The 57,671-nt window shown below is 44.7% G+C and carries 47 protein-coding genes and 2 tRNA genes (1 of these 49 running past the window's edge); 24 read left to right on the top strand and 25 right to left on the bottom strand.

Annotated features, from left to right (window positions below):
• The 9 genes from pilB to QUF61_RS10635 all read right to left on the bottom strand — a co-directional run.
• On the bottom strand, positions 1–1,271 hold the 5' portion of the coding sequence (gene pilB, locus QUF61_RS10675; RefSeq protein ID WP_177428544.1) for a type IV-A pilus assembly ATPase PilB. It extends 514 nt beyond the left edge of the window; the window shows 1,271 of its 1,785 coding nt (coding positions 1–1,271); it begins with the start codon at positions 1,269–1,271; its stop codon lies off the left edge, out of view.
• Between the two features lie 174 nt (positions 1,272–1,445).
• Positions 1,446–2,036 carry an anthranilate synthase component II gene (locus QUF61_RS10670; RefSeq protein ID WP_103921116.1) on the bottom strand — a complete coding sequence of 197 codons (591 nt, stop codon included), beginning with the start codon at positions 2,034–2,036 and terminating at the stop codon, positions 1,446–1,448.
• A gap of 20 nt (positions 2,037–2,056) precedes the next feature.
• Positions 2,057–3,565, bottom strand: coding sequence for an anthranilate synthase component I (gene trpE, locus QUF61_RS10665; RefSeq protein WP_103921140.1), 1,509 nt, complete (start codon positions 3,563–3,565; stop codon positions 2,057–2,059).
• Between the two features lie 116 nt (positions 3,566–3,681).
• Positions 3,682–4,347: a phosphoglycolate phosphatase gene (locus QUF61_RS10660; protein WP_103921117.1), complete on the bottom strand. Its 666-nt coding sequence runs from the start codon at positions 4,345–4,347 to the stop codon at positions 3,682–3,684.
• Between the two features lie 164 nt (positions 4,348–4,511).
• Positions 4,512–5,183 carry a ribulose-phosphate 3-epimerase gene (gene rpe, locus QUF61_RS10655; RefSeq protein ID WP_103921118.1) on the bottom strand — a complete coding sequence of 224 codons (672 nt, stop codon included), beginning with the start codon at positions 5,181–5,183 and terminating at the stop codon, positions 4,512–4,514.
• A 118-nt stretch (positions 5,184–5,301) separates the two neighbouring features.
• Positions 5,302–6,069: an ATP-binding cassette domain-containing protein gene (locus tag QUF61_RS10650; protein WP_289681644.1), complete on the bottom strand. Its 768-nt coding sequence runs from the start codon at positions 6,067–6,069 to the stop codon at positions 5,302–5,304.
• A complete protein-coding gene (locus tag QUF61_RS10645) occupies positions 6,069–6,878 on the bottom strand; it encodes an ABC transporter permease (protein WP_289681642.1) in 810 nt (269 codons plus the stop codon). Before QUF61_RS10645 ends, QUF61_RS10650 begins: the two co-directional genes overlap by 1 nt.
• A gap of 88 nt (positions 6,879–6,966) precedes the next feature.
• Positions 6,967–7,923, bottom strand: a complete 957-nt coding sequence (locus QUF61_RS10640) for a sigma-54 interaction domain-containing protein (protein WP_289681641.1) — start codon at positions 7,921–7,923, stop codon at positions 6,967–6,969.
• A 5-nt stretch (positions 7,924–7,928) separates the two neighbouring features.
• Positions 7,929–8,672 carry a sulfite exporter TauE/SafE family protein gene (locus tag QUF61_RS10635; protein WP_103921122.1) on the bottom strand — a complete coding sequence of 248 codons (744 nt, stop codon included), beginning with the start codon at positions 8,670–8,672 and terminating at the stop codon, positions 7,929–7,931.
• 430 nt (positions 8,673–9,102) lie between these two features.
• Here QUF61_RS10635 and QUF61_RS10630 point away from each other — a divergent pair, with 430 nt between their 5' ends.
• Positions 9,103–11,208, top strand: a complete 2,106-nt coding sequence (locus tag QUF61_RS10630; RefSeq protein ID WP_103921123.1) for a TonB-dependent copper receptor — start codon at positions 9,103–9,105, stop codon at positions 11,206–11,208.
• Positions 11,209–11,422: 214 nt separating this feature from the next.
• Here QUF61_RS10630 and QUF61_RS10625 read toward each other — a convergent pair whose 3' ends face one another.
• Positions 11,423–12,991, bottom strand: coding sequence for a hybrid sensor histidine kinase/response regulator (locus QUF61_RS10625; RefSeq protein WP_289681640.1), 1,569 nt, complete (start codon positions 12,989–12,991; stop codon positions 11,423–11,425).
• A gap of 123 nt (positions 12,992–13,114) precedes the next feature.
• Between QUF61_RS10625 and QUF61_RS10620 the strand changes: the two genes are divergently transcribed.
• From QUF61_RS10620 to typA, 3 genes are read left to right on the top strand one after another with little or no spacing between them, the layout of a single operon-like run.
• Positions 13,115–13,786, top strand: a complete 672-nt coding sequence (locus QUF61_RS10620; protein ID WP_289681639.1) for a c-type cytochrome — start codon at positions 13,115–13,117, stop codon at positions 13,784–13,786.
• Positions 13,786–14,472 carry a type II secretion system minor pseudopilin GspJ gene (gspJ, locus tag QUF61_RS10615; protein ID WP_103921126.1) on the top strand — a complete coding sequence of 229 codons (687 nt, stop codon included), beginning with the start codon at positions 13,786–13,788 and terminating at the stop codon, positions 14,470–14,472. The genes QUF61_RS10620 and gspJ overlap by 1 nt, the downstream gene beginning before the upstream one ends.
• A 47-nt stretch (positions 14,473–14,519) precedes the next feature.
• Positions 14,520–16,334, top strand: coding sequence for a translational GTPase TypA (gene typA, locus QUF61_RS10610; protein WP_103921127.1), 1,815 nt, complete (start codon positions 14,520–14,522; stop codon positions 16,332–16,334).
• A 55-nt stretch (positions 16,335–16,389) separates the two neighbouring features.
• Here the strand turns inward: typA and QUF61_RS10605 are convergent, their stop codons facing one another.
• On the bottom strand, positions 16,390–17,007 hold the full coding sequence (locus QUF61_RS10605) for a prepilin-type N-terminal cleavage/methylation domain-containing protein (protein WP_103921128.1): 618 nt from the start codon (positions 17,005–17,007) through the stop codon (positions 16,390–16,392).
• A gap of 474 nt (positions 17,008–17,481) precedes the next feature.
• On the opposite strand from QUF61_RS10605, the gene QUF61_RS10600 reads away from it, so the two are divergent.
• On the top strand, positions 17,482–19,533 hold the full coding sequence (locus QUF61_RS10600; protein WP_289681635.1) for a hypothetical protein: 2,052 nt from the start codon (positions 17,482–17,484) through the stop codon (positions 19,531–19,533).
• Positions 19,534–19,837: 304 nt separating this feature from the next.
• Entirely contained in the window at positions 19,838–21,517 is a 1,680-nt protein-coding gene (locus tag QUF61_RS10595; RefSeq protein ID WP_286019457.1) for a DUF262 domain-containing protein, read from the top strand.
• A gap of 188 nt (positions 21,518–21,705) precedes the next feature.
• Here QUF61_RS10595 and QUF61_RS10590 read toward each other — a convergent pair whose 3' ends face one another.
• Both QUF61_RS10590 and leuC read right to left on the bottom strand, forming a co-directional pair.
• Positions 21,706–23,628: a choice-of-anchor Q domain-containing protein gene (locus tag QUF61_RS10590; protein WP_289681633.1), complete on the bottom strand. Its 1,923-nt coding sequence runs from the start codon at positions 23,626–23,628 to the stop codon at positions 21,706–21,708.
• A 177-nt stretch (positions 23,629–23,805) separates the two neighbouring features.
• Entirely contained in the window at positions 23,806–25,209 is a 1,404-nt protein-coding gene (leuC, locus tag QUF61_RS10585; protein ID WP_289681631.1) for a 3-isopropylmalate dehydratase large subunit, read from the bottom strand.
• Between the two features lie 303 nt (positions 25,210–25,512).
• On the opposite strand from leuC, the gene QUF61_RS10580 reads away from it, so the two are divergent.
• The 6 genes from QUF61_RS10580 to QUF61_RS10555 are packed head-to-tail and all read left to right on the top strand — an operon-like array spanning position 25,513 to position 30,793.
• Complete coding sequence (locus QUF61_RS10580; protein ID WP_103921132.1) at positions 25,513–25,902, top strand: c-type cytochrome; 390 nt, start codon at positions 25,513–25,515, stop codon at positions 25,900–25,902.
• Positions 25,903–25,906: 4 nt separating this feature from the next.
• The gene (locus QUF61_RS10575; RefSeq protein WP_286019458.1) at positions 25,907–27,361 is read left to right on the top strand and encodes a sigma-54-dependent transcriptional regulator; all 1,455 of its coding nucleotides are present in this window, start codon (positions 25,907–25,909) and stop codon (positions 27,359–27,361) included.
• 19 nt (positions 27,362–27,380) lie between these two features.
• Positions 27,381–29,246, top strand: a complete 1,866-nt coding sequence (mnmG, locus tag QUF61_RS10570) for a tRNA uridine-5-carboxymethylaminomethyl(34) synthesis enzyme MnmG (RefSeq protein WP_289681629.1) — start codon at positions 27,381–27,383, stop codon at positions 29,244–29,246.
• 20 nt (positions 29,247–29,266) lie between these two features.
• Positions 29,267–29,434: a hypothetical protein gene (locus tag QUF61_RS10565; protein WP_289681628.1), complete on the top strand. Its 168-nt coding sequence runs from the start codon at positions 29,267–29,269 to the stop codon at positions 29,432–29,434.
• A 9-nt stretch (positions 29,435–29,443) separates the two neighbouring features.
• Complete coding sequence (locus tag QUF61_RS10560; protein ID WP_289681626.1) at positions 29,444–30,307, top strand: DNA-3-methyladenine glycosylase family protein; 864 nt, start codon at positions 29,444–29,446, stop codon at positions 30,305–30,307.
• A 3-nt stretch (positions 30,308–30,310) separates the two neighbouring features.
• On the top strand, positions 30,311–30,793 hold the full coding sequence (locus tag QUF61_RS10555) for a methylated-DNA--[protein]-cysteine S-methyltransferase (RefSeq protein WP_289681625.1): 483 nt from the start codon (positions 30,311–30,313) through the stop codon (positions 30,791–30,793).
• A 9-nt stretch (positions 30,794–30,802) separates the two neighbouring features.
• Here QUF61_RS10555 and QUF61_RS10550 read toward each other — a convergent pair whose 3' ends face one another.
• From QUF61_RS10550 to QUF61_RS10535, 4 genes are all read right to left on the bottom strand, one after another.
• The gene (locus QUF61_RS10550) at positions 30,803–33,196 is read right to left on the bottom strand and encodes an HD domain-containing phosphohydrolase (protein WP_289681624.1); all 2,394 of its coding nucleotides are present in this window, start codon (positions 33,194–33,196) and stop codon (positions 30,803–30,805) included.
• Positions 33,197–33,202: 6 nt separating this feature from the next.
• Positions 33,203–33,649: a response regulator gene (locus tag QUF61_RS10545; RefSeq protein WP_289681622.1), complete on the bottom strand. Its 447-nt coding sequence runs from the start codon at positions 33,647–33,649 to the stop codon at positions 33,203–33,205.
• A 34-nt stretch (positions 33,650–33,683) separates the two neighbouring features.
• Positions 33,684–35,414: a sensor histidine kinase gene (locus QUF61_RS10540; protein ID WP_289681621.1), complete on the bottom strand. Its 1,731-nt coding sequence runs from the start codon at positions 35,412–35,414 to the stop codon at positions 33,684–33,686.
• Positions 35,415–35,813: 399 nt separating this feature from the next.
• Positions 35,814–36,131, bottom strand: a complete 318-nt coding sequence (locus tag QUF61_RS10535) for a hypothetical protein (RefSeq protein ID WP_289681619.1) — start codon at positions 36,129–36,131, stop codon at positions 35,814–35,816.
• Positions 36,132–36,822: 691 nt separating this feature from the next.
• On the opposite strand from QUF61_RS10535, the gene QUF61_RS10530 reads away from it, so the two are divergent.
• From QUF61_RS10530 to rpmE, 7 genes are all read left to right on the top strand, one after another.
• Positions 36,823–36,898, top strand: a tRNA-Ala gene (locus tag QUF61_RS10530).
• A 42-nt stretch (positions 36,899–36,940) separates the two neighbouring features.
• A tRNA-Glu gene (locus QUF61_RS10525) sits at positions 36,941–37,016 on the top strand.
• Between the two features lie 170 nt (positions 37,017–37,186).
• Positions 37,187–37,423 (top strand): 50S ribosomal protein L28, encoded by a 237-nt coding sequence (gene rpmB, locus QUF61_RS10520; RefSeq protein WP_289681617.1) that lies wholly within the window; start codon positions 37,187–37,189, stop codon positions 37,421–37,423.
• A 12-nt stretch (positions 37,424–37,435) separates the two neighbouring features.
• Positions 37,436–37,591, top strand: a complete 156-nt coding sequence (rpmG, locus tag QUF61_RS10515; RefSeq protein ID WP_289681615.1) for a 50S ribosomal protein L33 — start codon at positions 37,436–37,438, stop codon at positions 37,589–37,591.
• Between the two features lie 155 nt (positions 37,592–37,746).
• Positions 37,747–38,217 (top strand): hypothetical protein, encoded by a 471-nt coding sequence (locus tag QUF61_RS10510; protein ID WP_289681613.1) that lies wholly within the window; start codon positions 37,747–37,749, stop codon positions 38,215–38,217.
• Positions 38,217–39,350 (top strand): CobW family GTP-binding protein, encoded by a 1,134-nt coding sequence (locus tag QUF61_RS10505; RefSeq protein WP_289681611.1) that lies wholly within the window; start codon positions 38,217–38,219, stop codon positions 39,348–39,350. Before QUF61_RS10510 ends, QUF61_RS10505 begins: the two co-directional genes overlap by 1 nt.
• Positions 39,351–39,536: 186 nt before the next feature.
• On the top strand, positions 39,537–39,740 hold the full coding sequence (rpmE, locus tag QUF61_RS10500; protein ID WP_289681609.1) for a 50S ribosomal protein L31: 204 nt from the start codon (positions 39,537–39,539) through the stop codon (positions 39,738–39,740).
• Between the two features lie 49 nt (positions 39,741–39,789).
• Here the strand turns inward: rpmE and QUF61_RS10495 are convergent, their stop codons facing one another.
• Positions 39,790–40,512: a metal-dependent hydrolase gene (locus QUF61_RS10495; RefSeq protein ID WP_289681607.1), complete on the bottom strand. Its 723-nt coding sequence runs from the start codon at positions 40,510–40,512 to the stop codon at positions 39,790–39,792.
• Positions 40,513–41,047: 535 nt separating this feature from the next.
• Here QUF61_RS10495 and QUF61_RS10490 point away from each other — a divergent pair.
• Entirely contained in the window at positions 41,048–41,803 is a 756-nt protein-coding gene (locus QUF61_RS10490) for a hypothetical protein (protein WP_289681605.1), read from the top strand.
• Positions 41,804–41,892: 89 nt separating this feature from the next.
• On the opposite strand, the gene QUF61_RS10485 is transcribed toward QUF61_RS10490, so the two are convergent.
• From QUF61_RS10485 to QUF61_RS10455, 7 genes are all read right to left on the bottom strand, one after another.
• Positions 41,893–44,079, bottom strand: coding sequence for a RelA/SpoT family protein (locus QUF61_RS10485; RefSeq protein ID WP_289681603.1), 2,187 nt, complete (start codon positions 44,077–44,079; stop codon positions 41,893–41,895).
• Between the two features lie 46 nt (positions 44,080–44,125).
• The gene (locus QUF61_RS10480; protein WP_289681601.1) at positions 44,126–45,310 is read right to left on the bottom strand and encodes a hypothetical protein; all 1,185 of its coding nucleotides are present in this window, start codon (positions 45,308–45,310) and stop codon (positions 44,126–44,128) included.
• Positions 45,311–45,314: 4 nt separating this feature from the next.
• Complete coding sequence (locus QUF61_RS10475; protein ID WP_289681599.1) at positions 45,315–46,748, bottom strand: MBOAT family O-acyltransferase; 1,434 nt, start codon at positions 46,746–46,748, stop codon at positions 45,315–45,317.
• 12 nt (positions 46,749–46,760) lie between these two features.
• Complete coding sequence (locus tag QUF61_RS10470) at positions 46,761–47,024, bottom strand: acyl carrier protein (RefSeq protein WP_289681597.1); 264 nt, start codon at positions 47,022–47,024, stop codon at positions 46,761–46,763.
• 84 nt (positions 47,025–47,108) lie between these two features.
• Entirely contained in the window at positions 47,109–47,714 is a 606-nt protein-coding gene (locus QUF61_RS10465; protein WP_289681596.1) for a GNAT family N-acetyltransferase, read from the bottom strand.
• Positions 47,698–48,942, bottom strand: coding sequence for an alanine racemase (locus QUF61_RS10460; RefSeq protein WP_146066771.1), 1,245 nt, complete (start codon positions 48,940–48,942; stop codon positions 47,698–47,700). Before QUF61_RS10460 ends, QUF61_RS10465 begins: the two co-directional genes overlap by 17 nt.
• On the bottom strand, positions 48,932–50,563 hold the full coding sequence (locus QUF61_RS10455) for a class I adenylate-forming enzyme family protein (protein WP_289681594.1): 1,632 nt from the start codon (positions 50,561–50,563) through the stop codon (positions 48,932–48,934). The genes QUF61_RS10460 and QUF61_RS10455 overlap by 11 nt, the downstream gene beginning before the upstream one ends.
• A 65-nt stretch (positions 50,564–50,628) precedes the next feature.
• Here QUF61_RS10455 and QUF61_RS10450 point away from each other — a divergent pair, with 65 nt between their 5' ends.
• The 4 genes from QUF61_RS10450 to QUF61_RS10435 form a co-directional block, all read left to right on the top strand.
• On the top strand, positions 50,629–50,880 hold the full coding sequence (locus QUF61_RS10450; RefSeq protein ID WP_103920584.1) for an FAD assembly factor SdhE: 252 nt from the start codon (positions 50,629–50,631) through the stop codon (positions 50,878–50,880).
• 258 nt (positions 50,881–51,138) lie between these two features.
• Complete coding sequence (locus QUF61_RS10445; RefSeq protein WP_289681593.1) at positions 51,139–53,337, top strand: OmpA family protein; 2,199 nt, start codon at positions 51,139–51,141, stop codon at positions 53,335–53,337.
• 51 nt (positions 53,338–53,388) lie between these two features.
• Positions 53,389–53,862 (top strand): DUF29 domain-containing protein, encoded by a 474-nt coding sequence (locus tag QUF61_RS10440; protein WP_289681592.1) that lies wholly within the window; start codon positions 53,389–53,391, stop codon positions 53,860–53,862.
• Positions 53,863–54,005: 143 nt separating this feature from the next.
• On the top strand, positions 54,006–57,671 hold a 3,666-nt coding region (locus QUF61_RS10435), incomplete at its 3' end, for a DUF4347 domain-containing protein (protein ID WP_289681590.1).

The following is a 57,671-nucleotide window of genomic DNA, read 5'->3' as shown; positions in this document are numbered from 1 at the left end:
AGGGTCGCCATCACCAAATGCCCCGTAGAAGCCGCTTTAATCGCAATCCCACCGGTGGTAATATCTCGAATTTCTCCCACCAGAATAATATCAGGATCCTGACGCAGAAAAGCTTTCAATGCCTTATCAAAAGACATGCCGGTTTTTTCATCAATCTGTACCTGATTAACACCGGGCAGGTTGATTTCCACCGGATCTTCTGCGGTGGAAATATTCACGCCTTCGGTGTTAAGAATATTAATTCCGGTGTACAAGGAAACGGTTTTACCACTACCGGTAGGCCCTGTAACCAGGATCATGCCGTAAGGATTACTCAAGGCATCCAGATAAAGCTGTTTTTGTTCCGGCTCATAACCGAGTTGTTCAATATTCAAAGCTGCGGCAGAAGAATCCAGGATTCGCATCACGGTTTTTTCCCCAAACAAGGTCGGGCAGGTACTGACACGAAAATCGATAGATTTGGTTCTGGAAAGCTTCAGCTTGATGCGACCATCCTGAGGTACGCGGCGTTCCGATACATCCAGACGGGACATGACCTTGATACGCGCAGCAATTTTACCCGCCAGGCTTAGCGGGGCTTTAGCTATTTCCCGTAATACACCATCAATCCGGTAACGTACCCGGTAAAATTTTTCATAAGGTTCAAAGTGTAAATCCGATGCACCGACCTTAATGGCGTTAAGCAACATTTTGCGGACGAATACCACCACCGGGGCATCGCTTTCTGTATCGTCTTCTTCCGGTTTTTTTTCTTCTTGTTCTTCGGCTTCGTCACCAAACCCATCAAGGTCCTCATCATCCATGCCGTCCATGACGGATTCTGCGGCTTCAACGAGTTTTTCAATGATTTTAGCGAGTTTTTCCTGATCCACCAAAATGGCTTCAGTCGCCATATTGACGTGGAATTTAATATCATCCAGGGCTTGAAAGTTTGTTGGGTCGGCAATGGCGACAAACAAATGTTTACCGCGTTGATGGATGGGAAGTACCTGATGTTTTTTCAGCAGATCTAATTTAACCAGGTTAATAATATCCTGGTCTTGCTCAATTTCTTCGATATCCAGTAGTGGTACACCGAACTCTTGGGCAGCGGCATGTGCCAGATCGCCACTGTCAACCAGTTTTTGTTCAACCACATAATTGACAAAAGCCTGGTTTTTGTCACGCGCACTCTGAAACGCCTGTTGTGCGACAGGTTCTTCCAACAGGCCGTCAACGACCAGCTTACGTGCCAGTCCACCCAGTATAATTTTAGGAGAAGCCGTTGCCATATAAATTCAACCTCATTTGGGATAAGTTTTTTTCATATTATCCCGCGCAAAACTGCTTGTTTCTCAATCAATAAGTAAGGTTTTGGCGGTTTCCAGCCTGACGCATCACTTTTTTATATGGATTTCAGGCTGAAAAAAGCCGAAACCGAACTCAGATTAAGTTCACCTGTCAAATCAGCAGGTCAAATGAATAAAATTTTTCAGCAGTTGATGACCATGCTCAGTCAAGATGGATTCAGGGTGAAATTGCACACCTGCCACCGCTAATGTTTTATGTTGTATGCCCATAATTTCTTCAACCTTGTTATCGCCACTTGGCGTGCCACACCAGGCAGTGATTTCCAGGCAGTCTGGCAGGGTTTCCTGCTCAATTACCAGAGAGTGATAGCGGGTTGCCTGAAAAGGATGACTTAAATCAGTAAAGACACTATTATTATTATGATAAATTTTTGAAGTTTTTCCATGCATAATGGCGTGAGCATGCACAATTTTAGCACCAAATGCCTGACCAATACTTTGATGACCCAGGCAAACGCCCAGAATCGGAATTTTTCCGGCAAACTGGCGAATGGCATCGACTGAAACCCCCGCTTCATTGGGGGTGCAAGGCCCGGGAGAAATCACTAAATGTTGTGGTTTAAGCCGTTCAATTTCCGCTACGCTAATCTGATCATTGCGATACACCTGAACGTCAACGTTCAGTTCGCCAAAGTATTGCACCAGATTGTAGGTAAATGAATCATAATTGTCGATCATTAACAGCATAGGAGTCAGTTTCCTTTTCCTTAAAGGGTATGCAAACCGGCTTCCGCCCACTCTACTGCGCGAAACATGGCTCGTGCCTTATTTAGGGTTTCTTCCCATTCATTTTGTGGTATAGAGTCTGCGACTATGCCTGCACCGGCCTGAATATGCAAATGGCCTTCCTTTATCACGGCAGTACGAATTGCTATTGCCGTATCCATATCGCCATTCCAGGCCAGATAGCCCACCGCACCCCCATATACGCCGCGTTTGACCGGTTCAAATTCATCAATGATTTCCATTGCCCGAATTTTAGGCGCGCCGGATAAGGTGCCTGCGGGAAAAGTTGCGCGTAATACATCAATGGCTGACAAACCGTCTTTTAATTGTCCGGTGACATTAGAGACAATATGCATGACATGAGAATAACGCTCAATAATCATTTTATCTGTCAATTCAACACTGCCAATATCTGCAACACGCCCGACATCATTGCGGCCTAAATCTATCAACATTAAATGCTCAGCCAGTTCTTTTGGATCAGCCAGCAAATCCTGCTCTAACGCTTTATCTTCTGTTTCATCCGCGCCACGCGGTCGGGTTCCGGCAATCGGACGTACTACCACTTCCCGATCTTCCAAGCGTGCCAGAATTTCAGGGGATGACCCCACAATATGAAAATCATCCAGATCCAGATAATATAGATAAGGCGAAGGATTTAAGCAACGCAGTACCCGGTAGACATCCAGCGGTGGCGCTGACAGTGGAATAGACAGACGCTGTGATAACACCACCTGCATAATATCGCCATCAACAATATATTGTTTTGACTTGGCAACCGCCTGTTCATAACCGGGTTGAGTAAAACCGGAAACAAAATCACTTTCCTGCACAGTATTTTGTTCGGATACCTCAACCACTGCATGTAACAAGGGTGATTGTAATTGCGTGACCAATTCATTCAAACGTTGCTGCGCCGAATCAAAAGCCTGCGCTATTGCCGGGTCGGCATGGACTATTAAATACAATTTGCCGCTGAGGTTGTCAAATACCACGACCTCTTCAGAGAGCATCAGCAAAATATCCGGTGTTTGCAGTGGATCGGGGTGTTGCACCTTGTCCAGACGCGGTTCGATATAACGAATCGTGTCATAGCCAAAATAGCCGACCAAGCCTCCGGTAAAACGGGGTAAGTCTGCAAGTTCCGGTACTTTAAAGCGCTGTTGGAATTGTTCCACCCAAGCCAGAGGATCCTTGGCCTGGGTTTCTTCTGTCAATTTTCCATCAACAAAAACCTGTACCCGGTGCTCATGAATTTTTAACACATGCTGGGCAGAAAGCCCAATCATGGAATAGCGGCCCCATTTTTCCCCACCCTGTACGGATTCCAACAGATATGAATACTTGCCTCCCACATTCTGCATTGCCGGGTTTTGGGTCAGTTTCATATAAGCGCTCAGCGGCGTATCCAGATCGGCCAGGATTTCCCGCATCAAGGGAATGCGGTTATAACCTTGCGCTGCCAATTGCTGAAACGCCTCTGGAGACAGCGCTGATGACAAAGGTGAGGACAAAGAAGTCGCGGAATGCACAATTTACTCCGTATTATGCCAAGCTGGAAACGTAAAGACGTAGCATTGCTACGTCTCTACAATACAATGACAGTTTATGATAATACATCTGGCAGTTGGGTAAAACTGTCAATTACAACATCAGGATTGGCCAGATTAATGTCTTCACCGTGGTTATAACCATAACTCATACAGATAATACCAAAGCCTGCGGCCCGCGCGGCTTTGACATCACTGACTGAATCGCCCAGCATGATTGAATCTTTGGGTTTTACGCTAAAAAACTCAGCACCATGTAATAAAGGCATGGGATCAGGTTTTTTCCTGGGCAGGGTATCACCAGAAATAATAATATTGAAATAATCTGCAACCCCCAGGTCTTTCAATAAAGGTTCGGTAAACCGCGCCGCTTTATTGGTAATACAACCCATATGCAAATTTTGTGCTTTCAGCCATTCCAGACCTTGTTTCACGCCGGGATATAAACAACTGCGTTTACTGACATTATCCTGATAAATTTCCAGGAAAATCGGGTAGGCTTTATCATATAAAGCGATATCCGGGGTACCATTGAGATCATTGCTTAAGGCGCGCTCCACCAAACGCGGCACGCCGTTGCCCACCCATTGGCGCACCGCCGCTTCACCACGCAAAGGCATGTCCATCAACTTTTGCATCTCATCAACGCAATAAGCTAAATCCGGCACACTGTCCACCAGCGTGCCGTCTACATCAATTAAAATTAATTGTGGTAATTGCATCTAAAATCCAGATTTCTAATTTAAAAAGCAATGTAAACAATGCAGAAATTAATAAAGCCGCAGAAAACGCAGAAATGCACAGAAAATTTTTGTGCTTTTCTGCGCATTCAGCGGCAAATTTAAGTTCATGTCACTAAAATCGGGTAGAAAATATTGGACACCGATTAAGAAGCCTTCGCTAATTCTGCGCGCATGGCATCAATGGTGACTTTATAGTCATCAGTATTAAAAATGGCAGAACCGGCAACAAACATATCTGCGCCTGCTTCGGCAATTTCACGGATATTATCGACTTTCACGCCGCCGTCAATTTCCAGGCGAATATCAAAACCGCTGTCATCAATTAATTTACGCGCTTCACGTAATTTATCCAAGGTCGCCGGAATGAATTTCTGACCACCAAAACCGGGATTGACTGACATCAGCAAAATAATATCCACCTTGTCCATGACATGTTTCAGGCAATCCAAAGGGGTTGCCGGATTAAATACCAGGCCGGATTTACAACCGGATTCATGAATCAGTTGTAAGGTGCGATCAATATGTTCACTGGCTTCGGGGTGAAAGGTGATATAGCTGGCCCCGGCTGCTGCAAAATCAGGAATAATGCGATCCACTGGCTTAACCATCAGATGTACGTCAATCGGCGCGGTTACGCCATGCTTGCGTAAGGCTTCACATACCAGCGGCCCAATAGTTAGATTCGGTACATAATGGTTATCCATGACATCAAAATGTACGACATCTGCGCCTGAGTCGAGCACGTTAACGACTTCTTCACCCAAACGGGCAAAATCCGCAGAGAGAATCGAAGGGGCAATATGAAAATCAGCCATGATTTAAGTTTCCTGTTTTAGTTTGGGAAAACCGTCCACTTTACCTTATTCTGCCCTGGCAAAAAAGTGATTATTCTAAAAAAACATGCAGTACTTGCAAATATTGATTTGTAAAATTTTAATTCATTGCGTTTGATAGAAAGTTATGCACTTCTTCATCATCACTATCCAGCATTGCCTGCCAACTATCATAGCAACGGATATGTTTTCGGGTCAGAAAAATAATCAGATCCGCCTGTTTTCGAGCCAGCGTTAAATCAAATGTTGAAGTGACAACGGCAAGACCATGATCCCTTACCAGATGAGTCAGGTAATTACCCATCAACTGGCATTCTTCATGTTCTAACTGGCGAAATGTATCGTCAATAAACAGCACATCCGGGTCCAGCATCAAGCCACGGGTAATCGCCAGACAACGCCGCTGGTATTCGTCCAGATAAGCGGGCAGCACACTGACATCACACTGAATGCCAGTTTCCTGGATTAAGCGTCGCGCTTTTTCTTCAACCTGGGCATGATCGGCCAGGTGATGATATAAGGCGGGCAGCATGACATTAAGAAAAGCATTGTAACTGGATAATAACGGCGCATCACGCAGGATATACACGGCATGTTGACGTAACTCGCGCCATTGCTCAGGGGATAAATAGGTGCAGGCATTGCCCAGCAGGCGCAGCTCACCGGCGGCAGGGACTTCAATGCAGGCCAGGGCGCGTAAATAAGCTTCCTTGGCGATACCAAAAGGACCGATTAAACAGGTGATGCTGCCTGCGGGAATTTGACAATCCAAGGGCGGCAGAATCATATCGGATGTTTCTGCATGGGGCACCAAACCCCGCGCTTCCACCAATATTTTATTCGATTGTACAGGCTTATTTTCTGTCATCAGAGTAATGCAATAATACCGTCAAGTAAAAACACCAATGATAAACTGGTGGCATAAGCTTGTCGTGCTTGTTGCAGTAATTCTGCGGGTGAGCGGTGTACCCGCAGGGCATGAAAGCAGGCTGCTGTACCGATGATAAAGCCATAGAGCAGGTTTTTTAGCACAAACAGCATTACGTCAAAGGGGTGGAAAGCATAAGGCAGCAGCAACAGATAATTCATCACCCCCGGAGAAATCAGCAGCGCCCCTGCCATAATGCCGGAAACCAAGGCAATCAGCGAAAAATAAATCGATAGCACCAGTTGTGACAAAGCCGTGCCGAGTAATCTGGGGGTGATAAAAAAGTCGTAAATATCAACGCCTAGTAATTCCACGGCTTCGATTTCCCGGCGCAATTCCATGTTACCTAAATCCATGGTAATCGAAGAGGTGGCTCTACCTACCAGCACCATCGCGGTAAGCAAAGAACCAATTTCCAGTGCCACAATCTGTACCAGCATTGCCACCACTTCACCCGGTTCACCGACCAGGCGCAGCATTGACAGAATTTGATAAGCAATACTCAAACCCACTGCAAAAGCCAGCAGGCCGATCACGGGCAGCGAGTCAAGACCGATATGTATGAGTTGATCCAGTAGTCCGGCACGCCGGGTGGGGTCTAATATCACCCCGCTGCGCCATGAAGATAAGACCTTGGCAAAAAATGCAAGGAAATCCAGCAGGTATAACAATAATTTAACTGTGCGATGCCCCAGCCAACCACTAAAACGTAAAGGCCAGCGTAACAACCAGCGCAGCAGGGCGCGCAAGTAAAAACGCTTCACCTTAACGAAAAAAACACATTTTTAGACTAAAAAGATAAGTTTGCAGCAGAGCATCTACGTTGCGCATGGAGATTCATGCTTTAAAATATTTCTGCAAACGATATAAAAAAGTATCCCGACTTAAACCCAGCAAACGTGCGGCCTGACTACGGTTGCCTGCGGCATTTGCCAGTGCCTGTTCCAGCAAACTGGCTTCCAGTGCCTGAAAATTAATGCCGCTGGCTGGCAAAATAAAATCTGCCGGTGATGCTGAAATTTTGCTTTGCATGGTGTCAGGCAAGTCCTGGGGCTGTACTTCCCGATTACTGAATAAAATCTGCATCCGTTCACAGAAATTACGCAGTTCGCGCACATTCCCCGGCCATTCCCAGGACTCTAGTTGTTGTTGGCAGGATTTACTGTAACGTGGTGGCGGCAAATCATAATGTTTTGCAAAAAACTGGCGAAAATGCGTCAGCAAGACCTGTACATCACCGTGACGCTCGCGCAGTGGCGGTAATTCCAGCGGCACCACATGTAAACGGTAGAATAAATCCTGGCGAAAATAACCTTGTTGCATCCGCGCTGACAAATTCTGGTTAGTGGCTGCGATGATGCGCACATCCACCGGACGCTGCTGCACATCACTAAGGCGTGTTACGGTGCGCATTTCCAGAAAACGCAACAGTTTGGCCTGGGTTGCCAGTGGCAATTCACCCACTTCATCCAGGAACAATACGCCTTCATGTGCGCGTTCAATATAACCGGGATGATCACGCAAAGCACCGGTAAAGGCACCTTTGCGATAACCAAATAATTCCGCTTCAACCAGGTTTTCTGGAATTGCGGCACAATTTAAGGCAATAAAAGGCTTATGCGTGCGTTTGCTGGCTTGATGAATCGCCTGCGCCAGACGCTCTTTACCAGTACCGCTTTCACCAGTAATCAAGACCGTGACATCCGTACCTGCAACCATTTGTCCGGCATGCAGCACTTGTTGTAATAACGCAGAATCGCCCTGTAAATGTTGTCTGAATATTTTGTCAGTCATCGCTGCTATTCCTGAGTATGCATAGTGTGGTGGTGTGTTGCGTGTTCCTGATTTTGTGAATGCTGAAACCAGAAAAACAGACTAATTAATGCCAGTAATACGATTAAGCTACCAATCCAGCGGCGAATCGTGGGATTACGGGCAAAATGATATAAACGGCTGGTGAACAGACCGCTTGCCAATAGCGTTGGCAAGGTGCCCAAGCCAAACACCAACATAAATAAGGCGCTGTCGATGGCGCTACCCAAGGTGACTGCCATCAGCAACATGGTGTAGACAATACCGCAGGGCATCCAACCCCACACCGTGCCGTAAGCCAAGGCTTTAGGCAGGGTATCCACTGGCATCAAGCGCCGTCCCAGTGGCTCCAGGTAGCGCCATATCGGTTTGCCAATTTTTTCAAGCTGTACCAATTGACTGAACCAGCCACCCAGGTATAAGCCTATCATCAACATCATAACAATGGTCAATACACTCAGTAATTGATGTCCATCATGTAAAAACATTTGTTTTATGAGGGTTTCACTCACTTGCCCCAGCAATGCACCGATAATGATATAACTGCCAATACGACCGATGTTATAAATCAGAATATAAGCCGATAAATACCACCAGCGCTGCTGGGTTTGGCTGGGCAGCGCAAAACTTAATGCGCCCATAATACTGCCACACATGGACAGGCAATGCAGACTGCTAAGCAAGCCCACGGTAAAAGCGGTCAGTAATGAGGGGGTAAGCATATCATTCATATTGTGTGATATGCCATAGCGAATAGTAAGAATATGGGATATAACATGTTTTTTTTAGCTCAAAGTCCATTTATTTGAATTAAGTGATTGAATTTCATTGCTATTATTAATTGGCATTGCAGTTGCCTTATAGCTGATGGGTGTATCGGTTTTCAGGGGTATTGCTTGCAAAACTGGGAATGGAAACAATCGGGTGTGCTGATCTGAGTATGCCATAGAATGCCCCAAGTCGAATACCCCCCCCTATTTCATCCATGTTTGGGTGTGATTCAAGTCGAAACGTATGGGGGCAGGTTGCAAACCTGCACCCGTACTATAGAACGCACTATAGAATATGCTGCACTTTAAATCACACTTCATTGGTTTCTTCCATTTGCTATTTTTAAGGACATAGAATTCAGTATGAATTCTATAAGAACAGGATTTTAACATGCTAAATAAAGCGGACTTCCCCCCTCGCAAACCCCTGGCAATTTATTGCGCTGCTTATTGCGCTGCATTCATAACAAGTCCTTTGGCATTTGCCGAAGAACCCCAAAATCTGCCGGAAATCGCCGTTGAAGCAGCAGCTCTGCCCGCAGTCAATCCCTTAACCATTGCGCCTGATGCTGTGGCTGCACCAACTGCTGATGGCGGGGATTATTTACGCAGTTTATCGGGCGTGTCCGCAATCCGCATGGGTGGGCATGGCTTAGACCCGATTATTCGTGGTCAAAGCCAAAGTCGTTTAAATATTCTGATAGATGGCGCTTATGTACACGGTGGTTGCCCCAATCGCATGGATCCACCAGCGGCTTACGCCATTGTTGAAAGCTTTGATGAAGTCAAAGTGATTAAAAGCGCGCAGTCAGTTGAGCACGGTGGTGGCGGCAGCGGCGGCACGGTTTTGTTTGAGCGTAAAGCGCCGGAACTGACAGCGGAAAAGCCCTGGGTAGGCCAGTTTAACAGTGGATTTAAATCCAATTCTAATACCTTTGATATTTACGGTGATCTGGCTACAGGTTCTGAAAAAGCCTTTATACGCGGTATTGTACAGCACTCTGAAGCTGATAATTATGAAGATGGCAATGGCAAAGAAGTGCGATCTGGCTATGAAAATGATGCGGGTAACCTGATACTGGGATTCACACCAGATAAAGATACTCTGCTGGAAGTGAGCATTGAGCGCGTTAAAGACAAGGGCATGCTATATGCTGGTGCAGGTATGGATGCACCCACATCAGAAAATGATCTCTATCGTTTGAAATTTAACCGTGAAGCAGATTTTGGTATTTTTAACAGCTTCCACAGTTCTATTTATTATTCAGATGTGGCGCACGTTATGGATAACTATTCTCTGCGTCCACTTTCTGCACCAATGAAAATGCGCGTGCCTTCCACTTCAAAAACCAGTGGCGGTAAATTAAAAGTTACTTTAGGCCAGCATGAACAAGGCTTATGGACACTGGGCATGGATTACCAGCATAATCAGCGCAATGCCCCACGTTTTATGGGCAAACCCAATATGACACCGAGCATGTTGCAAGGGCTGTTATGGCCTGATGTCAATATCAGTCAAAGTGGTTTATTCCTGTCTCTGGATAAATCTCTGGGCGCACAAAGCCTGTTAAAAGCCGGTCTGCGTTATGATTACGCGGAATCTCAGGCCAAAATTGCACATCACAAAGCCGCAGGCGGCGTCAGCGCCAATAATTTGTATCAAAAATATTATGGCGTTCAGGCGGAGAAAACAAGCAAACATCAAGTGGGCGGTTTTGCTGCTTATGAATATAACCTGTCCAAGCAGACTGTCTTGTTTGCCACGCTCAGCCGCAGTGTACGCACCCCCGATGCCACAGAAGCTTATATTGCCTCCAATAATTCAATGGCGGCAATGCGCTGGGTTGGTAATCCTGGCCTGAATCCTGAAGTTCATCATCAACTGGAACTGGGACTGAACTGGGATAGTGGGCGCTGGCATGTGGCAACTTCTGTGTATATGGATGACAGTCAGGATTTTATCCTGCGTGATCGCGCACACGGACAAGACGGTATCTTACTGGCGGATAATGCCACGATTTATCGTAATATTGATGCCCGTTTTTATGGTTTCGAGCTGAATACCAGCGTAAACTGGAGCCGGAATTGGCGCAGTGATTTTGATCTGAGTTATGTACATGCGCAAAATACCACTGATGATCGCGCCATTGCCCAGACCCCGCCACTGGAAGGTAATCTGAAACTAACTTATCTCACTGCCAATATGGAACTGGGCGGTGGCATCCGCTTTGCCGCCAAACAAACCCGGATTGATGATAACAGCATGACGGGCAGCGGTCAGGATGCCGGTGAATCGCCAGAGTTTGCAGTATTGGATCTGTATGGACGTTATACTTTCAAACCTGCGTTAAAAGTTAGCTTAGGCGTGGATAACCTGCTGGATAAGGCGTTTGCCTATCATGTCAATCGTGCCAACAGCGATCCTTTCAGCCCGGAAGCTTTGCGGGTTAATGAACCGGGTCGCAGCGTCTGGATGCGCATGAGTCTGGATTTCTAAGAAGCCTTAACCTGCTGCGCAGGCAGGTATCCAGTGCTGGTTCACCAGCGTTGGAACTTATCTGCGCAGGAGGATATGCAGTATGCCTCTAAGCCTTGGTCATAAATCCGTCACCTGTTTCTGACTCGGCAATTTTTTATACCTCCCGCAAAGGTGCAAAGGCTAACTTTGTCGCCATTAGCAGTGAAAGCTAGAAAATAAATACTGTGAAATTTTAATTGAATGGCAGTACGACCTGAAATACGGTTTTTCCCGGTTGGCTTTCAACATGAATTTCCCCATTATGTTTATTAATAATTTTTTGAGCAATATCCAAACCCAGTCCCGTTCCCTCTCCTTTCGGTTTAGTTGAGAAAAAAGGCTCAAAAATATGGGGATATACATCTTCTGGAATACCGCAACCATTATCCTCAAAACAAACTTCTATACCAGTTTTCAGCGCTTGTACGGTAATTTTCAAAATGCCGTTAAATTCCATCGCCTGCAAGGCATTGTGCAGCAAATTGGTCCATACCTGATTGAGTTCATCCGGGTAAGCCATGAGTCGAGGAATGGTCTGATAATGGCGTTTGACTTCAACTGTTGATTTTAATTGATGATCATAGAGTGTCAACACATTTTCAATACCTTCGATGATATTACAGGTTTGTTTTTCCCCATTGGTATCATGACGGGCGAAGGTTTTCAGGGCAAATATCACTTTGTTGGCACGTTCAGCAGCCATGTGAATGGTTGTGGTGCTCTTTTGTATGGTTTTAAGCTGAATTATCCAGGATAAAATTTCCTGGTTTTCGATGCCTTGTAAAATAGATACCAGATTCTCCTGGTATTGGGTAATACCTAAACTGAGCAATTGTTTGGCAAGTTTCTCTGGTTGCACAACATTTTTTTCTTGTAAAACTTGTTGTAATTGATGTTTTTTCTGGCGTTTTTCCCGACTGGATAGGTGTTTTTGAGTATTATTGAGTTGCTTGAGCAAAATCATAAAATCATTTTTCTGGGGTTGTGATAAGGCGCGAAAGAAACTCGGTAAGCGGATGAAGTCTTTATGGATAAAGCTATGGATATGTTCAATTGCTGAACGAATTGCTGCTAATGGCGTATTAATTTCATGAGCCACACCAGCAATTAATTGGCCTAAAATCACCATTTTTTCAGACTGAACCAGTTCATCTTGTGCCAGCTTAAGTGTGTTTAATACGGTTCTTAACTCACGATTACTGGCGCAGGCCTCTTCTCTGGCTTCCTCTAATTGGACTGTGCGCTTTAATACCCGTTGTTCCAATTCAGTATTAAGATACTTAATTTCTTCTTCAATTTGTTTATATTGTTTATTTTTTTGTAATAAACACTGTGTTTGTTGCAGATTTTGCCGCAATAAACGATTTTCCAGTTGCAATCGTTGTCGATCCAGCGCATGGCGGAGAATTGCACGTAAAGTATCTGGGTGCGCGTCAAGCTGACAATGGTGATAAAAGGAGGGATAACCAGGAATTTTTTTCAGCTGTGCTGTATTTTTGACAGTTTCAGGATGACGAATAATCCATTCAATATTCTTTGCTGCATGGTTAGTGAGTAAGTGACTGAATATCGGGCTGACTAAATTCAGGGTTGAAAAAATGATGCGTATTGGCTGTTGTTGAATATGAGTTAAGGCCTCTTGTATTGAAGAGGCTGTGAATACACGATACTCATCCGAGAAATGAGATAAAAAATAATCACAATATATAGTATCTGCATCAATATAAAGGATGGCAATATGAGGATGGAGTAATTCAGACATATACGTTATGGTGCCTATGCTTTTCAGACCGCTATGTTAACTGGATTTTATGCTATAATTTCTTGCTTTGTTAAAGTATATTAACCCATTTTTCCATTTTATTCTTAATAGGGGAACTTGATCATGAGCCAACAAGACGATGCCATGAAAAACTTTGGTCTGATCTTACTCGGATTTATTTTGCTGATTATTGTCCTGATTTATGCTGCTGGCGCACTGATTCCAGAGACAGAAAATTCTGCGGTAAATCAGGTTCTGGTTCAAGAGCGTATTGCACCAGTTGGACAGGTTAATATTGGTAAAGTTCCTGCTGTCGCCGCCCCTGTTGCTGACACTGCACCGAAGACGCCTGAAGATCTTTATACCGCTGTGTGCGCAGCCTGCCATTCAACAGGACTGCTGGAATCTCCAAAACGCGGTGATGCTGCGGCTTGGGCACCACGTTTAGCCAATGGTATTGATGCATTGGTAGCCAGCGCAATCAAAGGTAAGGGCGCGATGCCACCTCGTGGCGGCAGCACGGCATCAGAGGCTGAGATTAAAGCAATTATTGAGTTAATGACAGGGCAAACAACTGATGCAGCACCTGTTGCAGCACCTGTTGCAGCACCTGTTGCAGAAGAAAAACCAGCATCGGCCCCTATTGCTGCGGCATCTGTACCAGAAGCAGTACCAGAAGCAGCGCCAGTACCAGAAGCTGCACCAGAAGTAGAAGCTGCACCTGCTACAACCTCTGCGCCAGCGGCTGATGCGATTGCAACACCTGCTCCAGTGACTACGCCTGCTGCACAATAATGCTTATTGAACAAGCGGAAAAGCGATTAGTATTTTCCGTTTGTTCAATAAAACGCTCTACTTCTCCCAATGCAACACGGCACTTTACTCAGTGCGGCTTTACTTTACTCGAACTCCTGGTTGCGCTCGCTATTTTCTCCATTATGGCCAGCATGGCTTATGCCGCTTTAAATAACATATTAAAAGCCGATGTAATACTGCGTCAGCAAAGTGAGCAACTGGCAGCATTGCAACATACTTTTACCCGTATGGCCCTGGATATTGAACAATATACCGGACGTTCGGTGCGTGATCCGCATGGTGATAAGCTGGCAGCATTAGTTGGTATGCCACAACAATTGAGCCTGACCCGCACTGGACGCGCTAATCCACTCAGACGTAAACAAAGCCATTTACAACGTTTGCGCTGGCAACTGGAAGAGCAGGTTTTATATCGCGAAAGCTGGCCTGTGCTGGATGCTGCGCAAAATACCCAAAAACAACGTATTGTGCTGTTGAATGCAGTTGAAAATTTACAATTGCGCTATCTGGATCAGCAGGGCAATTGGCATGTGCAATGGCCACCATTAAAACCCTTATCTGTAAACAATACTCAACTACAATTAAATGCGGTTGAGGTGCAATTATCAGTGACTGCCTGGGGTAAATTACGCTGGTTATTTGAGCTTGTAAACAGTTTCAAATAGAATGGTGGGTTTTTTTCCTTTTTCCTTTTGATGTAAATACCAAAATTATGATTAATAAATTACGTAACGTCGCAATTATTGCCCATGTTGACCATGGTAAAACCACCTTGGTTGATAAATTACTGGAGCAATCCGGTAGTTTGGGAGAGCGCGCCGATCCTGCCAGTCGGGTCATGGATTCCAATGATTTGGAAAAAGAACGCGGCATTACGATTCTGGCAAAAAATACTGCCATTAAATGGAATAACTACCGTATTAATATTGTAGACACCCCCGGACACGCTGATTTTGGCGGTGAAGTTGAGCGTGTACTGTCAATGGTAGACTCGGTGTTATTATTGGTGGACGCTGTGGACGGCCCTATGCCACAAACCCGTTTTGTCACCCAAAAAGCTCTGCAACGTGGTTTAAATCCGGTTGTTGTTATTAACAAGGTAGATCGGGATGGCGCACGTCCAGATTGGGTATTGGATCAAACCTTTGAGTTGTTTGATCAACTGGGCGCAAATGATATGCAACTGGATTTTCCGGTCATTTATGCTTCTGCCTTAAATGGTTATGCCAGCCTGCACGATCATGAGCGTGATGGCGATATGGAACCTTTGCTGGAAACGATTATTAATCATGTACCCGCGCCTAATGTTGATCCTGACGCACCGTTTCAGTTACAAGTGAGTGCGCTGGATTATTCCAGTTACGTTGGTGTTATTGGTATTGGTCGGGTCTCCCGTGGGCGTGTGAAAACCAATAAGCCCGTAACTGTCATTGATAAAGATGGTAAACAACGTCAAGCGCGTATTCTACAGATTTTGGGCTTTCATGGTTTAGAACGGGTGGAATTTTCTGAAGCCAAAGCAGGAGAAATTGTTGCATTTACCGGCATTGAACCTTTGTTTATTTCTGATACCTTATGCGATCCGAGTCATGTGGAAGCTCTGCCCGCACTAACGGTAGATGAGCCAACGGTAAGCATGACTTTCCAGGTAAATAATTCCCCCTTTGCCGGTAATGATGGCAAATATGTGACTTCACGCCAGATTCGTGAGCGCCTGGATCGTGAGTTACTGCATAATGTGGCGTTGCGCGTGGAAGAAACCGATGACCCGGATAAATTTCTGATTTCCGGGCGTGGTGAATTACATTTAAGTATTCTGATTGAAAATATGCGCCGTGAAGGTTATGAACTGGGTGTTTCCAGGCCGCAAGTAATTGTTCGGGAAGTTCAGGGAGAACTGTGCGAGCCTTATGAACAACTTACAGTGGATGTTGAAGAAGCCCATCAGGGGACAGTGATGGAGCGCTTGGGCGAGCGTAAAGCCGATCTGACAAACATGAGTCCAGACGGGAGTGGTCGGGTCAGATTGGACTTTATCATTCCTGCGCGTGGTTTAATTGGTTTTCGTACCGAGTTTATGACGGCGACTTCAGGCACCGGTTTGTTGTATCACGTCTTTGATCATTATGGCCCGGTTAAAACCGGTAAGATTGGCAATCGTAATAATGGTGTATTGATTTCCAACGGCACCGGTAAAGCCCTGGGTTATTCTTTGTTTAATCTGCAAGATCGTGGGCATTTGTTTATCGAACCCAACAAAGAAGTTTACGAAGGTATGTTAATCGGTATTCATTCGCGCAGTAATGATTTAACCGTGAATCCCTTAAAAGGCAAACAACTGACCAATGTACGTGCTTCCGGTACAGATGAAAATATCCAGTTGACGCCGCCAATTAAAATGTCACTGGAACAGGCACTGGAATTTATTGACGATGATGAACTGGTGGAAGTGACACCCAAAGATGTGCGTTTACGCAAACGTTTTCTGAAGGAATCGGATCGTAAAAGAGCGGCAAGAGGCGTTTAAATTAAGCATTTACGGTTTAGAGTTTTATCAAACTGTAAACCGTAAAGTGCTTATTTTACATTTGCTTGCAGAGTGCATAGGTTTCAGCCAGATCATAACTAGTGCCAGTCACAACAACAGTGCCAGCAGGATTATTAGCTGCTTCCGCCCTTAAAACACCTGTACCTGGTTGACCATCATCCAGTTGTTTGTCAATAATTTCTGCGCGTTTACCGTTGATGTTATCCATACAGATGACAGGGCCGGTAAGCGCCAAGTAGCCGTCTGCAACACCAATCTTTCCGGCAAAAGCATGAACCGGCATTTTGGTACCCTGACCTCCAGTGATCAAGTTGGAACGCCGCAAATGATCCCAGAAATAACCGGTTTCAGTTGTAGCAACATTCCAGGCACCATCTAAAACGCCATCTCCAAGTGCACCATCAGGAGAGGTTGGATTACTATCAATCGTCCAGCGAGTCTTTGCATCAGAATCATCCCCAGGAATAGCTGCATAACGATCCAGATAAGAATAAGCCCCTGTTGCGATGCCGCTGAAATCATTATTCATGCGTTTTAATTTAGCATTCTCAATCAGCTCCTGGCCTTTGAGTACACCCCCTAAAAGTAAACCGATAATGACCAACACAATGGAAATTTCGATTAATGTAAAACCGGCGTGTTGTCTGTTCATTGTTCTTCAACCTTATTATAAAGTACGCTACCTTGATTGTAATTATAGCCAATGCGATTTTTAAAGCCTATCCTAATTGTAGCCTAAACTATGCTGTCAAACACCTGTAAAAATGTAAGAAGTGTTAAAAATCTGTCATTTAGCCACTGAAATTATATGATTTACATTATAAGATAAGTGGTGTTAACTAGCTGATAAGTGGGTGTTTTTATTACTTAATCTGAGTATGATATCAGTTATCAGTTCAGTTTTATTGTAATAATTTCCCAAGATTTCTCAACAATTGGGGTGGCGTAAAAAGTGGTTTTTGGGTGCCTAAAGGCTTATTAAGCTTTTGCGTAACACCTTATTTTAATACTATTTCGGTATAATATGATGTCAAACTCTCCATTAAACAAACGTTTTTTTCACGTTTGCCCATTTCATCTCTGGTTCTCACCTGCTTACTGTTTACCCATCAATACAGAACTATCAGTGATACATCCGCTGTTTGCAGCACGTATGCAACAGTTAGGCTTATTTCTTGAGCAACAGGAACAGACTTTGATTGCAGAGCTTTTGCACCAAAAAGAACTTATTGCATTATTTCCGAAATTAAGCATTGAGCAAACTGAAAGTATGTTGCAACAACACTATGCTTTATTTTGCAAAGCAATGAGTTCTGGTGAGCTTTCACTCTATGCACAATGGGTAGAGCAACAGCAAGGTGACGATGCTTTATCCCTGTCTGTTTCTCAATCTGCGCAATTGACACAAGCTTTTTTAGCTTATCTGTCACCGTTACAGGATATCTGGGTACAAGCCTGGTGCCAGGAACAATTTAATGCGGCATTACGCGCGAGTGAACTGAGTGAGCAAATTCAACAAATTTCCCAGCAAATAGAAATGATTGCCTGGCAAACAATCAATGAATTTTGCATGGATTATGATGAACAGGCTTTGCCTGATGCCAGTGATTTACAGCAAAGCTTGTTGTTATTATTACAAGACTGGCATAACACTTTGCTACAGCATCCAGATTGCCCGGAAGTGATGCCGGGGTTGGAGTTTTTACGTTTATTTGCGCACCATTTATTATTTGCTTATCCCCTGCTTGATGGTTCCTGGGGACGTTTATTAATTAAACTGGACTGGGCGCTGAGTGGTTTTGAGAACACCGGGCAAGATGGCATACCAGTCGGGCATTGCTTAAGTGATGCGCTGGAAACCTTATTAGCCGCCACGCCTGATTTTCCATTTATCCGCTTGGTCATGACGCAGGCTTTACCTCATTATGCCGTATTAGACACACCTATCAGTGATTGGCTGCTGATTGCCCTGTTATTACGCACACGTCCGGAAACATTGTTACATCTACGTTATTTGCAGAGCCTGAACCTTTGTTATTGGCAGCAGCAACGTGCCAGCCAGTTGGAAACCCTGCAACAGGCGCATTACAAAGCCTTTCAGGCACTACAGCAACAATTACAAGGCAGAAAAAACAGTGCGATTAATGTCGGGCAGATGGAAAGCTTTACTGCGGTTTGTACGGATTTAAATAAATTAATTGATAGCCTGGATGTCTATGATGAATTGAATCAGCAGGCAGCCCCGGCAGCACTTGATGACAAGTTATGGCGGGCTGTTTTGTATGAAAGCTGTATGGCAGTGGCAACAACGGACAACCCGCAGTGGGCGATACAGGTATTTCGTTATCATTTCAGTTTGCGTCTGGCACCGGATCTGCGGCACCCACACTGGCAACAGGTAAAACAACTCAATGAAGCTTTGCAGCATTTTAGCGTTGACAACAAATCCGTGCGTCTGGTCATCTGGCGGGAAGCCATACGCCTGATTCTGAAAGAATTTGATATTATTGTGCAGGAAAATTTATTTTTTGCACAACACACAGCAGTAGAATTGATAGATGCATCTCAAATACGCACCCAAGCTGATAAACAAGACACTCAGAATCACTATATTGTAGGGCAGTTAGCCTTAAATAATTGTTTATATTCACCCAGGCGCGCCGTATTACTGGCAAAAATGCAATGCGCCCGTTATCTTCAGGCTCATGCAGATAATATTGAGCAGCATGATCTGGATACACTGATTCAAAGCAGTGCGCAATCCTTTCATGAAATGGTCAATGAGCATCATGGTTTACAAGATACCCTGGCGATGTTGCAAGCAGCTTTGCCGGAAGTACGACTGGGGGTTAAATTAAGCCAGCAATTATCCAGCATCATGCAGCAACTGATTTTCTGGCTGACATTAGAACACAGTGAAGTGGTAGGCAAAACCGGGGAAATGGCCATAAAAAGCTGTTTACGTGACGTGTGTTTGATTTTATTGCGTATTGCGCAAGGCCTGGAAGGGGCTGCTTTTGATCCGCAGGCAACCCTGGCATGGTGGCAGCAACATTTACAGGATGCCACCTCGGTACAACATCGGCAATTACTGATGATTTGTCTGACAGGTTTGCCGGAATTGTTGGTTAAGTCACTGGGAGAGGAAGCGCGGCGGTATTTTCAACCGGATGTGTAATACCGATAAAATACCAGTGACAACATATTGACAAGTTAAATTACAGCCAGAAATCGGTATTAATGCAGCAGTATTTAGCACTTGCAACGCTCTGCCGGGTGTGCAACACTCGATACGGGTAGGTTATTTCTTGCGAGTTACCTTAAACCTTACCAGCTCAACCCTTTGAACTTTCCCATCAGGGACTTTCACTCTGAAAGAAGTGACAAGCTTTGCTTGTCACACTAATACTATCACTTATCCACCTTACGAGTTATCCGTCAGGCATCTGAAAATTATTTGCCTGAAAACAAGGCAGCAAATCATGCATGAGTTTATGTTAATGGAACCCACCAACCAAACCTTTCAGGAATTGGTCGGCAATGGCGTGAAATATACCGTGCCCAGGTTCCAGAGAGACTATGCCTGGGATACGGAGCAGTGGGAAGAATTATGGGATGATATCAGTACACTGGCAAAAGAACACTATCATTACATGGGGTATATCGTTTTACAGAGAATGGGCAAACATGATTTTCAGGTGATAGACGGGCAGCAAAGACTGGTGACACTGTCTTTAATCGTTCTGGCGGCTATGAAACAAATTAAAAACCTGATTGAGCGGAACATTGAAGCAGCGGACAATGCCCAGCGTTTAGCAGTCTTAACAGATCGTTTTATTGGTGCTAAAAACCCCATTTCCTTAAAAGTTGACAATAAATTATCTCTCAACAGAAACAACGGCACCCACTTCAAATCCATTTGCTCCAATCTGGAAGCACCCAATAAACGCAAATTAACCCAAACTAATAAATTACTGCATAAAGCCTTTCGCTTTTTTTCAGCCAAAAAAATGGGCAGCAGCGGTACTCAGATTGCAGAATTTATTGAGCAACTCAGCTCCGGCATGGTATTTACTAAAATTGTCGTACAGGACAACCTCAACGCCTATAAGGTTTTTGAAACACTCAATGCCAGAGGTGTACAGTTATCAACACCTGACTTGTTAAAAAATTATATTTTTTCCGTGGTCACGAAAAACAATGATGTTTCTGATGAAGACTTAAACGATCTGGATGAAAACTGGTCGGAGATTATCTCACAACTTGGGGAAGCAAACTTTACCGACTTTATTCGTTATCATCATAATTTTCAAAAAAAACTGGTCACTAAAAAAGCCCTGTTTTCTTCGGTCAGAAGTTTATCCGACACCCCGCAAAAAGCCTATCGTTATCTCAACTCTTTGATTGATTACGCCCCCATCTACGCTTCGCTGTTAAGCCCTTATGATGACTGGTGGGCGGCGCAGGGTGAGCCTTACCGTCAGGCCAGAAAATATCTGGATGCATTTAGCTTATTTAATATAAAACAGCCCTTTACCATCCTGATGGTGGCTTTTCAAAAATTTTCCGGGCAAGAATTTATTAAACTGCTGAGATATTTATATGTCTTATCAGTGCGCTATAACGTCATTTGTCACTACTCGCCCAAGGAACAGGAAACGCTGTATAACCAAATGGCAATGCAGGTCTTTGACGGCAGCTTCAAACGCGCCAGCCATGTGAAAAATAGTGCAGCATTTAGAAAGCTCTATCCTGAAGATAAGGCGTTTATGAATGTGTTTGAGTTCCATAAAATGCCAAGCCGCCAATCTTCCAAAAAAATCCGCTTTTTATTGGCTGAAATTGAAGCGTATCGGGGCCATGCTTCCGACTATGCTAAAATGCAATTGGAGCATATCTGCCCTTACCACCCGGAACAAAGCTGGTGTGAAGCCTTTGGCGAGGGCGTGAATGATATACAGGATCGCCTGGGTAATATGGTGTTACTGGAAAAAGATATGCTGAAACGTACAGGATTTCAGGAAAAAATCACCTGTTATCAGCAAAGTCCTTTTCCTCTGGCGCAAAAGGTCGCAGAATATGAATACTGGAACCTGAAAAACCTCAATGATTATCAAGCCTGGCTTGCGCAACAGGCTGTTGATACCTGGGCGATTGATTAATTAAAGGGGACGGAGGAATAAACTGTCAGTGGATTAAGGAGTGAGGATGAAATAAGTGCAGGAACTGGGCGCAGGATTTTTATTCATTTTCAAGGCGTGAAAACCGGCGCATAGCAAGCTATGTAACGGTTTTCACAACGCAGAAAATGGAGAAAAAGACCAGCCAGGTTGCTGAAGTTATAAAATTCTCACTCCTGAGGCAGGGTATAAGCTGCCTGGAACTGATTATTGGCAAGCAGCTCTGTTTCGTTGCGTCCGTAACCAACAAACAATATCGTGCCACTCAAAGAGCGAATATCCAGGTTTTGATATACCGGTAAATCGATACTGGTTGGGAAAACACCTTGCACATATACCGGCAACGCCCCACCCGTCCACGGCAGCCAAGTTGTAGCGTCATGCATGAACAAACTTGTCCCCAGCAAAGCGGCCAGATAAACATTACCATTTGCACCCACTGTCGTATCCGGGAACTGCAATTGCAAGCTTAGCGATGCCTTATCCGGGCTGCCGCTTGCTAAAGGCATAACGGAGAAACCAGCACCCACTTGTAATTCAAACGCACCGATATCACAGTGGTTTCGGGGAAGGCCGCGCTGATCCGTTGCCGGACAAGCTGCCGTGACACCTACATCAAGCGCCGCACTGCCATTATTCAGCGGCAGGGTTTGGGTTGAACCGCCATTATTGCTTAATGTGCCTAACAAGGGATCGGCGATTAACACCGTTGGAGTGATTTTGTTGTCATCGGGGGTGTTGTTTTGGTTGAAACGTATACCGGGAAATTGCAGATTACCGCCGCCGTCCTCATCAGCACTGCGGTTCATGGCGTAATTGCCCCAGTCGCGTTCAGACTCGTTGCGGTAAAACAAGGTATTAGTCAACTTGACCAGCGCACTGTTAGAGGATTGAATACCGCCGCCGTGAAACCAGGCGTAGTTTTGTGCAAAAGTGCTGTTAATCACATGCAGATCACCGCGACTAATCGCCAGTCCACCCCCCATGCCGGTGGATGGATTGAGTGTGTGGTTATTGTAGAAAGTGCTGTTTTCAATCGTGATCTTGCCTTCAATCAGCGTCCATACTGCACCGCCCTGGCTGAATGTTTCATTGCTGGCAAACGTACTGTTTTTAATAATGAAATTATCTTCGCTACTACCACCCGCCAATTCATTCTCCATGTGAAAAATTGCCCCGCCTTGACCCTTGTCGGCATGGGTGGTGGTGTTGGCAATAAAGCTTGAGTCCTCCACAATCATTTGGCTGCCAAGATTGTCGGAAAATACAGAATTGCTTGCCCCGCCCTGGTTATCGGCACTATTGTGCTCGAAAGTGCTGCCGCAGATGTACAGCAATTTATGTGAATCAGGATTTTGACTGTTGGTTACATCATCCAGGTTCAATGCGCCGCCATGCCCGCGCAATGGCCCTGCATCACGACTGCCCAGTGCCTGGTTATGCGAGAAGGTAGTGTTAATCACCTGCAAGCCTGAGGCGAGTACACCCACCGCGCCGCCGTTACTTGCACTGTTACCAGTCAACTGGCTGTTGGCAATAATGGCTTCGTATAAACCGAAAGCGTAAATTGCACCGCCTGCAATATCGTTGGTGTTGATATTGGTGACGCTATTGTTACGTAACACACTGTTCAGCACCATCAATGTCGTGCCTGCACCCTTAGCGAGAATCGCGCCGCCGCAGGTGTCGCTGAAATGGTTGGCGGAACCGGGCGCTTTGGCATTTTCCAGAATGATATTCTGCACCACCAGATTTGCGCCACTTTGCTTATTCAAAATTCGGGTTTGCTGCTGCCCATCCAAAGTCACGTCACCCGCGCCATCCAGTACCGTATCCATAGTGACCACAAGTTCCTCGGTCAAAGCAATCGTCACCGGCCCGCCGCAATTAAAGCTGATCTCTCCCCCTTGATCCAAAGCTGCCTGCAACGCGCTCTGGGTACAGGAGACGGGTGTGCCGTCACCAACCACATGTGGATTTTCCAAAACCAGCGGTGCATATATCGGGCAATTATTCGCGGCAATAGATTGGCTGAAAAACAGGAGAAACAGATAAAAGCCTAAAAAGCCTAAGTCATAACGATTATGTGACATGGTGAACCCCTTAATTGAAGCCAATTGATACCGAATCACTGGTTGATCTGAGCGTATTTTTGTGAAGTTTAAAATCTGTGGTATTTCACCTTGAGCCAGCTCTCATCGGTAATTTGAAAAAGACCTACTGAAAACATGGCTTGTCATTTTGGGACTGTCTTGTAAGGCAATACTTATTTAATTCACCGATAAATCCGTAAAATGTCCACTAATCGCTGCTGCCGCCGCCATCGCAGGACTGACCAGATGCGTGCGTCCACCTTGGCCCTGGCGACCTTCAAAGTTGCGATTAGAAGTGGAAGCGCAACGCTCGCCCGGTTCCAGGCGGTCGGCATTCATCGCCAGACACATGGAGCAGCCGGGGGCGCGCCATTCAAAACCGGCATCGGTAAATACCTTGTCCAGTCCTTCAGCTTCGGCCTGTTGCTTGATCAAACCGGAACCGGGCACGATTAATACCTGCTTAACATTAGCAGCACGTTTGTGGCCTTTGGCTACTGCTGCTGCGGCGCGCAGGTCTTCTATGCGTGAGTTGGTGCAAGAGCCGATGAAAACCTTGTCTACCTTGATATCTGAGATTGCCGTGTTGGCGCTTAAGTCCATATAGGCTAAGGCGCGGCGCATATCGTTGGCTTTCACCGGATCACTTTCCAACGCCGGATCGGGAACCCGGTCTGCAACAGAAACCACCATTTCCGGCGAGGTACCCCAGGTGACTTGGGGTTTGAGCTTGCTGGCATCTAATGTCACTTCACGGTCAAATTGTGCATCCACGTCGGTGTGCAGATCACGCCAATAAGCTACTGCCTGCGTCCATTGCTCGCCTTGCGGTGCATAAGGACGGCCTTTGACATAATCAATGGTTTTGTCATCTACTGCGACCATGCCAGCGCGCGCGCCCGCTTCTATCGCCATATTACATACGGTCATGCGGCCTTCAACTGACAATGCTCGTATCGCTTCGCCAGCAAATTCAATGGCGTAACCAGTACCGCCTGCGGTGCCGATTTTACCAATAATGGCTAAAACGATGTCTTTGGCGCTGAGTCCTTCCGGCAACAGACCATCAACATTAATGCGCATGTTTTTGGATTTTTTTTGCAACAGGCACTGGGTTGCCAATACATGCTCAACTTCCGAGGTACCGATACCAAAAGCCAGTGCGCCTAATGCGCCGTGGGTGGAGGTGTGGGAGTCGCCGCACACCAAAGTCATGCCGGGTAGGGTTGCACCTTGTTCAGGGCTGATAACATGGACGATGCCTTGCCTGGGATCACCCATCTTAAATTCAGTGATATTAAAGCTATCACAGTTTTGATTCAGGGTATCAACTTGTATTTTGGCAACCGGATCGGTAATGCCTTGCTCTAGTCCGATAGTTGGCACATTATGATCCGGCACTGCAAGATTGGCATCCAGTCGCCAGGGGGTGCGCTGGGCCAGACGTAAGCCTTCAAATGCCTGGGGGGAGGTGACTTCATGAATCAATTGTCTGTCAATATATAACAGCGCGGTGCCGTCCTCAGCAGTGCGTACCACATGGCTGTTCCACAATTTATCATACAAGGTGCTTGCACTCATTTCCGGTTTCATTCCTTTTTCAGCGTAGGATGAGCAAAGCAACGTGTGCTCATCATCCCCAATATTACCCAAAGTAATTAAAGATGGGCACGCTGCGCTTTGCCCATCCTACATGGTTCAATTCACTATCCAAATCCCAGTGTGAGGTTTAGGCGGTTTTCAACGCAACAGGCGTTGCAAGAAGCCTAAATCGAACTCAGATAAATTATATCTGGAAATAGGCTTAAAATCAGAGGAAAATAGCAAAAACAAATCGAACCACTCTAAAAACCCTGCACAGCAATTTTTCCCAGGAACCCAATCATGAAACAACCTGCCCTTTACATCTTGACAATACTGCTGAGCTTAAGCTTAATAAGTAATAATGCGCTTGCTGGCGATGCCCGTAAGGGTAAGCACGTGGCGCAAAAATGTGTTGCCTGCCATGATTTAACGCAACAGAAAAAAAATAAAGTAGGCCCCTACTTGTGGGGCATCGTGGGGCGACCAGCGGGTAAGGTACCGGGTTATCGCTATTCCAAAGCCCACCTTAGTGCTGCTAATAAAAAAGGTATTTTTTGGGATGAAGTGACCTTGAGAGTTTATTTGAATAATCCAAAAGTATTTATTCCCGGCAATAAAACGGCTTTTGCCGGAATTAAAAGAGAAATCGATCTTGATAATCTTGTCACCTATTTGAGCAGCCTCAAATAAAACCATGTCTGCTCAAATTTCTGAAGGTATGCGGCAGCAAAACCAGATATTAATTGTTGAAGACAGCCCAACGCTGGCAATTCTTTATCAGGAGTATTTACGCCCGGAACCAGTCACTGTAACCTTGCTCAATAATGGTTCTGAAGCCTTGCAGCAGCTACAAAAACAGCCCCCACATGCGATGATTCTGGATTTATACCTGCCGGATATGAATGGCATGGAAATTCTGCACTATGTGATTCAAAAGCGCATCCCTACGGCGGTGGTGGTCGTGACCGGGCATGGCTCTGTGGATATTGCGGTAGAGGCCATGCGCACGGGGGCATTTGATTTTCTGGAAAAACCATTTACTCCTGAGCGCCTGCTGGTTACGGTGCGCAATGCCCTGGAGCGGCAGCACTTGTCAAATCTGGTACAAACTTATAAACAAACCAAACGCAACCATTTTCATGGTTTTATTGGCACATCGCCGGTGATACATGGCATTTACCATATGATAGAAAGCGCCGCACCCAGTCGGGCAACGGTGTTTATTACCGGAGAGAGCGGTACGGGTAAAGAGTTGTGCGCAGAGGCGATTCATGATGAAAGCGAGCGCAGAAAAAAGCCTTTTGTGGCGCTCAATTGCGCGGCAATTCCACATGATTTGATGGAAAGTGAAATCTTTGGGCATGTCAAAGGGGCGTTTACCGGGGCGCATAACACGCGTCAGGGTGCGGCTGGGCGTGCTGACAAGGGGACTTTGTTTCTGGATGAAGTCTGTGAGATGGATTTGGATTTACAAAGTAAATTGCTGCGTTTTATTCAAAGCGGCAGCTATCAGGTAGTCGGTAGCAATGAACTTAAAAAAGTTGATATTCGTTTTATTTGCGCAACCAATCGTAATCCTTTGGAAGAAGTGCAGGCCGGGCGTTTTCGGGAGGACTTATATTATCGTTTGCACGTCATCCCCATTGCGCTGCCAGCCCTCGCGCAACGGGATAAAGATGTGTTACAAATCGCCCAATATTTTTTGCGTGATTACAGTCAGGAAGAGGGCAAAAAATTTCTGCATTTATCCCCTGAGGTTGAATTGATATTTTTACAATACGGCTGGCCGGGTAATGTGCGTCAACTGCAAAATGTGATTCGTAATATTGTGGTACTCAATGATGCTTCGGAAGTCACCTTAGCCATGTTGCCATCGCCCCTCGATCAAGCACATTTGGCGCAGCAATTGTCGCCACAGCCAGGAACACCACTCAACCATAGCAATGGAAAGCATCCCGTATTGAATTTTCAGGCTGGCGCAGAGGGAAACAATATGCCCCTGATTCGCCGTATGGAAGATGTTGAACGCGAAACGATAGAGCAGGCCATCGCCTTGTGTGAAGGCAATGTGCCGAAAGCCGCAGTGGCTTTGGGTATCAGCGCATCTACCATCTATCGTAAAAAACAGCTATGGGAAACCAAGCGTTAAACTTAAGAGCCAAACTTAAATGAATTATCCAGAAACTTTTGATGTGATTGTTGTGGGTGGCGGTCATGCCGGTACTGAAGCCGCTTTGGCGGCAGCGCGTACAGGTCAGAAAACCCTGTTATTAACCCATAACATCGATACCTTGGGGCAAATGTCCTGTAATCCCGCCATTGGCGGTATCGGCAAGGGGCATCTGGTACGGGAAATTGACGCGCTGGGCGGCATTATGGCGGAGGCGGCGGATCACTGCGGCATTCAGTTTCGTATACTCAATGGTCGTAAAGGCCCCGCCGTACGCGCCACCCGCGCCCAGATTGATCGTGCTTTATACAAAAATTATATCCGCAATGCCCTGGAAAATCAGGAAAACCTGTGGCTGTTTCAGCAGGGTGTGGATGATTTATTGGTGGAAAATGACCGCGTTACTGGCGTTGTCACTCAGATGGGCTTGTGTTTTTTTGCGCCAGCGGTGGTACTGACGGTCGGCACTTTTCTTGACGGTCAGATTCATATTGGCTTGAGCCATCACGCGGGAGGGCGCGCCGGAGATCCGCCTTCGCTGTCATTATCCAAGCGTTTACGCGCCCTGCCGTTTCGGGTGGAACGCCTGAAAACCGGCACCCCGCCGCGCATCGACCGGCGCAGTATTGATTTCAGCCAGTTGCAGGCGCAGCCCGGTGATGACCCGGTGCCAGTGTTTTCTTATCTGGGTCATGCCGAACAACACCCGCAGCAAGTGGCCTGTTATATCACCGGTACCAATACCCAAACCCATGATATTATTCGCGGCGGCCTGGATCGCTCACCGATGTATACCGGGGTGATTGAAGGCATAGGCCCGCGCTATTGCCCGTCTATTGAAGATAAAATTCATCGTTTTGCCGATAAGGACTCACACCAGATTTTTGTCGAGCCGGAAGGTTTAAATAATGTGGAAATTTATCCCAACGGCATTTCCACCAGTCTGCCGTTTGACATACAAATGGCCTTTGTGCGCTCGATTAAGGGTTTTGAAAATGCCCACATTATTCGCCCCGGTTATGCCATCGAATATGATTTTTTTGATCCCCGCGATCTACGCCCTTCACTGGAAACCAAACATGTGGGTGGTTTATATTTTGCCGGACAAATCAACGGCACCACCGGCTATGAAGAGGCTGCCGCGCAGGGCTTGATTGCAGGACTGAACGCGGCACGCCAGGTGCAGGGCCAACCCGCCTGGTCACCGCGCCGTGATGAAGCCTATATCGGCGTATTGATTGATGATTTAATTACGCTGGGCACTAGCGAGCCTTACCGCATGTTCACCAGTCGTGCGGAATACCGTCTACTGCTGCGGGAAGATAATGCTGATTTACGTTTGACTGAAACCGGCTATGAAATGGGACTGGTTAGTGAGCGCCGTTGGTCAGTGCTGCAAGCAAAACGCACTGCAATTGCCGCAGAGCAGCAACGTCTGAAAAAAATTATTTTACGCCCGGAAGATGCGCAGGTGACTGCTAAATTAGGTCAGGCACTGCGGCGGGAGAACAGCGCATTGGAGTTATTGCGCCGCCCGGAAATCACCTATGCTGAATTGTGTAAATTTGACAAGGTGCAACCACCCGTAGACGATGCCAGTGTTGCCGAACAGGTTGAGATTCAAACCAAATACAGCGGCTATATTGAACGCCAGAAACTGGAAATTGAACGCGGTCGCCGCCATGAAGAAACCCGCCTGCCGGAAGATTTGGATTACCAGCAAGTGCGCGGCCTGTCTACGGAAGTCAGTCAGAAGCTCAACCAACACCATCCGGCAACCATAGGTCAAGCTTCGAGGATTTCCGGCGTGACCCCGGCAGCGATTTCTTTGCTGCTGGTGTATTTGCGGAAAAGTGGTAAATAGTGTTATTTGAAATTGAGCATATGAAACAAATTCATTTGTTTGATCGAAATAATAATGCAGCAATTTTGCTGGCAGGGATCATCACCTTGATTGTCGCGATGTTGATTCAAGTGGTGGGAATTTTGATTCCTGCACTGACCAGCGTTGTTTATTGCCAAGCAATGGCAGCATGTGGCACTTTGAAGTGAGACAATATCTTGTTATTAAATTACACCCCACCGTTTAATTTTCGAGCCTTGCTCAATTTCATGCGCCTGCGTGCTATAACTGGTGTGGAACAGGTTACAGAGAATAGCTATGCGCGCAGCTTTCGCATACAACAGGCAACAGGCTTTTTTATGGTTAAAAATTGTCCTGAGCATTCAGCCTTGAGTTTGCACATAGACACAGATGATATTCGCTGCCACATGGCGATTCATCAACGTGTGAGAAAAATGTTTGATTTAGACAGTCAGATGTCAGTTATCAAAACATTGCTTGCTGAAGATGAAGTATTAAAACCCGGTTTGGAACAAGGCGAAGTGCCGCGTTTGCCAATGGCCTTTGATAGTCTGGAATTCACCCTGCGCGCAATTTTAGGGCAACAGGTTTCACTTAAAGCGGCACGTACCTTGGTTAATCGTCTGGTGCAGACAGCTAATCTGCGCACACCAGCTGAATTTCCTGATGGACTCAGTCACTTTTTCCCGGATTTAAACCAGCTATTACCCTTGCCGTTGACCGATATTGGTTTAAGCAAAACCCGTCAGGCTACGATTCAAGCTGTATTACAGGCTGTGGCACAGGGCCGGATTAGCCTGGATGCAAAGCAGTCCTTTGAACAGTTTTATGAAGATTTCTCCCGCATTAAAGGCATAGGGGATTGGACGGTAAATTATGTTGCCATGCGCGGCCTGGGCATGAAGGATTGCTTTCCTGCCTCGGATTTGGGCATCGTCAAGGCCTTGTCAGCAATCCAGGGTGAAGCCTTAAAAGCCAAACAAATCCGGCAACTGGCAGAACACTGGCGACCTTATCGCGCTTATGCCGCCTTATGTCTGTGGAATCAATACCAAGGATAAGCCATGTATTACAGCGAATTTAGCACCCAGTTTTGTGACATCATCATTGCAGGCGATGAACAAGGCATTCGCCATTTGCACTTAAATACCGGGCAGGGCAAGCGCCAATTCAGCATTGCCCCTGATTGGCAGCAGAATGATGTGTTGTTTGCAGAAGCCAGAAGGCAAATTCAAGCTTATGCCGCAGGTGAATTAAAAGACTTTAGCTTGAGTTTGAACCCGCAGGGCAGCGCATTCCAGCAGCGTGTCTGGCAGGCATTGTACAAGATTCCATTTGCCCAGTTACGCACGTATAAAGACATTGCCATTGCGATTGCTCAACCCAGTGCCGCACGCGCCGTGGGCATGGCTAACAGCCGTAACCCGATTCCGCTCATTGTGCCTTGTCACCGCGTGATCGGTAGCAATGGCAAACTCACGGGCTTTGCTGGTGGTTTAGACATCAAACAAAGACTCATTGAATGGGAGCAACACTGCTGTAAATAGGAGCAATATCTAAGACCAGGGTAATTTATTGTCTTCTATCAATTGGATACAAGCAGACACAATCAGCGGGTCATAAAGTTGCCCGGCACCCTTGCGAATTTCATTGACGGCAACTTCAATCCCCAGCGAAGGGCGGTAAGGGCGGTTGGCATTAATCGACTCCACCACATCAGCCACTGCCAGAATGCGGGATTCCAGAATAATGTCATCGGCAAGCAAGCCTTTGGGGTAACCGGAACCATTCAGGCGTTCGTGATGTTGCAATACCATTTCACGAATCGGCCAGGGAAACTCAACGTCTTTAATAATATCAAAGCCAACCTGGGGATGGGTTTTAATCAGCTCAAACTCATGTTTAGACAGTTTGCCAGGACGACCGAGGATTTCTACCGGGATGTAAATCTTGCCAATGTCATGGATGGCACTACCCAGGCGTATGCCTTCTATCTGCTGCTCATCAAGACCGATTTCTTTTGCAATGCATACAGCTAATTCACTCACACGTTGTTGGTGACCTGCGGTATAGGGATCACGTTTTTCTACAGTGGTGGCAATAGCCTGTACGGTTTGCAACAAGGTTTGATTTAAGCGGATGCGTATGGCATCACGTTCATGGCGAGTGCGTATGGTTTGAATGCCAAAAGCGATGTCACCGGCTAATTCATCTAATAAGATCACTTCCCGGTTAAGAAACGTATCATCCAGATTCATGCACACCGAAAGTACGCCAAACACACCATTTTGATCGCGCAGCGGCAGGGCGGCACAGGCTTTGTAACCTTGGGCTAATGTCTCTTTTTTCCAATGATTATCCTGTTTCCAGTTTTTAATTTGATTAATCACGCAGATTTTCCCGGAACTCAGCACTTGGGACTCTGGGGTAAGCACTTGTTCATCATCTGCATAATATTGTATTTGACCTTGTACAAAGTCGCTGTTTTTTTTACCCCAGGCAACCGGGTATAAGAGATGTTGTTTGTGACGGTATAAACCTACCCAGGCAACCGCATATTCTCCGGCCTGCTCCAGTATCTGACAAAGTGCTTGTAACAGTGATATTTCATCTTGCGCATGTATCAGTGTCTGATTACATTGGCTTAAGGTATTTAAGGCACGATTAGTGCGCAGTAGGGTTTCTTCTCCTTGCTTGCGCTGGGAAATATCTCGAAATGAGACTACCGCACCACAGATTTCCCCCCTTTCAATCATTGGTGACACTTCAAACTCAACCGGAAACATATAGGTATTTTTATGGGTAAAATAATCCTCACCACGATAAACCTTGCAGTTACGCATTGCCCTGTAAATCGGACATTGCTGTTCATGAAAATCGCTGCCATCAGGATGCTGGTAATGCCAGGTGGCATGACTTGGGCGACCAATGAGTTCTTCTACGGTGTAACCTAACATATTGGCTGCACTGGGATTTACAAAAGTATGCCGCCCTTTGGCATCAAGACCAAAAATACCTTCACCTGCGGTATCCAGGATTAAACGATTTTTTTGAGCAATGCGTTCCCTGGCTTGTTGACTGCGTTTATAAGCAGTAATATCGAGTAAACTGACCGGAATATAAGAAAAACCAGCCGCTTCCTGAGGAATTGGCATAGATAGCATCACGGTAATTTCTTCACCATCTAAACGCCGATGCTGGGCTTCACTATGAAAAAATGGTTGCCCCATCCAAATCGCATTGAGTTCCTGGGCAAATACTGCCACGGCTGTTTCAGTAAAAACCGTGTCCAGGGATAGTAATAATTGCTGTTTATTGTCCGCGCCTAACATACGTAAAGCCGCAGGGTTAACATCAATCAGCCGTACCAGGGAAATACAGTCTAAAACCGTGCCAGGATTGCACTGTAAATATTGTTTTAAGTCTTTAATCCCGGCTTTTCTTAAATGTTGCAAATGTACAAATAAGGCAGAAAAATCTTCTTCCCAAATGGCAATTTCAGCACTCTGGAAAATTGAGGCATGACGGCGTTGAACCTCCAGTAGTGCTTTTTCAGCTTGTTTGTGCTCACGACGTTCGCGACTTTCTTGTAATTCTCTGGAAATTGCGGGTAATAAACGAGAACGCTGATTTTTAGGAATAAAGTCACGCGCACCCTCTCGCATCATGGTTACGGCTTTTTCATCAGTGATTTGACCGGACATGATCAGGCAGGGAATATCTAGCGCCAGATCGTGATACACCTGCATTGCCGCTGGCGCGCTGAAATATGGCATCACATAATCAATAATAATGACATCCCATTCCTGATTTTTCAGGGCATTGCGCATGTCCTTTTCAGTATCAACCCGTTGCAAGCTAGGCTCATAGCCCCCCTGTAGAAGATCATCTTCCAGAAATAAGGCTTCATCTTCTGAGTCATCGACCAGTAATATACGTAGCGTAGACATGCGATGTTAATTCACACTAAGATCATCATTAACTGGCTCATTGATTTCTGTCCAGTAAACCTTTAATTGTTCTGCTACCCGAATAAAATCATCAAAATCAACTGGTTTGCGTACATAACTATTAACCCCCAGGCCATAACTTGTTAAGCGATCTTCATCACGTCCAGAAGAGGTCAGCATCACCACGGGGATGGTTTTGGTGCGTGGGTCAGCACGCAGTTTTTCCAGCACCTGTAGTCCATTCATGCGTGGCAAATTCAAATCCAGTAACATCAAACAAATATGATGCTTTGCTGGTATTTCTTCAGTATTTTCTGGAAATAAGTATTGTATAACTTCCACGCCATCACGAAAGGTTTTAATACGCTGACTCATTGCCAGCATACGAAAGGCTTCCAAAGTCAATTCCAAGTCATCCGGGTTATCTTCCACCAGAATAATATCCTGTTCCACTGCGCCCCCTTTGGATTAAAAAATCCTTTTATTATTATAGTGTAAAGAAAAAGCTAGCACCCTTGCCAGGTGTTGCTTCAGCCCAAATACGCCCACCATGACGCAGAATAATACGCTGTACAGTTGCAAGACCAATGCCGGTACCCGGAAAATCCACTTCGCTATGCAGTCGTTGAAATGGTGAAAATAATTTATCGGCATAAGCCATATCAAAACCATCGCCATCATCACGTAAAAAAAATATGGTTTCTTCATTTTGCTGCATACTGCCAAAGGCGATGCTGGGATGGTTTTTTTTGCTGGTATATTTCCAGGCATTACCCACCAGGTTTTCCAGTACTATTTTTAACAAGGCGGCATCACAAACCGTTGTTGTCTGCGGCTGAATTTCAAAATCAACCTGACGTGTTGCATCCGTTTGTTGTAAATCTGCCGCCAGTTCCGACACTATGTCACTGAGGTTACAGGTGGATTTGTTGGGTTCGGTGCGCGTCAGGCGTGACAAGCGTAATAAATCATCAATTAACTGCCCCATATGCTGCGCATTTGCGCGCAAGCGCGTTAATAAATGCTCACCACGATTATCCAGTTTATCGATATAATCGCGTAACAGCATGTTACTGAAGCCATCTAAGCTGCGCAATGGCGCGCGTAAATCATGAGATACGGAATAGGTGAAGGCTTCCAGTTCCTTATTTAAGGCATTTACTGAAATCAGGCGTTCTTGCAAAACTTCGTTTAATTGTTGCACCTGCGCTTCAGCTTCCAGGTGCTGTTGATAAGTACGGGCATTGCTGACGGCCAGCGCCACCACAGGTGCAACACTCAAGCCTAGATTAAGATAATGCTGCTGATATTGCGGAAAAGCAATATCAAGTACTGCGACAGCGCCCAGAACCTGACCACAGCGTTCAATTTTTATGTAAAAACCCTGTGCTTCGGCATTTAGCTGATAAGTACCGCGCAAAGCCAGTAAATCCTGCTGTAATTTTTGCCTGTTCGTAGTGGAAGCTGATAAGACCATTTCTCCCGCTTCATCATTTTTTTGTGGCAAATAGGCGACCACTTGCGGCGCACAAAACATAGAAAATAATTCCAGTACCTGAGCAATGACATGCTTTTCTTCAGTCAAACTGGTAATGCGACTAATCAGATCATTGACCATAGCATAATCAGCCAATTGCCGATCTTTTTCCTGCACCGCCATCTGTTGCTGCTTGCTTAATAAATGCTGCACCGATAAACGCAAATAATCCAAACCCACCACAATACGTTCTGCGGCTAATCCCAGGACTTTAGATAAGTCAGCCAGACGTTGTGCTGCGGTTTCATCAACACCGGTATCCAGTAATACCAGCTTTTGTGTTGAATCGGCAAAAAAATCCCGCGCAGTTGCCGCAGTAAAACCACTGTGGGTACAAAAATGATCCCACTGCGCCAACATGCCAGGGCTGAATAAGTGCGCACCTGCCGCAATATATGCCTGCACTTGTTGTGTTCCAGCCAGTAATTCAAAGCATTGTTCTAATGCATGGATTTGGCAGGACTGATTTTTTAGCTGACTTAAACAGCCGCCACCTAATAGGATACAAGGTGTATCACCAAGGTCTTTAGTCAGTTCCAACATCTGCCTATTATGGCAAGGGTGATCACAATCAGCTGGAAAAAAATCACAGCGAACATGACGGAAAGCGGCTTCCTGCAACAAGGTTTCCAGTTCCTGACGGAAATATTCACAAGCAAAAATGTGTAAATGTTTAATCATGCTCAAATTCCTTATGAATGTCCCATTTTAACGTTGATAAACTTGTTCCAGATTTCTCCCTTATTTTCGTTAATATACCCAATATTCGCCTCAAATAATGCAAAAATCTGCTTCAAACCAGCTTTTCCTGGCTACGGTCTCTGTTCTCAGGCAGCCTCCAAGGCTATATCAAATATGTCTGCTTGGTTTTTCTTTCTGAGGGGATTAAGTTGCTTGTTCAGCAAAGGATAAGAGGTTTTGTGTTGACATCGGTCAGTGATAATTGCAAATAGCAGAAAAAAGATAATAGGCAGAGAAAATGCTGGAAGCAGACTGATTTAGGGTGCAAGCATTAGTTTATTCTTATCTATAAATAAACTAACACTTGCACCCCAAAAAAAATTTATTGCACTTCAGGTTTTATTTTGCCTCAGTGGTTGCAGGCTGTGTTGCGGTAGGAACAACAACAGGTGAATAAGGCATCTGATAAGCGGAATAACCATAATAAGGATAACCACCATAACCGCCATAATGTGGATAATATCCTCCATAACCACCATAACCACCATAACCGCCATAAGGATAGTAACCGCCGTAATAAGGATAACCACCCCAACCCCAGCCTGATCCAAAACCAAATCCACCACCAAAACCACAGAAAAATGCACTACTTGTAGTTGGTGCTGCTGCAAACAGTAAGACAACAGATAATGCAGCAATTTTAACAAACGTTTTCATGAGATTGCCCTCCCTGCTTAGGCGCTTGTCAGGTTTACAGCCTTATCAAAGTATTGTTGTTAAAATCTGACAAATGCCAAATACTCATTATTCATCTTAATGAAAATATGTAAGCAACGTGCGCCTGTTGTATTCGGTTTCGCTTCTGACCAACCATCACACCCTTGAATTAAGGATAAAGCGTAATCTAAAACGCAACAGGCGCAACACCTGAATGAAACGAAAACCCTATAACACCTTTTGGTCGTTATTTTATTTTCGCTCCCAAGCACAGAAAATAAATATAAATCACCCAGCTTATTAAGTATCGAGGCAAGATGCCTGCTGTCGAATGAACATTTGATGTCTTTTTTATGTTCTGCACTTGTACAAAAACTTACTCTTAGTAATAAGTATTAGTTGTAAATTCGAGATTTTGCAAGAATAAGTGTAAAAAAATATTGAATATTGGAAGATTGGAAACCTGCGAAGAGGCGCTATTGCTTCATGCTGTTTTTTATTTGTACCTTGCCAAATCCTATGTTGCACTAGATAAAATGGCAATGGCTTAAGATTAATAATAAATTTTTTAAAAAAATTATTGACAGATGAAAAAACGCCCCCTATAATGCGCGTCTTTCTTGCAAAGCCTATAACAACTTTGATTACAAAGTCTGAGGATGAGTTTGACTTTCCAAGGTTTTGAAGATCAGGGGCTATAGCTCAGCTGGGAGAGCGCTACAATGGCATTGTAGAGGTCGGCGGTTCGATCCCGCCTAGCTCCACCAGGGATTATTAAAGCCATACTGATTGCGAGAAAATTGTTCCGGGTCCCCATCGTCTAGCGGCCTAGGACTCCGCCCTTTCACGGCGGCAACAGGGGTTCGAACCCCCTTGGGGACGCCATTTTATTATGGAACATAATTTCTATTTTCCTTCCTGATTGTGCTGGCAAATCTTCCTTGATAAAATATTAAGCGTGGTTTTACTCTTCTATAGAGTATAATCCCAGTTTTTTTCATTCACGGTAGGTTTTCCCTTATTCGGGATCTGCTTCCACTTAAACAGGAGTTGCTATGTCTAGAGTATGCCAAGTGACTGGCAAACGGACAGTCACCGGGAATAATGTATCCCACGCACATAACAAAACCAGACGGCGTTTTTTGCCTAACCTGCACAGCCATCGTTTCTGGGTTCCCAGTGAAAACCGTTGGGTGAAACTGCGGGTTACTGCTAAAGGTATGCGTATCATTGATAAGGTTGGCATTGAAGCAGTACTGAAAGATATTCGCAGTCGCGGCGTTAAAGTCTAAGAGGTTTTTATTATGCGTGATAAGATTAAATTAGTATCCAGTGCGGGTACCGGTCATTATTATACGACCACGAAAAATAAACGTACGACACCGGATAAACTGGTATTTCGTAAATACGATCCTGTTGTACGCAAGCATGTTGAGTATAAAGAAGCGAAGATTAAATAAATGCTTGTATTGACGCGAACAAACAGCGCAATTAAAACCAGGCTATCGCTCAAGCGCCTCAAAAAAAACCCTGATTATTTTTAATCAGGGTTTTTTTTTATATTGTTATTTCGGGTATGATACAAGCTTAGTTTTTTAATCTGATTAACACTGTGATGCACAAATTATTACCATTAATACACAAATTAATAGCATTATTAGGCACTATGATTGCCTTGTTCAGCAGCTTTTTTGTTGTTGCAGCCATTTCTGACTTGTTGCATCCGGAGCAAACTGATACAGAAGTTTCCGTATTATGGGGGCTTTTATTTTTTTTCTCTTTAACGCTGGCAGCGGGTCTTTATTTGCTGCTAAGTTATCGCAAACGCAAGGTGCGATATCTTATTGAGCGCAATGAACGTCAATTATTACAGGCGATAGCGGATGCCAATGGGCGCGTCACCATTGCAGAAATTGCCTATAAAACCCACATGACGCTGAAAGAATCAGAACTGGCCCTGAAGGCACTTTGTAAAGATGGGCGCGGAGAATTGCAACTTACTGAAACCGGAAAAATGGTTTATGTATTTTTTGGTTTGCTCTCTGAGGATGAAAAAAATACAGCCAAAAGTGTGATGGATTATTAATGTCAGCTTCTGATTCTAATCAAGGCGGCTCCACTCAGGCACAATTACCCGCTGAAAACTCACATCAGAAGATCCCGATTTATATTATTACCGGTTTTTTAGGCAGCGGTAAAACAACCCTGCTTAATCGTCTGCTGCAACAGCCGGGAATGACGCAAACTGCTGTTATTGTCAATGAAGTAGGGGAAATTGGTATTGATCACCTGCTGTTGGAGTCCACTGAGGATGATATGTTGCTGCTGGCAGGGGGGTGTTTATGTTGCGCGGTACGCAGTGATTTAATTACCACCTTGCAAAATTTATTTGAAAAATCTCAACAGCAACAGGATTATCGGTTTCAACGTGTGCTTATTGAAACCAGTGGACTGGCTGATCCGGCACCGATTTTGCGCACCTTGATTAATGATGATTTTATTGTTGCACATTATCGCCTGGAGCAGGTGATTACCACTGTTGATGCGATATATGGTATGCAACAACTGGATGAGCATGACGAGTCTGTTAAACAGGCGGCATTGGCAAATCATTTATTATTAACTAAAACTGATCATCCACACAGCTGTGAGGAAGTGATTTCTGAGTTAATGCAGCGTTTGCAGCAGTTAAATCCTGCGGCTTATTGTTATGACTTGAAGCAAGGTCTGCCCGATGTTAAACAGCTCTTTGCCGGTAACACCTATGATCCTCAGACCCGGCAACTGGATATTCAAAAATGGCTGCAAACAGAAATTTATGCAGCACCCTTCACTGCACACCACCATCAAGACAAACAGGAACAAGGGATTCATGATCAATATATACATAATTTTTGTCTGAAATATACACAGCCTTTGCCCTGGAAAGTGCTGGAACACTGGCTACAACAATTAACCCGTTTGCGCGGCAAGGATTTGCTGCGTATCAAAGGTATAGCCTGGACGCAGGAAACAAACGCACCAGTATTGATTCAAGGCGTACAGCATATTTTACAATCCCCTGTGCAACTTAAAAGCTGGCCTGATTCGCAGCCTATGACTCAGATTGTTTTTATTACCCGTAACCTGCCGGAAGACCTAATTAGAAAAAATCTGGAAGCATTGCTGCACAGTCCAACGCCTGCCGAGCGGGCAAAAGCGGCAATGTTATTATTGTAGATATGCGCGGGAGTATCTTTCCTTTTCTATTTTAGAAATACCTTTACTTATAAACTGAATATTTTTACTTGTCAGGTGTTATCATTTAATTTATAATCGACCGTTTATTTGTATTCAGTTCAGGGCTGCAACGTTCTTGCCTGTAACGCCCGTAGCATCCGTAGCATTTAATCTAAGGTTTTTATCATGCAAGCAGATATTCATCCAAAATATCAGGAAGTTGTTGTCACCTGTAGTTGTGGTAACACATTTACCACCCGTTCCAGCCGTGCAAAGGAAATACATCTTGATGTATGCTCTGCCTGTCACCCATTTTATACCGGACAACAGCGTGTTGTAGATACCGCCGGACGTATTGATAAGTTCCAGCGTCGGTATGGAAAGAAATAAGATACCGGTTGGTGTAATAATGTTTAAAAAAGGCGCTGAAGCGCCTTTTTTAATGTCCGGCAACTGCAAATTGTGTCAGATAAGCAGGGAAAAAGTTCTCAAACAGCGCCACATAAGTCGCTTTATTAAAAATTAATTGGGTAAACTCATGGCTAGCGGGTGTCATTTGAAAAGCCAAACCAGTACCCACTAAAAATATAAAAGTATTTCCCCAGTTCCTGGTGTTAACCAGCTTTAATGCCGTACCAAATGAACGCTTCAGGCGTTTGCCATTAAAATCCACGCTATAAAACTCATCCAGCAGCAAGTGCGCAATAAAACCCAGAAAAACAAAACCACCGCCTAACCAGGAAAGCCCGGGGTTTAGCTGATAAAATTGAAATAATAAAGCGCAAGTCAAAAAACAGAAAAAAATACCTGCTAATACCGAATGAAAAATGCCACGGTGTATCGTCCAGGCTCTAAACGCAGGTAGCAACGCATAACGAAACAAAAAATAACTTCCCGCCAGAACGACCCAAAGCTCTAAGATAGATAGCCCCCGTAGTTGATCAATCAAGATGTAAGCACATAAGGCATACAACGCAACAAAAACAATTTGTAAAGGACGCGAATGATCCGAGTCGATGTCCGGTAAAATACCCCCTAAAGTCCCTGCAAATGTAAGCAATAAGGCGGCTTCAGTATCGATTTTTCCAATACTTACCAGGGCGGTTGCCGCCATTGCGGACACCGCAGCGCCCACTGTAAAATGTGTGGAAAAAGAAGCCATAAACCTGTCTTGTTGCCTTAAGCCGGATATTTCATAAATATGCTCATGCCCTTATAGCGGATCTGGAATAAAAAACCAGATCCGCAACAAAATGATGAAGATTATTGGTTTATCACAGGCATTATTAATGCTGGGGTGTATGGTGTGATAAGCCCAAAAATACAGCCAATGGCACACTGATAACAATAACAAGAAGTGCTAAAGCGGCAGAAACCATCAATAGATCAATCATGACTATCTCCTGATAGTAAGTTATTCATACATTCATAGCAATATATTCTGGGTAAACTTTATCCCTCATATACCGCTTTACTTAATAGTATTATAGTATATTTAGAATATTACGATATACTAATACTTCAATGTTTCTCGCCAAGCACGATATTTTTGCGTTATGCTTTACGCAACAAGGTCGCTAAATGATAAATTTTTTTAAGCCTGATACAATGAAAATTGGCACAATTAAAGTGGATAGCAAAGCTGGAAAAGGCTGTCGCTTTATACTCAGTCTGCCATTATTACAGGAGCAAGCACAATGAGAAGCCATGTTGCCAGTGTATTTTTACTGATTTTTCTGATTGCGATGCTGATGTTCTCACTCTATCTGGATTGGTTTAGCGGCAGTCAACTGCTCACGGTAGGCATGGCTTTTATCGGGCTGGTCGGCTTGGTTACGGTGTTGAAACTGCCCTGGGATTTGTATTTTGAAGCCCGTAATCTGCTTGCGGAACAAAAAGAAAGCCTGCGTCGTGGCATTGAAGTGCCTGCCGCAGACCATCAATATACCCAGGCCATAGCCAAACGCTTGCTATGGGTGTGCATAGGCTTACATTTACTATCTGCCCTGGTTATTACCTTGCTGACCTATTTCTCCGGTGCCCAGATTGGTTATTATTTTGCCGGATTTTTTCTGTTATCCACCGGCTTCAGGCCGCTGCTGGCATTTTATCAGCATCAAAAAGCACGTTTTGCCGCATTGCGCAGGCGTTGTAAGGTGCCGCGCGAAGATGCGCTTGATTTTGCAGGGCGCATTAAAAAACTGGAAAAACAGCTTGAAGCGATGGAAAAACAGGATAAAAAAACTGAGGAAAAAAACCAGCAGGCCTTTCTTGACGTGCAGGCGGATTTAGATCATTTACATACCTTGATGAAAAAACAAAACCGCAATTACGAAGAAAAAACGGATAAGGTGTGTGATGAGTTTAGCCATGCAGTAGAAAAACTCAGTAGTGATCAGGAGTTTCTCTCGGGTATGCGGGCATTTATTAAAATGATAAAAACCAGTCCATAAAATTTTAACTGATATTATGCAAAAGCTTCTTTTTCACAGGTTTTGAAGATTTGAAATGTGAAAAAACTACTGTTACTTCACGCTGATTTTTATGAATGCTTTCCTGTTTCTGAACGCGTGGCCTCTATCACATTGGGTAATTCTTCCAGATGTTGTAATACCTGGCTGAGTTGTTCAATATCATGGATTTTAATGCTTATCTGCATATGGGCAATATGACTGTGTTTATCAATGCTTGATTGGATGGCATTGACGCTGATATGCAGGGCGGTAAGCGTGTCGCTGACATCTTTAAGCAGGCGGTCGCGATCATAAGCGCGGATAAAGATGCTCACTTTATAACGATGTTTGCTGCTTGCTCCCCAGTCTACTTCAATAAGGCGCTCATGCCCCTGTTCCTGCCATTTTTGTGCATTACTGCAATCACGGCGATGGACTGCAATGCCCCGCTCACGGGTGATATAACCAATAACCTCATCACCTGGCAGGGGGTGGCAGCATTTCGCAGTGTGGGTAAGCAAGCCATCAACGCCCTGACTGGAAATGCCAGGATGACTTGTCGGTGCTTGTGCTGATTCCGGGGCGGACGTGCGTTCACCAGATTCAGACGTTTGACTGCCTGTGGCTTTGTCGGCTGGCAAAATATATTGTTGCAGGATATTGGCTATTTGTCCCATGCGCACATCGCCACGCCCAATGCGGGCAAACAAATGGGCCTGGTCATTGCAGTGATAGCGCTTGACCAGATCGTCCAGCGGGATGTCTTTAAGGTTCAAGCGTCGCAGTTCATGATCCAGTAGGGTGCGACCTTCTTGCGCGTGCTGCTCACTGCTTTGCTGATTCAGCCAGTGGCGCACCTTGGCGCGGGCGCGACTGGTTTTCAGATAGTTGTTATGAGGGTTGAGCCATTCGCGGCGCGGATGTTCCTGGCGATCTGCGAGAACTTCAACCTTATCACTGTTGTGTAAGGACTGGCTGAGTGGCACGATGCGGTCATTCACCTTGGCCCCGCGACAACGATGCCCCAGGCCGGTGTGTATGGCGTAGGCAAAATCCAGCGGGGTTGCGCCTGCGGGTAGTTCCACGACATGACCTTCCGGGGTCAGCACATAAATACGCGCCTGATCCGGCTCATCTTCAGCATCGTTTTGTTCAGCTTTGCCGCCACTTTCCAGAAACTGGCGTAAATTGGCGATTTTTTGCTCAAATGCAGTATCTTGTTTGCCGCCTTCTTTATAACGCCAATGGGAGGCCACCCCCAGTTCTGACATTTGATGCATTTCGTGGGTGCGAATCTGTACTTCAAACTGTTTGCCTTCGTTGCCAATAACCGCAGTGTGCAGGGAGCGGTAACCATTGCTTTTCGGCGCAGCGATATAATCATCAAACTCACTGGCAATCGGTGTCCATAAACTGTGAACCAAGCCTAATACGGTATAACAATCAGCAACGCTATCAACCAATACGCGCACTGCTAAAGCATCAAATATTTCGGAAAAAGCCACTTGCTTGCGCTGCATTTTTTTCCAGATACTGTAAATATGTTTGGGGCGTCCATTAATTTCTGCCTGGGTATTGGCTTTGCTGAGCAGCGTTTGCAGGCGCGCCATAATATCTTGTAAATAATGTTCCCGCTCCTGTCTGCGACTATTCAGAGCATTGGCAATTTGCAGATAATCAGTGGGTTTTAAGGCACGTAGCGCCAAATCTTCCAGTTCCCATTTAATCCGTCCAATACCTAAACGATTTGCCAGTGGTGAAAACAAGTCCAGGGTTTCTTGCGCCAGTTGTTGTTGCTGAGCCTGTGGCAGTTCCCGCAATGTACGCATTTGTATCAAACGCTCTGCCAATAAAATCAACAATACCCGCAAATCTTCGGTCAGCGTAATCATTAAACGCCGCAGGTTTTCCAGTTGCTGGGCATGGATTTTTTCATTTTCCGTGCGCACGGCATCATGCAAACTGTCAATGCGTTTTAGTTTTGCTAATGCATTAATTAACTGGAGGCTTTCATTATTGGCATATTGTTTGATTTGAGACTGCTTGCATTGTTCGCTATCGACAGCCTGAAATAATAAGCTGGCAATAAGGGTGGGGGTATCCGTTTGTAATTCCTGGAGCAAATGCAAGGCTTGCAGGCGGGTTTGCAATTGTGTACTTGAGTAAACCGATTGTGCCAGTTCCCAGCCCTGTTGTAATAATATGCCCTCTGATGAGGGTAGCAAGGATAATAGGTTTGTTATATCGTTTACTGAATATCTGGTCTGTGTTGTCATTGCCGATATTGATCCTTTTTACCGAGGGCCTGGCATTGGTATCTATTTACTGTAAGTGATGACTAAGTGCATTTGCAATCAGATGATTCGTAGTTGCTGTAAAATGTACGGAGTCAGTATAATAATCGACGGCATCAGACTGTGTACCTAGTAATTGTTGTACATCAATATAGGTAAGCTGCAATTGTTGCAAGATATCACGTGTCTGAGCATAATCTGTTTGTCCATCATGCGCCTGATGAGAGTATTCATAGCTTCTGGGGAATAGTAAAAATATCACTTGAACCTGGTGTTGGCTTGCAAATTGTTGAATGCCCCGTAGCAATGCAATAACTAATTCACGGTTTTCCATTGTTTTTGAAGAAGCACTTGTAAACACTGTTGTGAATATCTGCATTTTTTGTAAATATATTTTAAGTTTTGTTATAAAACCCAAGAGGGGTGTCGATTCCCAGCGCTTAAACTGCTTGAACTGTGTATAACAAGGATCATATTGTTTGAGGTAACGGGGTAGCAAGGGATTATTTGGGAGTTTTTCCAAGAGCTTTTGATAAGGTGGAATCTGGGCGCTTAGTTCCCCATCTTTGAGTAAAAATCGTGGTTTGATAAACGGCATATCAACTGTTTCTTCGCGTGAATGAAATGGCAAATAATGGCAACTTAATCGATAACCTGGTTTGGAACCCAGGCCTATTACCACCACTTCTGGTCGTAAGTCTGGAATGCGCTTCTGCATCATTAAATAACTTTGATCCAGGTGATACATGGCAGAACCAAAGTTAAAAGTTTCAATTTCAGGGGATTCCAGATAAGCATTAATCGTCTGATTGTTATCCACCTCCAAATGACCATTAATACGAGAATCACCAATAAAAACAACCCGTTTTGTTTTACGCTGAGTTAAGTCCAGATTCGCTGTTGAACGTGAGCCAAGATGATCATAATGGACTGATTTTATATATGAATTTGCACGGTTTTTCCAGCCGAGTACGGCATCAATTTCAAGGCTTCTTTTATCTGCAAGAAAACGTTCAGTCTGTTTGATTGCTTCCCAGGGCAGGTACATACGCAGATACCAGTTATCATTTAAAATACGTGGCAGCAGCATTTGCAGCAATAACTCCATGCCCAGTAATCCTAGAATAATAAAGATAAAAATACGTTTATGGCGCAAGTAGCGAAATAAATGTATCCAGGGTGGGCATTCAGAGGATAAAGGGAATTTGGACATAGATTTAGAACTGAAAATAAATAAATGCACTGGATTGTGCACCATGCACGACCATCAAATACAAGGTTAGATAAAAAAAAGCATAACGCAATATGATTGGGTAATAAAATAAATCTTGAATATCCTGCTTTTTATACATTAAAGCATCAAATATCAGGAGTGGCAGTGCGTGTAATATGACCCGGAAAAATAATTCCAACATTTCCAGATTAATGCTGAAATTGAAAAATAAGTGGTAAACCCAGCTGCCAAGTTGTTCAAAGGAGTTTGCCCGAAATAATAAAATACCAAAAGCACCGGCATTGAATGTGAGCATCATAGAGAGCAAGATCAGTAACTGTGCTTTGCGCCCCGTAATCTGATACATAAAGCGCCGGGTTTTTGCAGACCAGGTTGCATAAAGTGCTAATAGCACACCACAATACAGTCCCCAAAGTATAAAATTCCACGAAGCACCATGCCATAAGCCCATAATTAAAAAGGTGATAATAACAATTAAACGCGGCTCCAGGTTTTTGCCACGAATCGGAGTCAGCGCCAGTGGATAATACAAATAATCACGAATCCAGGTTGTTAGACTGATATGCCAGCGATTCCAGACTTCCTGAAAATTAGGTGCAAACAGGGGGGAGCGGAAGTTGATCATCAACTCAAAGCCCATTAGTTTTGCTGTGCCGCGCGCAATATCAGAATAGGCTGAAAAATCGCAATAAATCTGAAATAAAAAGGCATAAGCATAGACCAGCACCAGACCGCCGTTCTCAACACCAGGTGCAGCCGGGTCGCCGATAGCTTGTAAATACGCACCAATATTATCAGCGATAAAAATCTTTTTAAACAACCCCCAGTAAATTAAAAACAGGCCCTCTGTGACTTGTTCACGTCGTATGGTTCGTGGCTGGAGAATTTGCGGCAGCAGGCGTTGTCCGCGTTCTATGGGGCCTGCAACCAGTTGTGGAAAAAAAGAGACGTACAAAGCATAATCCAGAAACTGGGGTGCAGGTTTTACCTGTTTACGATAGACATCAATGGTGTAACTGATGGTTTGAAAGGTATAAAACGAAATACCGACAGGTAAAATAATTTGCCACAGGGGAGCATGAAGCTGCAAGCCAAACAAAGCAAAAAAATCAATAAAGTTGTCAACAAAAAAATGAAAATATTTAAAAAATCCCAGGATGGATAAATTGACAATTATGCTGAGCCATAAGTATGCTTTTCGTATACGTGCTATATCACTGTTTTGGATAGCATGGGAGCAAAAATAATCAGTAATGGTGGATAATAAAATCAGCCCAAGAAAACGCCAATCCCAGGCGCTGTAAAATACATAACTGGCAACCAGCAACATCCGGTTTTGAGCGCGATGTCCGAGGTGCAAGTAGAGTATATAGACCAGAATAAAAAATGCAGCAAACTCAAAAGAATGAAAATTCACAAACGGCGCATCCTACGCCAGTTTATTTTCTATCATTTGATAAATTGCATTGAGCGTATCAAAGTTCTCCAGGGTGATTTCGGGAATACCAATTTCGATACTAAAGTTTTGTTGCAGGGCGACAACCACATTAACCAGACTGAGTGAATCAATCAAACCACCATTAATTAACGACATTTCAGGGTCTAGCTCACCTTCCCAGCCGGTTGCTTTTTGAATAAAGCTAGCGAGGATTTGATTAACCTGAGTTTGGATTTCAGTTTGATTAAATGACATGGTTTGGTCTCGTTTATTAGGTGAATGATGCATTTTATTTAATGCGAAGGAAATCGTTAAATTTTATTTTACCATGCGCCTTGACTATAGTGTTTTAAGCCAGAATTGCATCGTTTTTTTACTGCTTTGCGCTTGATCGATATCTTTCCAGGTAAATTGTGTTTGTAAATTTTCAGCTTTATGATAACCGCGTTTACGCCAAAAATTATCCAGTGGAACATAGGACTTAGGACGTAGTGGGTGGTTTTCAGCACGTTGTACCGCGCAAAAACAAGTATGCTTAAAAGTACCAAAGCTGCGGGCGAGTGCTTCGCGTTCAACAAAAAAGCGCACACCTAAGCCTTGTCCGCGATAATTTTTACGCAATACTGAATCACTGAAATAAAATACTTCATCCGGATTATAACCCTGCGTAGCAAAAAGTTGTTCAACGCCATCGGTTTTTAAGGGATGTGCCAAAGGACGGGCAGTGGAAGCACCAACCAGTTCTTTGCCATCGTATACCAGTACAAACAGGCAATTTGGCGCATTGGCATAAATAATACCCAGGAATTTCTCCTCATAGTCCACGCTTTGCTCATAGAGATAAGGGAAATCATGAAAAATTTCCACGCGTAGGCGCGCAACAGCGGGAACATAGGCTAATGCTTCCGTTCCGGTGACAGTTTGGATTTTAAAAGATTTTGCCATTATCATCTCGGTTAATTATTTTTTCTACAGCCTGGGAATGACTGAGAAAACCTGTAGGACTTGCGCTCAAGCCATAAGCCCCACAATTAAAAAATACAATAAAATCACCTCGCCGAACTTCCTGGTTGCAGGGAAAACTGCTGGCCAGCACATCCTGTGGCGTACACAGACAACCAGCAACTTCCAGATTAAAATCTGCGGGTTTAGGCGCGGAATTTTCCGGTGCACTTAAAATAGTCATTTCAAAATTGCGCCGGATAATTTGTCCCATGCCTCCTGCCAACAAATAATTATGATGCATACCACCATCAACAATTGCGAAATGTTTATCTGCCACTGTTTTACGATATAAAACCCGCGTTACATAAATACCACTTTCCGCAACCAGAAAACGACCGGGTTCTAATAAGAGTTCCGTGTTTTTAAACAAATCCTGATAGGCTTGATTTTGTTTTAAGTCCCGTAAACCGCTTGCCAGTATTTCCAGGTTTAGATTTGTCTGATTAGGGAAATACGGTATTCCCAAGCCGCCACCGCAATTAATGCGGGGAATCGATAAGCCGGTTTGTTGTTGTAAGCGCAAAGCCAAATCCAATATCGCCTGAATATTTGCCAGAATGGAATCTGCCTCTAATACCTGTGAACCGGCATGTACGTGTAAACCCGCAAATTCGATATGCGGGCTGTTTGCCAGTCGTCGCAAAGCCTCTGGCGCATCAGTTTCAGATATGCCAAAAGGGGTTGCACCTGCCATTTTCAAACTGGAACGAATGCCTTTATTTTCGGGATTGATGCGCAGGCCCAGGCGGGAACGATGCGGAAATTCAGTCGCAATCGATAGTGCCTGTTCCAGTTCTTCCAAGCTCTCCAGATTCAGCGCACCGATATTTTGCTGCATTGCCAGTCGTAATTCAGCATCCGTTTTACCGGGGCCGCTGAAGCTGATACGTTTAGCAGTGATGCCTGCTGCCAAAGCGGCATTTAATTCTCCATCAGAGGCAACATCTGCACCCAATCCTTGTTTTGCCATTAATGCCAATATCTCAGGGTTTGGATTAGCTTTGACAGCATAATACAAATCCCAGGGCGATGCTAAAGTTTGACGCAGCACAGTAATCTGTTGCTTGATAATATCCGCTAAAAGCAAATACAGCGGTGTTTTGTGCTGACTACAATAGGTAATTAATTGTGCCTGAGGAAACCATTGATAAAAAGTTTTAGCATTCACAGCAGGAATCCTCAATAGTACTGAGTTGAATTTTGCCCGATGGTGTACGTGGGAAATCCTCTACAAACTGTAATTGTGTTGGCTGCATATAAGAGGGTAAATGTTGACTGAGAAAAGCTTTAAGCTCAATAAGCGTCAAACGCATTGTTGGACGTAACCTAACTGCTGCACAGAGTATTTTTTCTCCGATTTTGTTTTCTCCACCCACGACAACGGCCTCCTGTATTGCTTCATGTGTGAGCATGATATGAACAACTTCCTGGGGATAAACCCGATTACCTTGTATTTTAAGCATTTTATCCTTTCTACCCAACAGGTATAGGTAGGCTTGTTCATCCAACCTCCCGATATCCCCGGTATATATTGCCATGCGTCCGTTGCGCAGCGGATGGCGGCGTAAAGATAGATCATGCCTGGTATCATTTAGATAAGCCTGCATCATACCTTCGCCACTCATCACTACTTCTCCTTGCTCTCCTGTGGGTACCGGTTGGTTTTGAGAATTAACAATCAATAGCTCAACACCTGGAATTACTCGCCCCACACTTTCCATGTGCTTATCAAACTCCGCCGGAAGTAACATAGTCAACCGGAAAGCCTCGGTTTGCCCATAGGTTTTGTAAATCTGGGTTTGCGGCACAAGTTGCCGTAATTGTTGTAATTGTGGAATCGGCATATCGCCACCAGAAATAGTAAGATAGCGTAAGTTTTGTAAACTTTCCTGTGCTTGCTTTTGCCATGTCGAATCAGGGTTAGCCATAAGCTGCGCCCATAAACTAGGTACACCGGAAACGCCAGTGATTTGATGCTGTTTAATCACATGGCAAATATCTACCGCCAGCCAACTATTAAGCAAGATCAATTCTGCGCCACTGCATAAAGTGCTAAACAACTGATTCAAGCCTACATCAAAAGAAAATGGCAACACATTTAACAGTCGATCTTCAGATGTCAGCGCATAAGCGGTGATTTCCTTGCTGACGCGCTTGAGCAAATCAGTATGTCCAATCTGTACAGCTTTAGGATCTCCGGTAGAACCGGAAGTAAACAATACTGTTGCTGCCATAGATGCCGAGCTAGATTGTGAGCTTAAAACCGATTTAACCGGATCTGTAGTATTCAAGTCTTGACAACTGAGATTATCCACCTGTAAGTGTTGGGATAACTTATCAATTAAAGAGGCATGAATAGGTGTCAATATTTCATCACTAAAGCGTAATAGCTTGGTGGGCATCAGTGTATTTGCCTGCTGCAAACGTAACAAAGCGGCATTATCCACTAGCAGCCAGGAGGAAGCGCAGATTTTCAGGCTATAATTAACCTGAGCAGCGGAAAGCTTGGGATTGAGATTGTAAAATATTGCGCCTGCTTTTAGTATCGCCAGCATTGCGATGACTTGCTCAGGACAGCGTCGCATATACAAGCCGACTTTTGCCTGTGGTTGCAAACCCCGCTGTAATAAATAATCTGCCAAAGCATTGGCACGGAAATTGAGTTGTGCAAAGCTGATTTTAAACTGTTTATTGCGAGACAGGTGCTGAGTCAGTGCAGTTGATTGCGCATAGCGGGTGCAAACATCTTGGAATAGGTCGAGGATGTGTTGTGGGTGGGATGGTGACATAAGAATACCTGGACAAGTACTGGCGATGGGTTATAGGAAACAAAATAAGAAATTATTAGAGAAAGATGAATACATTAGCCGCAGCACACGAATATGCACGATTGCGTTGGTCTTGCCGACGCGGTATGAAAGAGTTAGATGAGCACTTGCTGGCTTATCTGACTCAGGTATACCAATATGCAAATCAGCAGGAACAACAACAATTTGTAAAGTTACTGGCACAAAGTGATATTATTTTATATCAGTGGTTAATTTTACAACAAACACCTGAAAATCTGGATTTCCAGGTTTTGTTGAGTAAAATCAACTTGAATTGAACTCGCCTTTTCATTCAAAAACTTGTAATAAAAATGTAACTTAATAAGCCTTTCAAGCTATTGAAGTTGCATTAAATGTTACAGAGCTTGTTGCAACTGTAATAAGTCTTGTAATAAGTGAGTTACCCGTTAAAATAATATTTAATCTATTTAAAAAAAGTTCTTATCCCTCAAAATTTTACCTGATATAAGGAAACCCGCGTGAAATCTATCCCCACGGCAAGTCCCTGTTTTCATTCGTCATGTCTAAACCAGATAATGAAACGTGCACGCTCTTATGCGCTACTGCTTTCCTGTGTTTCGCTATTGACGGCCTGTAGCACGCAATCCTGGCAGGAACGCTATGATGATATTAGCGAGCCTTTGATGCAAACCTATCAGGAAAAAGCCAGACAACTTACCAGTGACCCCTCAAACTACCGCTTTCACTTTCGCCTGGTAATGGCAAAAGATGCGCAATCCAGTTTTACGCTTTATGCACACTATCCCAATGGTATCGCAAAACTCAGTGAAGATGCTAAAAACCAACTTCGAGCAAAAATTGCACCGATCAAGGCAGGGCAAGCAGGGAAAAAAGAACAAAATATCCAGATTCATGTTGTTGGACACTCTGATAATATCCCACCTAGTGGCACATTACAAAGCCGATTTCCCGATAACCAGTCTTTATCTGCTGAGCGTGCACGCCAGGTTGCCTTATTTCTACGTCAAGAACTCAAGCTGACAGCGGATGCTATTAATTACGTTGGCATGGGAGACAGTATGCCGACAGCGGATAATGCGACAGCAGAAGGTCGCGCCAAAAATCGCCGGGTCGAAGTCAGTAGCAGCGTTGCCCAGGCTAGCATACAAGTGATTGAAAACCCTGAGCAGGAAATGCAATTACAAGCAATACCAGTAGATTTTGAACCCTGGTGGCAAGCTTTAGTAATTGCACAAATGAATCCCAAATCCAACCGTACTTACCAAAAACTTGACGAACTCCTATTACGTGCATTGAGTCACTCAAGCCAGATGCGTGTATTCAGTGATCTGCCTTTGATTCGTGAAACCGTGATAGAAGAAACTAAAGGTAAATTTGATCCCCATTTGTTTGTGGAAGCCAAATATGGACGTACTGACAGACCTACCGGCAGTGACCTCGAAACCGGCGGCCCTACCCGATTTAAAGAAAATGACTGGTATCTGGAAGCGGGGCTACGTAAAAAATTCACCACGGGTGGTAATATTGAAATTGCTCAGGAAATCGGTCACCGCGACAATAATTCCACTTATTTTAACCCTAAAGAACAAGGCCGCGCCAACCTCAGCCTGACCTTTCGTCAACCTCTGCTCAATGGTGCCGGCTTTGAATACAACGAAAGCCAGATAGATATTGCCAAGGTTGACCATCAGGTCTCCATGGACGAATTCATCCGTCAGGTCTCCACTCACCTGCTGGAAGTTGAGCGCAGCTACTGGGCTTTATATCTGGAACGCGCCAACCTGTTGCAACAGAAAAAACTTTTCACCGAAGCGGAAAAAGTGGTGGCTGAACTTGAAGCACGCAGTGGCATAGATACGCTAGGTACCCGTATGAAACTGGCTAAAGCCAGTAAAGCCCAACGCTATGCTGCCAGTATCCGCTCCGAACAAGCCGTCAGAAATGCCGAAGGTAAACTGGCCTCACTGATTAATGACCCGGAACTGCTGGCAAATGATGCATTTGAACTGGTGACGACTGACTCCCCGAAAATGTTTGCCATGCCTACGAATATCAAAGCTGCCGCGCAAATCGCACTGGAACATCGTCCGGAAGTGTTGCAAGCCTTCAAGCAACTTAAAGCCGGGGTCATCCGTATGCAAATGACCGAAAAAGAACTGCAACCGGTGCTGGATTTTGTCGCTGAAGCCACCCTGCATGGCCTGCGTGATGAATACGATGTCGGTCAAGCTTTTTCCGACCAATTTGATCGCGGTGGCCCCAGCTATGGTATTGGTTTGATGTTTGACATGGCACTGGGTAATCACGTTGCTAAAGCACGTCATCGCCGCCGTAGCATTGAAGTGCGCCAGCTCACCGCACAACTGCAAACCACCATCGAAACCATTTTATTGGAAGTTCAAGTCGCAGTACGTGAACTCGATACCGCCTACCGGGAAATGCTTGCGCAATATCAATCCATGCAAGCCCGCCAAGCACACCTGGATACACTTGAAGAAAGGCGTAGCGCAAATCTGGTGGACAGTGATAACAGCACCTATCTGGAGCGCCTGCTTGATGCCCAGAATGAACGGGTAAATACTGAGCAAGGCTTCCTCAACAGTTATGTCGCCTATAACGTGGCTTACAGCAACTATGACCGTGCCACTGGATTATTCCTTGAAGCCCGGCAGTTAGTACCCAAACAATATGAAGATGAGGACAGCGGTTTGCCTGTGTTACAGATTCAGAAAAAGGACACAACTGAAAAATAAGCTTAAAGCAGTAGAGACGTAGCACTGCTACGTCTCACCAAGGGAAATAAAATGCAAAAAAATATTTCAGAGTATGAAAAAGATTTCAGCGCCTGGGCCATTCATAATGCCGAATTATTGCGCGCAGGTCGCTTCAGCGAAGTGGATATTACGCATCTTATTGAGGAACTTGAAGGCATGGGGGCAAGCAATCGGCATGAATTGGTCAGTCGCCTGAAAATCCTGTTGATGCACTTGCTTAAATGGCAATTCCAGTTTCAGCACTTATCTACGCGCTGGCAGGAATTTGAAGGTGTAAGTTGGCGCAGAACCATTATTGAGCAGCGCGATCAAATTCAGGATCTGCTGTCTGAAAATCCCAGCCTTAAGGCAAAGTTAGAAGAGGCTGTCTGCAAAGCTTATCCTGGTGCCGTTAAGTTAGCCAGCAAGGAAAGCCGCCTGCCGATGGCAATATTTCCGCAGGCTTGTCCGTATGATTATGCACAAATTTTAGATGATGACTTTTATCCTGATAACTTAGGATAAAATAATGAAGTTTATTTTTACATGTTCTGAGAAATATGGAAAAGAGAGCAAACCCGCAGACCTGACAGGTTTTTAAAACCTGTCAGGTCTATCGGTACTTAAGTGCTCAAATTTAGAACGCCATGAAACATGAGGATATCCCCATGAAATCGCAAAAGTCAAAAAGCCTGAAAAACATACAAAGCAAAAAAACCACTGCTTTATTTGAAAAACTGGAAGATCGCGTGCTGCTCAGTGCCGATCCTATCGCAGCAATTGACTTGCCAGATGATCCGGGATTAGATTCCGGAGGGCTTAATGAAGTGGGCTTATTCTCTGAAGGTATTCAGTTTCAGGAAAATCCGGTACTGGCACCGGTGCAAAACGAAAGGGAACAGCAGGTACTGGAAAGTGATCCTGATATTAATGTAAAACCAGGAGAGGATGCACTTCCACCTACTGATATTGAGCCGCGTTTGGAACTTGTCTTCGTAGATACAACAGTTAACAATTATAAAATACTGCTGGAAGGTATTAATAGTGTAGGTGAAGATGTTCATCTGGAAGTGATTTTATTGGAAAATGGGCGCGACGGTATCACTCAAATTACTGAGCGCTTGGTTTCATATGAAAGCATCGATGCCATTCATATACTTTCTCACGCTTCTGAGGGTAAGCTTACCTTGGGAGATAATGAACTCAATCTGAGCAATCTTGACAGCTATACGGCGCAATTACAATCCTGGCAGAATAATCTAAATGAGGGTGCAGATATTCTACTTTATGGTTGCCGGGTTGCGGCAAATGACAGTGGCATTGATTTTGTGGAAAATATCAGTGAGCTGACTGGCGCAGATTTAGCGGCTTCCGTGGATGATACCGGTCATGCTTTATTAGGTGGAAACTGGATACTTGAGTTTAGCACAGGTGCGATTGAAACCAGTCTGCCTTTAAGCCCAGAAGCGCAGCAGGCATGGTTTGACCTCGCCATAGCCGCAGGGTATACAGAATATTATGTGCCGGGTGATTTACAGCAATTACGAGAGGCGTTTAAAGATATTGATAATAATGATCCTGTCAGTGATGGTATGGACTCTATTATTGCATTTGTCCCCAGTACCAATAATACCATTGTTTATTACGATCACTGGGAAGATGGTTATGAGAATTTCCAGGGTACAAATCCGACCGCATTCCAGGCCAGCACAGAAGAGTTTGGTACTGTTAACGCAGCATCGCTGGAGCATCAAACTTTAGAGCGTGGTGAAGTCGTTGTGCTTGAAAGTACAAATGTAGATTCCAAGCCACGCGATTCAGGCACTATTGCTTACGATAGTCGTGACCGCTTATACGTTATTGGTGGCCCGGCAGCGATGTCCTATACAGTGTGGCCTAACGATCCTGGTACTGTTTTTTCATTATCCTGGGAAATCTATCCGGTAAAACCTTTTCTGGTGAATTACACGTTACCTGTCGGTAAAGATTTAGATGGGCTTGGTTTTGCTGATTTTGATACGGTTTATGCTTTTATTCAAGCGACTACTGATGATACAACACTAGCCATTGACAGTGATGGTGATGGCTTAGTGGATCTAACCCCAAGCTTAGACCAAGGTGAAAGTTACAAGCTGACAAACCCTAATTCAGGGGCTACCATTTCCAGTAATTCAGGGCATCCCTTACAGATTAATCTTGCCATTGGGGAGTATCATGGTGGTTTATCCTCAGAAATGCGAGGTTATTCATTGGTACCGAATAACCTGTGGGATGCGGAATACTATGCACCGGCAGTCAGTGCATCAGATTCAAAAGGACTTGCTGAACTCTACCTACATAACCCTGAAGCCACGCCTTTAAAGATTTTTTATGAAGAAAAGACTCACTCTGGAGACTTCACGATCCCTGCTAACAGTACTATCAAATACACTACGGGAACAAGCGCGGCTACGGGAACAAGCGCGGCTTATCCTACAGATTCGGCGGTTTATCTGAAATCTGAGGGAGGAGTAAAGTTCTGGGGTATTGCTTCGGTTGGTAAAGAACATGATTATTACGACTGGGGTTATGATTTGGTGCCTGCCTATGCCTTGACCGACGAATATTATATGGGTTGGTCCATGGGTAATACCAAAGCCGATGATGATGGTAATAACATAGATCCATTAACTGGTGCTGAAGGTTTTAATGGCTCCCCCATTTACGTGACTCCAACTCAGGATAATACAGTAATTTTTGTGGATTGGGATGGGGATGGTATCCTTGATAAGGTGGATCTCAATGGCGATAAAGATTTTAATGATACTAATGAAGCTGATTCTGATAAAGGTATTTTTGCTAATAAATTGGATGTATTAACCCTGTATGATGATGATGGAAACAGTCAGGGAGCGCATATTACGGCAACCGCACCGATTGCATTGGCCTGGGGGGAAGATGCTGATGTTGCAAATCTTGCAACACCTTATCTGGATGTCGGTTATACCCCTTTACCTCTACCTTCCTCATGGATGAATGATGTCGCGCTGGATGCCATCAAACTTTCCAATGTCGATTTTGTTGAATACGTGCCAAATAAGGAAGTCGAGTTCACCCTGCGTGTGCCAGCTTACAACATTCTTGTCGGCCTGGATATTCAAGATGTACTGCCTGAGGGGTGGCGCTATAAAGATGATAGTACAACTATCAGTATTTATGATAAATCGGCAGATATAACTACAACTTATGGGACTTCAGATTCCGATGATACCGATCCGACTAAACCAGACGGTTCGGCTTTAGGGGTAAGTGATAGTGTTTTATTCTGGGATTTAGGGCGGGCCAATATTGGTATCAAAGGTGCACAGCTGAGTGCGATGGAGACAGGTACAGTACCAACTTCTGCTCAACTACCAGCGAACCTTAATCCTGCTGATTATGTGGATGTCAAATATACAGCTTATATCACCACTGCCACCAAAGCTGGTTATAACAAAAATACCTTTGAAGCTATTGGTGAAAGCAATCTACCTGATTTAGAGGGAAATTATACTTACCAGGCGATTGATGATAAATACATCCTGGTCAGTCCTTTGAGCATTGATAAGAATGCAATGCAAACTTCGGAAAGTGTGCCTGACACAGATCCCACCACGCCTACAATAGTACCTGGCGGCACTGTTAAATACACGATTGATCTGGTTAACGTTGCCAGTGGCACTGATACTGTAACCAGCTTGACGGTGGAAGATCTCTTACCTGAAGGTTTTTCTTATGTTGACGGTACTTCAGTATTAACGGTAACTGATAATGGCGATGATGACACTAATATTAATACAGGGAGTACGGGGGATCCCGTAAAAACTACTTCAGGAACACGGCAGAGTCTGGCATGGGGTAGCGGTGCCTGGGAAATTGGTGCTGGTGATGAGGTCACTCTTGCTTTCAATGTTAAAGTCAGCGATACCATTGAACTCGGTACTTATGATAATAGTGTTAAGGCAACAGCTTTGTTAAGTACTTCTGCTTTTGTGGTAACAGACGATGGTTTGACGGCAGAAGATGCCGGTACACCGCTAAACGAAGACCCTGAACACGATGAAGATGTAACTGTAATCGAAGGTGAAAGCATAGGCGACCGCATCTGGCTGGACGAAGACAGTAACGGTGTACAAAATTCCGGAGAAGCCGGTATCTCTGGTGTTACCGTTTATATTGATGACGATGACACGGCAGGCTACAGCGCAGGTGACAGTCAGGCGGTTACCGACAGCAACGGCAACTACCGCATTACGGGGCTTGAGGCAGATACATATAACGTCCAGGTCAAGGCCGACACGCTGCCCACCGGCCTC

Source organism: Candidatus Venteria ishoeyi, from assembly GCF_030378065.1.
Taxonomy (GTDB): Bacteria; Pseudomonadota; Gammaproteobacteria; order Beggiatoales; family Beggiatoaceae; genus Venteria; species Venteria ishoeyi.
The sequence above is the reverse complement of the archived record's forward strand: the minus strand, read 5'-3'. Positions and strand labels throughout refer to the sequence as shown.

Bases quoted from the DNA above. Each gene is read 5' to 3' on its own strand.
- QUF61_RS10670 (WP_103921116.1), bottom strand. From the start codon at position 2,036: ATGCTGTTAATGATCGACAATTATGATTCATTTACCTACAATCTGGTG.
- QUF61_RS10660 (WP_103921117.1), bottom strand. From the start codon at position 4,347: ATGCAATTACCACAATTAATTTTAATTGATGTAGACGGCACGCTGGTG.
- rpe (WP_103921118.1), bottom strand. From the start codon at position 5,183: ATGGCTGATTTTCATATTGCCCCTTCGATTCTCTCTGCGGATTTTGCC.
- QUF61_RS10650 (WP_289681644.1), bottom strand. From the start codon at position 6,069: ATGACAGAAAATAAGCCTGTACAATCGAATAAAATATTGGTGGAAGCG.
- QUF61_RS10640 (WP_289681641.1), bottom strand. From the start codon at position 7,923: ATGACTGACAAAATATTCAGACAACATTTACAGGGCGATTCTGCGTTA.
- QUF61_RS10635 (WP_103921122.1), bottom strand. From the start codon at position 8,672: ATGAATGATATGCTTACCCCCTCATTACTGACCGCTTTTACCGTGGGC.
- QUF61_RS10630 (WP_103921123.1), top strand. From the start codon at position 9,103: ATGCTAAATAAAGCGGACTTCCCCCCTCGCAAACCCCTGGCAATTTAT.
- QUF61_RS10625 (WP_289681640.1), bottom strand. From the start codon at position 12,991: ATGTCTGAATTACTCCATCCTCATATTGCCATCCTTTATATTGATGCA.
- QUF61_RS10620 (WP_289681639.1), top strand. From the start codon at position 13,115: ATGAGCCAACAAGACGATGCCATGAAAAACTTTGGTCTGATCTTACTC.
- gspJ (WP_103921126.1), top strand. From the start codon at position 13,786: ATGCTTATTGAACAAGCGGAAAAGCGATTAGTATTTTCCGTTTGTTCA.
- typA (WP_103921127.1), top strand. From the start codon at position 14,520: ATGATTAATAAATTACGTAACGTCGCAATTATTGCCCATGTTGACCAT.
- QUF61_RS10605 (WP_103921128.1), bottom strand. From the start codon at position 17,007: ATGAACAGACAACACGCCGGTTTTACATTAATCGAAATTTCCATTGTG.
- QUF61_RS10595 (WP_286019457.1), top strand. From the start codon at position 19,838: ATGCATGAGTTTATGTTAATGGAACCCACCAACCAAACCTTTCAGGAA.
- QUF61_RS10590 (WP_289681633.1), bottom strand. From the start codon at position 23,628: ATGTCACATAATCGTTATGACTTAGGCTTTTTAGGCTTTTATCTGTTT.
- leuC (WP_289681631.1), bottom strand. From the start codon at position 25,209: ATGAGTGCAAGCACCTTGTATGATAAATTGTGGAACAGCCATGTGGTA.
- QUF61_RS10580 (WP_103921132.1), top strand. From the start codon at position 25,513: ATGAAACAACCTGCCCTTTACATCTTGACAATACTGCTGAGCTTAAGC.
- QUF61_RS10575 (WP_286019458.1), top strand. From the start codon at position 25,907: ATGTCTGCTCAAATTTCTGAAGGTATGCGGCAGCAAAACCAGATATTA.
- mnmG (WP_289681629.1), top strand. From the start codon at position 27,381: ATGAATTATCCAGAAACTTTTGATGTGATTGTTGTGGGTGGCGGTCAT.
- QUF61_RS10565 (WP_289681628.1), top strand. From the start codon at position 29,267: ATGAAACAAATTCATTTGTTTGATCGAAATAATAATGCAGCAATTTTG.
- QUF61_RS10555 (WP_289681625.1), top strand. From the start codon at position 30,311: ATGTATTACAGCGAATTTAGCACCCAGTTTTGTGACATCATCATTGCA.
- QUF61_RS10550 (WP_289681624.1), bottom strand. From the start codon at position 33,196: ATGTCTACGCTACGTATATTACTGGTCGATGACTCAGAAGATGAAGCC.
- QUF61_RS10540 (WP_289681621.1), bottom strand. From the start codon at position 35,414: ATGATTAAACATTTACACATTTTTGCTTGTGAATATTTCCGTCAGGAA.
- QUF61_RS10535 (WP_289681619.1), bottom strand. From the start codon at position 36,131: ATGAAAACGTTTGTTAAAATTGCTGCATTATCTGTTGTCTTACTGTTT.
- rpmB (WP_289681617.1), top strand. From the start codon at position 37,187: ATGTCTAGAGTATGCCAAGTGACTGGCAAACGGACAGTCACCGGGAAT.
- rpmG (WP_289681615.1), top strand. From the start codon at position 37,436: ATGCGTGATAAGATTAAATTAGTATCCAGTGCGGGTACCGGTCATTAT.
- QUF61_RS10510 (WP_289681613.1), top strand. From the start codon at position 37,747: ATGCACAAATTATTACCATTAATACACAAATTAATAGCATTATTAGGC.
- QUF61_RS10505 (WP_289681611.1), top strand. From the start codon at position 38,217: ATGTCAGCTTCTGATTCTAATCAAGGCGGCTCCACTCAGGCACAATTA.
- rpmE (WP_289681609.1), top strand. From the start codon at position 39,537: ATGCAAGCAGATATTCATCCAAAATATCAGGAAGTTGTTGTCACCTGT.
- QUF61_RS10495 (WP_289681607.1), bottom strand. From the start codon at position 40,512: ATGGCTTCTTTTTCCACACATTTTACAGTGGGCGCTGCGGTGTCCGCA.
- QUF61_RS10490 (WP_289681605.1), top strand. From the start codon at position 41,048: ATGAGAAGCCATGTTGCCAGTGTATTTTTACTGATTTTTCTGATTGCG.
- QUF61_RS10485 (WP_289681603.1), bottom strand. From the start codon at position 44,079: ATGACAACACAGACCAGATATTCAGTAAACGATATAACAAACCTATTA.
- QUF61_RS10480 (WP_289681601.1), bottom strand. From the start codon at position 45,310: ATGTCCAAATTCCCTTTATCCTCTGAATGCCCACCCTGGATACATTTA.
- QUF61_RS10470 (WP_289681597.1), bottom strand. From the start codon at position 47,024: ATGTCATTTAATCAAACTGAAATCCAAACTCAGGTTAATCAAATCCTC.
- QUF61_RS10465 (WP_289681596.1), bottom strand. From the start codon at position 47,714: ATGGCAAAATCTTTTAAAATCCAAACTGTCACCGGAACGGAAGCATTA.
- QUF61_RS10455 (WP_289681594.1), bottom strand. From the start codon at position 50,563: ATGTCACCATCCCACCCACAACACATCCTCGACCTATTCCAAGATGTT.
- QUF61_RS10450 (WP_103920584.1), top strand. From the start codon at position 50,629: ATGAATACATTAGCCGCAGCACACGAATATGCACGATTGCGTTGGTCT.
- QUF61_RS10445 (WP_289681593.1), top strand. From the start codon at position 51,139: ATGAAACGTGCACGCTCTTATGCGCTACTGCTTTCCTGTGTTTCGCTA.
- QUF61_RS10440 (WP_289681592.1), top strand. From the start codon at position 53,389: ATGCAAAAAAATATTTCAGAGTATGAAAAAGATTTCAGCGCCTGGGCC.